Consider the following 57,671-nt stretch of genomic DNA (forward strand, 5'->3'; position numbering starts at 1 on the left):
TTCTTTTATCGAAAATTTTTAGCTCAGGCAGTAAGTTAAGAATTATATTTTGTATTGCCAGCTCTTTGTAGATACCCTTAATATATTCGTCAGCGGAAAAAGTCATAAATCATAAATCAGCTAAATAATTTAAGACAAAAGTTTTTCCTGAAGCATAACTACCAGTAATTCCTACACAAAGCATTCTAATAAATATTTTATTTTTCTATAATAAAAAGCCCATATTTATTAGCTAGCTCGATAGTTCTTTCTAGCTCAATAACGATCACTTTTTCTTTCTGTATGGCCACCCCTTTATAACCATAATTAGCTAAATTATTTATTGTATCTGGTCCTATTGTAGGTATATCAATTCTAGCATCTTGCCCTTTCTTCATAATTTTAACAAGTACTCCGCCTGTAGAATTTTTACGTAAATATGAACATCTTTTTATTAAATTATCTGTACCCTCTGCTGCTTCAATACCTATAATATATCCATTATCAATAATTACTGATTGTCCTACATCAAGTTGTCCTATACTATCTAATAGCTTCATACCTAGTTCGATATCTGTATTATCTATTTCTGATGGAATCATCATAGTTATAACATCCTTTTTTGCATTCAATATTTCATAACTAGAAACTACTTGAAATCCCTTCTCTTCTAAAAAATCTGTCACTATACTAAGAAGTTTATCATCTCCTAAAAACTTTTGTTTCAATATGCGAGCAAGTAACCTTGAACCCATTAAATCTACTTTAATTGCTTTAAAATTAGGGCGTTTTACACCACCAGCAAGAATTATATTTTTTACATCATACTTACGAAAATACTCAATTATTGGTCTAACCATACCGACTTTAAAAAATTGGTGAGTAAAATTCTTGTATAATGCAGTATCTGCTTCTCCTTCTAAAGCTGCGATATAACACTGTCCTCCTTGCTTAATGAAACTCTCAGCTAGTGAGATCGGCAATGAGCCATTTCCTGCTATAATTCCAAGTACACTAAAAGGATTAGAGAAACTAGAATGTAAAGCTAGAGGCAAACCTAACTCACGTACATTTTTTACAGTCAAGGGATTTGAAGAATGGGAGCGATAAACAGGGGATAAGAGAGTACAGCATGCTCTTTGTGCATGAGTACGCAAATACCACCAAATTTTGTGAATCCAATTCTTGAAATTAGAAGAGTATATTTGCAACATTCTAGCTATTTGTCTTATAGTGATCAATTTGTCTTGGCTGACAAAACACTCTGGTACTATCCTGTTTTATGAAAGTGATAATTTGTTCTACAATAGAATTGCCATTATATCGTTTTAAAACTTTCTCAATTCTATCAGTAAAAATACCTTCACCAATAAAAAGCTCATCTACAGCTTTTATAGTATCAAGTGTTTCTTGATTATCAAAGCCACGCCTTTTCATCCCAACTAAGTTTATACCTTCAAGAAATGCCCTTTCACTTGTGGCTAAACCAAATGGAATCAAATCTCTCACCACTGCAGACCCACCGCCTACCATTGCATGTTGTCCTATACGTACGAACTGCAGAACAGCAGCAAGCCCTCCTATAACAGCATAATCACCAACTGTAACGTGTCCACCTAGACTAGCATAATTTGCAAAAATTACATTATTTCCTACGATGCAATCATGTGCTATATGTACTCCAACCATAAATAAACCATTATTGCCTACAGAGGTAACCATACCACCACCTTTACTACCAGCTTGAATAGTTACATATTCTCTAATAGTATTATTACTACCTATGATAACCTCTGACTTTTCTCCCTCATACTTAATTATTTGAGGGGGCTGACCAATAGAAGCAAATGGATATATGACTGTATTAACGCCAATTCTTGTTTTTCCCTCTATAACTACGTGTGACTTTAGCTCTGTATTATCTGCTAAAACCACCTCTGATCCAATAGTACAAAAAGGACCTATTCTGACATTTTTACCAATTGAAGCCCTTGGATCTACTATGGCAGTGGCGTGTATAGCTGGTGATACCATCATTAATTCCTATTTTTAACCATTGCTGTAAATTTACTCTCTGCAACTATCTGATCATTAACTTTAGCATTACTTGAAAACTTCCAAACAGAGCTTCTATTTTGTTCTATTTTAGCATAAATATGTAATGTATCACCGGGTTCAACAATTTTACGGAATTTTGCTTCCTCAATAGACATAAAGAAAACTTCTTTATCTTTTGTTGAGTTTATTGATTTTGATACCAAAATAGCAGAAAGCTGTGCCATAGCCTCAACAATTAGAACACCAGGCATTATGGGTTCTGTAGGAAAATGACCAGTGAATTGTGGTTCATTAAAAGTAACATTTTTGATGCCAACAATTGATTCATTAATCTTAAATTCTAGCACTTTATCTATTAATAAAAATGGATAGCGATGAGGCAACAGTTCCATTATTTCTCTAATATTAATTTTCATCTATATTCCGTTTTTTACAAGTTGTTTTATAATTATTGATTGTCTATGCCAATCTCTAATCGGTACGGCAGGAAACCCACCAACTGTTACTCCTGATTCAACATCCTTTATAACACCGCCTTTTGCTGCTACTTGAACTTTATCACCTAGTACTATATGTCCGGATAGTCCAGACTGTCCTCCAAGAGCACAATATGCTCCTATTGTAGTGCTACCTGATATACCAACTTGGGCGACAATAATCGTCCCCCTTCCTATTATAGCATTATGTCCTATCTGCACTAAGTTATCTATTCTACATAAATCTCCTATCACCGTATCATTCATTGATCCTCTATCAATAGTAGTATTACTACCTATTTCAACATTATTACCTATTTTAACCATACCAGTGTGGAAAATTTTCTTATGAATCCCTTTATCTGTTGCAAAACCAAACCCATCTTGTCCAATCCTTGCTCCCGGTAATATTACCACATCATCACCTATTATACTGTAACTTATTGAAACATTTGAGTATATTAACGCTCTATTACCTATTACTACTCCATAATCTATAAAAGTTCCAGATTCTATAACACAATTATCACCTATTACAGCATGATCTTCAATAACAACATTATGTCCTATATAACAATTACTTCCTATAGTGGCAGAATCCGAAATATAGGCAGATGGCATAATTCTGTTAGGATAAGTTTTTGCTCTGCTATAAAACAAGTCCACCAATCTCGCATAAAAGAAATACGGATTTCTTACTTTTAATAACACTGTTCCATTGTCGGACTCTTGCGAAAAATTCTCTGGAACTATGCAGCATGAAGCTTTAGTGTTTTGGAATTGAGTAATATATTTGCTATTACTTAAAAAACTTATATCACCAACATCAGCCTCTTCTAACGACTTAACATCATGGATTAACAAGTCACTGGAGCATAATATCTCAGCATCTATTAACTTTATAATTTCTGATAATTTATAAGAGGTAGACTTCTTATAAAAACGTGGATTTATCATAGTTACTTATTTTTACAAAATGATAGGGGTATTATAAACGCCAGTTAGAAAATACTCAAGTTTTCTTATAATAATTTATATTACCGATATGGCATCTAAGGAGTTTTACATAAGAGTACTAACTCCTGCCACTGGTCTTCATCAATAATTTTAATTCCAAGTTCCTTAGCTTTCTTGAGCTTACTACCAGCATCGCTACCCGCCACTACTAAATTAGTAGCAGACGAAACGCTACTGGCTACTTTAGCCCCTAATTTCTCCGCTTGAGATTTGGCTTCAGCTCTTGAGAGAGTTAATAAAGAGCCAGTAAATACTACAATCTTACCAGTTAATACGGTTTCTGTTGTTTGTTGATTATAGTCTTGAATATTCAGAATTTTACTTAGTTGCTGAATAATTTGTAGATTTTCTTTAATATCAAAAAAATCGATAATATCTATCAGTATCTTATCTCCGATTCCTTCCAAATCATTTAACCTTTGGTAAATTAACTGATCACCTTTCAACAAAGATTCCATAGCTGCGATAAAATTATTATAATTCTGAAATTCTCGAGCAAGTAATTTGGCGGTTTGTTCACCAATATGCCTGATTCCTAGGGAATAAATGAATTTATTTAGGGGGACGGTTTTGGCTTTATCAATATTCGTAAACAAATTTTCTACAGATATTCGCCCCCATCCTACCATATTTTCGAGCTTGACTAAGTTTTTTTCGTTATTATTTTGTAAATAAAAAATATCCACAGGATTTTCTATTAAAGATTTTTCCAGCAAAAATTCTATTTGTTTTTTCCCCAAACCATCTATATCTAAAGCATTTTTAGATGTGAAATGACAAATTCGTTCATAATTCTGGGCAGGACAATTCAACCCATTGTCACAACGAATAATTATGGTTTCTTGATTATAATGTAACTGAGACCCACAAGATGGGCAAAGCACCGGCATATCGATTTTTGGTAATTCACTAGAACGCTTACTAAAATCTACAGCAGTAATTTGCGGTATGACGTCCCCTGCCCTCTGCAAAAATACATAATCGTTGATCCGTATATCTTTTCTGGTAATTTCCTGATAATTATGTAAGGTAGCTCGTGATACCCTAACTCCCCCAATAGAAAGCGGTTCTAACTCAGCGACCGGAGTTAATACACCCGTTCTACCTACTTGTAGAGTAATGTTAATTAGTTTAGTTTGACCAATTATTGCCGGGAATTTATGAGCAATAGCAAATCTTGGGCTTCTAGCAATAAAACCCATCCTTTGCTGCAAAGCAAAATCATTTAGCTTATAGACAATACCGTCAATTTCATAAGGTAATTCGTCTCTAGATGAATTCAAATATTCATAAAAAGATTTCAGATCATCTTCAGAATATGCTAATTTCCCTATATTATTAACGATAAACCCTAACTCTTTTAACTTATCTAATAAAGCGTCTTGATAATCAGCTATTTTGCTACTACTACTACTCCCCACAGCATAAACAAAATACCTTAGAAGTCTACTTGCTGTAACCTTTGAATCTAACTGCCTTAACGACCCAGCAGCCGCGTTACGCGGATTAGCAAATTTATCTTTTTGGGATAATTCTTGTGCTTGATTTAATAATAGGAAATCCTGTTTATTAATGTAAACCTCACCTCTTACTTCCAAAATTGCTGAAGCCAAATCTATAGAATGAGGGAAATTCTTGATGGTCTTGATATTTTCAGTTATATCTTCTCCAATAAAACCATCTCCTCTTGTTGCAGCTTTGGTGAGTACTCCATCCTCATAGGTAGCAGAAAAAGATAAACCATCTATTTTAGGTTCACAAAAAATAGGCGGAAAACTATCAAGTCGTAAAAAATTCTTTATTCTATTGATAAACTCTGACACATCTTCAGCATCAAAGGCATTACTAAGGGAAAACATTGGATTGATATGTTTTACTTTCAAAAATTTCTCTGCTGCAGAACTACCAATTTGTTTAGTAGGACTATTTGTCAGTACAAGATGGGGAAATTTTTTTTCAAGTTCAAGATTTAAACTAAATAATTGATCATACTCAGCATCGGAAATCAGAGGGGCATCTTCTTGGTGGTAGGCGTTATTATATTCTCTTATCTTATTTGCCAGTTGTTTTAGTAAATCTTTTGCCTCTAATTCAGAAAGCTGTTCAATATCAGTTGGAATATTTTGCATATATCAGTTATTAAAATTGATTTATATAAGTTTTATGGATTGTCTCATCGACCTACGGTCTTTCTCCACTAGTATCCTAGTTAAATCGGGGGATCAAATGAAGTCATTGTAAGGAACTACTTATATACTCACTTTACGCATAATCCCCATAACTGTTGAAAGTTAGTAAATACAGCTTCTTTATACGTCATTGCGAGAAGGTCGTAAGACCGACGAAGCAATCCAGTAACATCATTTATCTATAGATTGTTTCTTGGATTGCTTCGCTTACGCTCGCAATGACTTTGTGGTATAGGTATTTGCAAACTTTCAACAGTTGTGGCATAACCCCCATGACAATTTAAAAATTGCAGAAAAATACAAGACGCTATTAGCGAAACCACGTAGTGGTTGTGGCAATCCACATTCATTAGATTGCTTCGTCGCTACTAAAGTAGCTCCTAGCAATGACGCCGGACTGTTTTTCCTGTAACTTTTAAATGCCATGCGTAAGGTGAGTTATATAGTAGTGACGAAGCAATTGTAAGTTAAAAGTATGATATAATAGATATTGAAGTCAATGTAAATAATGATTTATATTGACTTATGCAGGAAGCTTAGAGCATTTCCTTATATAAATCTAAGGTTTTACTTAGCATTAAATCAAGGGAAAAATTATTTATTACTGCTTGTCTTGCTGCTTGTTGTATTTTCTTACCTTCATCGGTTTTAAGTATAGATAAGCAATGTTCAATTTTTTCTGCGAGATCGATTGGATCGTTTGGGTTGACATGAAATCCAGTATTTGTATCTGATATTGTTTCAATAGCTCCACCAATATTTGTAGCAATTACTAGCTTTTCCATTGATTGTCCTTCAGTTATAGTTCGACCAAACGCTTCTGGCTCAATCGAAGTAGATAACACTATATCTGAAATACCATAAAGACCGAGCATATCAACTTCGTTACCAAAGATTTGAACTTTACTTTGTAGTTTCAGTAAGTTTATAAGAGATTTCACTCGGTTTGTAAAATTTGGGTGCTTAGATAAATCTCCAACCATGAGACAGTAAAAATCTAGATGCTTTAATTTGCCAAGTGCTTCAACAAGGGTAAGATGCCCTTTCCAACTGGTAAGTCTTGATGGTAATAATATTATAGGAGGAGTGTTATTAGATAGGCCGTATTTTTTTCTATATTTTAGTAATTTTTCTTCTGTGACATTTTTGGGATCAAAATAGCGATAATCTACCCCTCGACGTATTACAGTAATTTGATCTTCTAGAATTTTATAATTAGATAATATATGTTGCTTTACAAAATTAGACACAGCTATGACCTTCTCCCCTTTGATCATTACACTATTATAAAAATGTTTGAACAAATTTGAGATGTTGTAAATACCATGGAATGTTGTTAGAAATTTGGTATTAGTAGCCTTTGCTGCCATATAGCAACTCCAAGCTGGAGCTCTCGATCTTGCATGTACTATATCTACGTCATATTCCTTAATTATTTCCGATAAAGTCCTTGCATTTTTCCATATTAAAAAAGGATTTTTAGTAGCACTATTCATAAAAATATGTGGTATATCTGCAGATACTAACTTTTCAACTAATGAACCACCAGAGGAGACTACAATAACATTATAATCAGCTTCTTTTAACATTTTAGCCACTTCAATTGTCCCTCGTTCTACTCCGCCAGATAATAAGGCTGGAACTACTTGCAAAACGGTTGGTTTATGGTATCGTTTGGGTGAATCTGATGAAATCATTAATTAACTAATTTAAATGAATAAAATATATAATACAGAAAATAAAAAATTTATCACTTATAATCATTATAAAAGTAATAAAAAAAGTATGCCCTCCGTAATGTTCTTACATGGCTTAATGTCACATATGAATGGTACAAAGGCTGTATTTCTTGAGAATTACTGTAAAAAACAAGAATATAATTTTATCACATTTGATAATTTTGGTCATGGAAAATCATCAGGTAATTTTCTAGATGAAACTATTGGCTCTTGGCTTATGGGAGTTGAGATGGTGTTAGATAAATCGCAGTTTTGCAAAGCCAATTCGCAGGAGCAGAAGAATATACAACCAACTATTGTAATAGGCTCCAGTATGGGTGCTTGGCTTGCCATTCTTGCTGCTATGAAATTTCCCAGTAAAATTTGTGGTGTTGTTGCTCTTGCTCCAGCAATAGATTTTACAGAAACTATTTGGAAAAATTTAACTGAAATTCAAAAAATACAGATGCAGCAACAAAAATGGCTTGAGGTTGGTGGGCGTAATTGTGACAATAAGTACCCAATAAGTTATCAATTAATACTTGAAGCTAAAAATCACTTGTTACTAAACTCAAATAGTATTAATCTTAAGCAACCTGTTCATTTAATTCATGGGATGCTAGATGTTGACGTGCCTTACAGCATTTCAAGTAAGCTGGTAGAGAAAATTACTAGTGATATAGTAGTGATGAAGTTAATAAAAGATGGACATCACAGCCTTACACGAGAATCAGATTTAGCTATAATTGCTAATTCTTTAGAAGAAATAATAAATTATTAGAGTTCATGAACAGACATACATTTACTAAAACAACTAAAGTTTCCGATTTTTTAGCAATCTCAGAAATAATAGGCAAACTAGAGCAAGATAGTTTAGTGCTTTTTGATGTGGATGACGTATTAATCATGGATCAAGATGAATATCGCTTAACTCATCCTTATAGATGTGAATGGCGTGCTGAAAGTAAAAATCGTTTTACCAGAGAAGAAAGACAACTTTTTTTTAGTATTATTTTAAAAAATCGTGCTATTCGCTTAGTGAATCCCTATATAAATGATATACTTAATAAATTATGGGAGAGACAAATTCCAACTGCTGCTCTGACTAAATTATATACAGGTCGGTTCGGTGTTATTGATGATTTTACTGATTGGCGTTTAAAAGAACTGAAAGGCATAAATATAGATTTTATGAAATCTACTCCCATAAAAGAGGAAATATTAATTGATGATTTACATATTGAAAATACTATGAAAGGTATACCAATGATGAAAGAAGGGGTGATTCTTACAGCAAACGTTGATAAAGGTGTAGTATTAGAGAAGATTTTACACAAGAAGAATTACTACCCTAAAACCATAATATTCGTTGATGATGTTTTAGAAAATATTGAGGCGGTGGAAAAAATATGTGCTAAATTACAGATTAATTTTTATGGGTTTGAATTTAACGGAGCTTCTTTAGTGCCAGAAGCAGAACTTGATAAGAAAAGTGAAAAAATTCGTTTTGAGATTTTGGAAAAAGAACATCGTTGGCTAACAGATTTAAAACTTTAATATTATTTTGAACATGTTGAATAAGCTAATTATTTTTTTTAGTATATGCATTATTTCTTGCTGTACTATCGCTGAAGAACAAGAGGGCATTCCGGTTAAAGCCAGTAAAGTACAAATGACTGATCTATATAATATTTTTAGCGTTGTCGGACAATGTAAAAATGATATGAGCCGGGATTATTATGCAAATATTTCTGGTACGGTTGATGTAGTATCTAATGCTCATGGGGGTAAGGTTCATAAAGGTGATGTTTTACTTATTATTGACCAAGATTTAGCTGCGTCAACTAAGTCACAAGCAGAAGTCTCTTTAAGAACGGCTATGACTGCTTATAGCCGTGATAAGGCATTATTTGCCAAGAAATATATTAGTAGTGATGTGCTAGAAAAATCAAATAGTGCTTTAGAAGCAGCTAAGCTTGCCTTTTCCAAAGCAATGAATAGTTACAACAATATGGTTATCGTAGCACCATTTGATGGAAATATTGGTATAATAAAACTAATAATAGGGGATAAGGTAGAACAAGGAAATTATCTTTTTAGCATTATTGCTCAAAATTCTACCACTAAAAGTATTCTAATGGAGTTACCTGAAGGGCTTTATAATCAGGTATCACGAACCACTAATTTAGTGGTAACCGATAATAATGGCGATAAGATTAATGGAAAAATTGCTGAAATATCACAATATGTTTCAGATAATGGTACTATAAGTGCTAAAGTGGTTGTTGATTCTAATAGTAATATTGTACATAGAAGCTATGTACATATAGACTTAATTATTAACAAACATAGAAATTTAGCAGTACCTAGTCAATCAGTTCAGAGTAATAGTAAAGGTGAATATTTTGTATATAAACTTAATGATAACAAAGTGCAACAACTTTATGTTAAGCTAGGTACTAGTCTAAATAGTCTAACAGAGATTATTTCAGATGGAATCAAAGAGGGGGATATGGTAATAGTGGAAGGAATTACTAAGATTAATGACGGTAGCATAGTAAAATTATTATAGCTAACCCGGTATCGTCATTGCGGCCGACGAAGTAATCCATTTTTAGCTGCTTTTATGGATTGCTTCGTCGACCTACGGTCTTCCTCGCAATGACAGTGGAGATGCATAAATGTCATTGCGAGACCCCACGTGAGTGGTCGTGGCAATCCACTTCTGATTACTTTCTAGATTGCTTCGTCGCTACTAAAGTAGCTCCTCGCAATGACATTTAGGAACTTATGTAGCTGTAGATTTAAAAAAAGGAGAAAATATGGAATATATATTATTAGTTTGTAGTATCGTGGCGATTCTTGTTATTATGCAGATGGTTAAGGTTGTACCACAACAGCAAGCATGGATTGTTGAAAAATTTGGAAAATTTGATAGGGTTTTGCAGCCTGGCTTGAATATTTTGATACCAGTGATTCAGAGAGTAGCCTATAAACACACTCTGAAGGAAGAAGCGATTGATGTGACTGCTCAAACAGCCATTTCCAATGATAATGTTACGTTATTAATAGATGGTGTTTTATATGTAAAAATTGTCGATCCAGTTGCCGCATCTTATGGGGTTAATAGTCCATATTATGCCATCACCCAGCTTGCGCAAACTACCATGCGTTCAGAAATAGGTAAGTTACCATTAGATAGAACTTTTGAAGAACGAGAAACCTTAAACATCGCTATTGTCTCTGCTATTAACCAAGCTGCAGTGAATTGGGGGATACAATGTATGCGTTATGAAATTAAAGATATTCAACCACCACAAACAATACTTAAAGCGATGGAATTACAAGTTGCAGCAGAACGTCAGAAACGAGCTCAAATTTTGGAGTCAGAAGGTAATAGACAAGCAAAAATAAACCATGCTGAGGGTGAAAAAGCTCAAGTTGTATTAAATTCTGAAGCTTCCTATATTGACCAAGTAAATAGGGCTAAGGGTGAGGCTGAAGCAATAGGATTAGTTGCTATGGCTACTGCTAAAAGTATTGAGCTTATAGCTGCCTCTATTCAAAAATCCGGAGGCAATGATGCAGTATCTTTAAAAATAGCTGAACAATATATATCTGCTTTTGGCGAGTTAGCCAAAGATAGTAATACAGTAATTCTACCGGCAAATCTTTCTGAACCAGGAAGTTTTATAACTCAAGCTCTAAGTATTTTTGATCAGCTGAAATCAGTGAGTGATAAAAAATTGCCTAAGGAATCATCTATGAAGAAAAAACTTAGTGCTGGTGAATAAGCTGGTATACTCTACTTAACATGTACAAATCTAATGATTCAAAATAAGTATATTGTTAGACTGGCATTCTTTGGGTTGTTTATAAATATCATTGTTAACATGATTTACTATCGTTACTTCATTATTGAAGAAATGATTTTAAAGCAGGTTGGAGAAGCAAATATTAAAATAGCTAATGTTTATACAAAAAATGTCTGGGATAAAAATGAAATTGCTGTAAATAAATTACATGAATTTGGTTATATAAATTTATTACAAGATGCAGATTTTATTAGGTTTGCAATTATTTCTGTTGATATTTTTGTTAATCTTAATGCCTATATTTCTTTATATGATCTACAAGGTAATAAAATTATAACTAGTTCTCCAATTCAAATAACAAGTCAGGTGAATTTTCCTGAAGATAGTCTGTATCAAAGAATTGTTAGCAAAATTGATAAATATTTTTTAAAAGAGCTAGTTGTAGAACAAGCCTTTAACAAAGCTTTTAAAGGAGTAACAACTCATGTATTAATCCCTAAAGCCATATTTCATATGTCGGGGAAGACAGAGAAAGCATCTTGTATAACAAGCTACATTCCAATAATAAACCGTGACCTATCTAACTACCCTGTCGATGGTGTATTGGAGATTAATACCAATATTACTAGTTTATGGTCAAGTATTATAGAGCTAGAAGAAACAGTATTACTAACCTTTTTTATCATCTTGCTAATATTCTTAATTATTGTAATGAGCAACACAAATTATGCCCAGAAAATTATAGACCAACAATTTGAGGCTAATAAAACATTAGAGGATGCAGTAATTAAGGTTAGAAATGAAAGTTCTGCTCATACTAAATTTTTTGCTAATGTTAGTCATGAGCTGCGTACCCCTCTAAATGCTATTATAGGTTTTTCAGAAATTATGATGTCTACACCTTATAACAAAGAACATGGTAATTATATAAAAGATATTAATAGTGCAGGTAAGCATTTACTCAATATAATAACCGATATATTAGACCTGTCAAAAGCATCTGCTGACAAGTTATTAGTTGATTTTATCGAGTTAGATCTAAATAAATTAATTACTTCTACTGTACGGATAATGAAGTCAAGAGCTGATCAGGCATCAGTGCAATTAATTGAAAAATTACCAAAAGAGCATATTGTTATAAAAGCAGATCCAAAAAGGCTTAAACAAGTATTTTTTAACCTTTTATCTAATTCTATAAAATTCACTAACGCATCAGGTACTATAACAATTTATGCTGAGAAAGATGAATCTAAAGGGCTAGTTTATGTACAAGTTATAGACACTGGTATAGGAATTGATGAAAGAGATATTCCAAAAGTACTCTCAACCTTTGGACAGATTGATAGTACCGTTGGCAGAAAATATCAAGGAACTGGCCTTGGTTTACCACTTACTAGGAAGTTGATTGAACTAATGAAAGGTAAATTTGATTTACAAAGTAAAATAGGCATAGGTACTACCGTAACATTAACTTTTTCTTCTAATTAGTAGTATAGCTAACCCGATTAGTATATTATTCTGTCTATTAGCGACGAAGCAATACATAAAAGTGACTAGAAATGGATTGCTACGACCACTACGTGGTTTCACAATCACGAAAGTTTACTATGACTGAATGCCAACCCGATTAGGTTTTACCGGATAATGTTTGTCATTTCCGCTAAGGCGGGAATCTAAAATATAACCCAAAAATCTTCCTACTTCCGCATTAGAGATTACTGTAATACTTAGTTTACAAGGATTACAGATTCTTAGGCACAACAATTTGTGGCTCTATCTAGCAAAAAAGGTCTACCAGTCAAAAAACAACTATCTGATATTATTCCTCGGATTAGCTGTAAAATAGCAATTCACCATGTTTTAATTGATATACTCTATGCATTTTATGTGCCATCTCATGATTATGAGTTACTATAATGATAGAGATGTTTTTTTGATTGACAGTTTTAAGCAATAAGTTAAAAACCTTATTAGCAGTGCTAGGATCTAAATTGCCAGTAGGTTCATCAGCTAAAATAATTTGAGGATTATTAATTAAGCTACGGGCAATAGCTACCCTTTGTTGTTCACCACCAGATAATTCACCCGGCATATTATGTATTTTATTAGCTAGCCCTAACTCTACTAACAACTCTTCGGCTTCCCTAAAAGCTGATTTATGATTATTACCAGCAATCAATTTTGGTATTGCTACATTCTCTAAGGCAGTAAAATCTTTGAGTAAATGATGCTGTTGATAGACAAAACCTATATTATGCAATCTTATTATATGAGTACAGTTTTGGGAATAGTTTGTAGAAGCTATCTGTATTTCCCCACTATCCGGCGTATCGAGTAGACCAGCTATATGCAGTAAAGTTGATTTACCACTACCAGAAGAACCTATTATGCCAACTAATTCTCCTTGCATTACAGTTAAATTCACATTACTTAATACTTCAACAATAGATTTTCCCTGCTGATATTTTTTAAAAATATTTTTTAACGTTAACGCGACCTTATTCATAACGAAGGGCATCCACAGGATTCAACTTAGCAGCTTTATATGCAGGATAAATTGTTGCACAAAAACATAGAGAGATAGAAATACTTGATACTAACATCACATCTTCCATCATTACCTTTGACGGTAGATTGTATAAAAAATAAATTGCTGCTTCAAAAATTTTAGTACCAGTTATTTTTTCCAGAATATTTCTAATAGACTGGATATTATAAGCAAAGATCGTACCCAATATTACACCTAAAATAGTGCCAAGTAAACCTATAAACATACCATTACAAAGAAAAATAAGCATAATCTGCCTAGTACTTGCACCAATAGTACGAAGCACTGCAATATCCGATGTTTTATCTTTAACCAACATAAACAAGCTAGAAACGATATTAAAGCCTGCTACCATAATAATTAGAGAAAGAATAGTAAACAGTGCTACCCCTTCAACAGCTAAAGCATTTAGAAACTGTAAATTTGATTTTTGCCAACTTATCACTCTTAATTTTGATCCTAAAAGATTTTGTATCTCCCAAGCAAAAATTTCTGCTTTATTCGGTTCTATTGTTGTTACTTTGATTAGATTAATAACTTCACCGAAAGACAGAAAATTTTGTGCAGCAATAAGTGGCATTAAAATAGTTGCTGAATCATAATCATACATACCACTAGTAAAAGTAGCTACAACCATGAATTCTTTAGATCTAGGCATACTGCCAAAGGCAGTAGAAATTGAACTGGAAGAAATTAATTTTATTTTCTCTCCTACTTGAATTCCTAGGTTACGAGCAAGTTCATTACCAATTGCCAACACATCTTTGCCAGAAAAATCGGCAAAATCTCCAGAATTAACATTTTGTAAAATCTGATTGTTATATTGGAGTTCAATTAAATCTATACCTTTAATCATAACTCCACTATCCATTCTTGTACCTAATGCCAGAGCTTGCCCTATAACACTTGGGGAAATATGTTTTATATAATTCTTGCTAAGTAGCTTTTCTTTAATTTCGTTATAATTTGAGATATAGCGTGATAGGGGGGTTATAGTAATGTCACCATTGAGACCAATAATGTTTTTGGTGAATTCATAATGAAAACCGTTCATAACGGACATAATCACTATCAATGCAGCGACCCCAATTGTTACACCCATTAAAGAAAAACCGGCAATAATAGAAACAAATCTCTCATTCTTTTTGGCTCTAAAATATCGAACTGCTACTTTTAGAATAAAATTATTTTTTATCATTATTATAATTCAGATTTATTAAAAATCTTATCTTCTTGCAACAACTTATAACAGAAAATCAATGCTATGACTATAGTGATGCACATAACAATTGCTAATGACGTAAAATTACCATGATAAAAATAACAAACCAATTGCAAACATAATGCTGTAATAATCAATCTTCCTGACACCAATATAGCAGTAATCCTGCCTTTAGCATTTGGCATACTATCTAGAGCAAGAGGCCATAAAATATTACAAGGGAATATCATACCAACTGCCACTAATTGTACTACTATCGTTATTATTAATGGATCATTAATTTTAAGTATAATCATAACTATAGCAACAATTATAAAAGCTACAAGTACTGAAATACTAAAGAAAAAACATTTTTTCTGCCCAAAATTCCTCAATAAATAACTATTGCTAAAACTGATAACTGAAAATATTGCAGCCAGAGTCCCTTGATATAGACCAAATTGTTGAATAGGTACTCCTATATCTTGCATATACAAGATAGGAGAAATACCAATAAACACCCAATAAGCTTGAACCATAAAAATCAGGGTTATTAGATAATAGATAGTTTTTTTAGATTTAAAGACTACGCTATATTCTCTTAAGGATATTTTTATATTATCATTGGCCTGCCCTTTGGGAATAAATAATATGCCGATTATCAAACACAAGAACCCCAATATTAACAGTATAGCAAAATTACCTTGCCAACTAAGCAAAAAATTTACATAACTTCCTATTACCGGTGCAAAAGCCATGGCTAAGGTAATAATACCATTTATAGTTCCAGCCATTTGTTGTTGTTTGACCGAATATGCATCAGCAAGTACCACATATGCAAGCACCGCTACACCAGATATACCAGCTCCCTGCAGGAATCTACCAAATAGCATCATGTAATAATCTATAGCAAACAGACAAAATATACTGCCAACAACAAATATTACAAGACCTATAAGAATAATTACCCTTCTACCAAACCTGTCTCCTAAATTTCCAACAATTAAAGCAGTGACACAATGGGCTATGAGGTTTATCCCTAACAGGAATTCAACCTTAAAAGTAGATAGATTAAAGGTATCTTGTAAATCTGGAAAACTAGGAACAAATAAATCTACCTCAGCTCCAGCCAGAATTTCCATAATTATAATGGCAATAAACAAATTCATAAAACCACATTTTAGGATTAGAAAATGAATATATATTATATATGAAACATGTCTAGAGTCTGTGAACAAAATTTTAATTTTCTATATTTTGATTCTTTTTAGCTGCAAATTATAAGATTTTTTTGAAATAGGAACAACTATTCCGGTAAGAATCTTATTTATTTAAATAAGTAAGATTACAGTGTTCCAATTATAGCATTATCATTTATATTACTAAATAACGCCAAAGTTTGTCAGTACCTTTGCTGATACCAATTCTATGGGTAGTAATAAATTTAGGAGTATTACCTACGTCAATAATACAAAAGGATTTATTACTAGTCATATCCTGACCATTTTGGGTTTTGTTAATTCCAAGGGTACGACATAACTTACCAGGTCCATCAAGTAAAACTTGAGAAGGTCTATATTGATAGATTCCTCTAATTAATACAGCAGCTGGAAATCCTGATTTTTCTGTTACTATATTTAAACAATAATACATACAGTAAATTAAATATACATAGGCATTACCAGCAGAACCATACATAATCTTTGTACGAGGTGTTATCCCCTTGGCTGCATGACAAGCAGGATCGTCTTCTCCAATATAAGCTTCTGTTTCAATAATTCGTGCTTCTATTATTACCAAAACACAGAACCTTTCCAAGTAGTTCTTGTGATACAACAAGCGTATTTCTTTCATAAAATATTTTTGGAAGTATTGTATACATCTTAGCCTATTGCAAAAAGAGAAGAAGAATCTAACCCATATCAACCATGCAAATTTCTGGGAACGATCCCAGTACATGACAAAAAGATTAAGAGAAGGAAAAAATTAGTAGATATGGCTAGTTTTATTTTTTTGCCGCTGCAACTTTTGGATTGCACGCCACCGCTTTGTGACTCCTTGCAATGACGTTTATGCATTTTTTCAAACAAACTTTTCTATCATTAGTTGTGACTTTTAAACTGCCCTGTTCTATTACCTTATCCCTTAGATATTGACTATATGCTTTCATTATTAAAATTATATTTTTCAATATCTCGTTTCTTTATAACTTATTATATGTACCTTGTCTATTTCTGCACAACTTTTTCAGGTTAGATATATAGACTCTTTTATTTCTCAACTAAGATTAGCACTACAGTTGTAGACTGAATAAATTATAGAAAATTTAAGGGTTTTCTTTACAATATGGTTTCTAGTTTTTGAAATCTACAACTGTAGTGTTAGGCAAATTAGAAAGATATTTTCCCTTCCAAAGCTCCTGGTAAATAATAGGATCAATGTTTCCACCTGACATAAGTACTAAGACTTGCTTAGGTTTTGATTGTTTCTTTAACCAATTGACTACCCCAACCATATTTAAAGCACATGATGGTTCACAGGCAATTCGTAGCAAATGAATCAACCAAGCAGTCCAATAATATATAGAATGTTCATCAGCAAGAAAGAAATCATCAAGTTTATTTAGATAATTAAATGTACGTGGTGAAACTGCTAAAGTACGTAAACCATCTGCTACAGTGTTTGGTGAATCAGCAAACCTATATATTGAACCTTGCTTAATCGATAAGAAAGCATCATTGGCATTAAGCGGCTCTGAACCTATCAGCAAGCTGGATGGAGATAGTAATTCTTTTGCTAAATATGCTCCTGAAAGCAATCCTCCGCCTCCACAAGAAGCAAAAATGGCATCTGGACTAAATCCTAGCTGCTGCAATGCTTCATAACACATCGTACCAGCTCCAGCTATACTCGAATCGCTATCGGAAGGATGCAAATAGTAGAAACCATTTTTTATGTCACCTTTTGCTTTATCTTCTGCCATTTGTCTAGTGTCAGTCAATATAACCTCTGCTCCATAATATTTTGCTGTTTGTTGTTTAATTGGAGAAGTATTTTCTGGTAAATAAATTCTAGCATTAAGGTTAAGAGTTTTTGCTACCCAAGCAAGACCAATTCCGTGATTGCCTGTACTATATGCAACAATTTTGTTTGGTAAACGCTCTTGTTCTTGCAACTCTAATAAATGGTTTAATACCCCTCTAACCTTGAATGCTCCGGTTTTTTGTAATGAGTCTACTTTAAAAAAAATTTTATGACCAAGCATTTCATTCAAAATTTCAGACTGAACTATTGGAGTCAAACAAAGATATTGTTTTACCCTATTACTTGCTATTGATATTATATTAGAAGATTGAAGCGATGAATGCATATATAGACTAAATGTAGCTTGAAATCATAGTGAGACGATATTATATAGCTACCATCGTCTTTAGTATATAAATTTCTCAAGGTTTTTAATATGACAAATAAAGAAAAATTACCTCTACTCGCATTAAAAGATATGGTGGTATTTCCCGGTATGGTTGCTCCTATATTTATCGGTAGATCAAATTCTCTAAAAGCTTTGTTTAATACTAAAATTATAGATAATAATAGATATATATTATTAGTATTACAAAAACAACAAAATCAAGACACTCCAGATATTCAAGATCTATATTCTACAGGAGTGATTGCTAAAGTTATACAAACAGTAAGATTACAGAATAATGCCAAAATTCTAGTTGAGGCAATCTATAAGGTAAATCTGCATAACATAACTAATAAAGAAATATTTGAAGCTGAATATAGTATACTGCATGATGAAGAGGTAATTGACGTAGAAGCTTTAAAAGTTTCCACATCAAATGTTATTGAGTTATTTACAAAATATACTAAGACTCATAAAAAAATTAATCCAGAAATAATAGAAACGATAGCTGGTGAAATAGCAAAAAATCCAATGGATTTTAGTTATGTCACTAATGTTTTAGCTTCTTATTTGATTGCCCCATTATCAATAAAACAAACTTTGTTAGAGGAAACAAAACCTCAATCACGAATTAAAACTATAATAGATACATTAACATCTGATATGGCTCAAATGGATGCAGAGCAAGCTTTGCAACTGCGAGTAAAAAAACAAATTGAAAAAACCCAGCGTGATTATTACTTGCATGAACAAATGAAAGCCATTCAAAAAGAACTGGAGCATGATAAATCTGATTTCTCTGATATAGAAAAAAAGATTAAAACCTTAAAACTTTCAAAAGAAGCAAAAGAAAAGGCAGAGGCAGAACTGAAAAAGCTAAAGCTTATGAATCAAATGTCAGGTGAATCATCAGTTGTCCGTAATTATCTTGACACATTATTAGCTATGCCATGGGGAAAATTTGATAATAGTAAAACTGATATAAATAAAACTAAAGAAATTTTGGATCGTGATCACTTTGGTCTTGAGAAAGTTAAAGAGCGTGTTATTGAATATTTAGCAGTGTTACAACGTTCTAAAAAAATTAAAGGACCTATACTATGTTTAATAGGTCCACCAGGAGTTGGAAAAACCTCATTGGTCAAATCCATTGCTGAAGCAATGGGTAGGAAATATACTAAATTTGCTCTTGGTGGTATTAGAGATGAATCAGAAATTAGAGGGCATAGGAAAACATATCTTGGTTCTATGCCAGGAAAAATCATAAATTTAATTAAAAAAGTTAAAACTAATAACCCAGTTATGTTATTAGATGAAATTGATAAAATGGGTTCTGATTTTCGAGGTGATCCAGCTTCTGCTTTGCTTGAAGTATTAGACCCTGAACAAAACAGTAATTTCGTTGATCATTATTTAGAAGTAGAATATGACTTATCAGAGGTAATGTTTATTGCAACCGCTAATTCTTATAATCTGCCTAGAGCTCTACTTGATCGTATGGAAATCATTAATATTTCTGGTTATGTTGAAGAAGAAAAATTACAAATTGCTAAAAACTATTTAATACCAAAGCAATTGGAAATGCATAAAATAAAGAAAAATGAGCTAACTATTGATGATGGAGCAATTTTAGAGTTAATCAGATATTATACTAAAGAATCAGGGGTAAGATCGCTTGAAAGAGAAATTGGCTCTGTTACAAGAAAAGTATTGCAAAGAATTTTGAGTAACAAGAAAATAAAAAGCATATCAATATCATCTACCAATCTTAAAGAATATTTAGGAGTTAAAAAATATGATTTTGGTTTAGCTGAAAAAGAAGACCAAATAGGTAGTACGACAGGGCTCGCTTATACAGAAGTTGGCGGAGAATTATTGACAATTGAAGCTTTATCATTTCCTGGCAAGGGAGATATTAAAACTACTGGCAAACTTGGAGATGTAATGAAAGAATCTGCTCAAGCAGCCTATAGTTGCTTTCGTTCTAGAGCCAATAGTTTCGGATTGCAATATGAAGATTATAAAGATATTGATATCCATTTGCATGTACCGGCTGGGGCAATTCCAAAAGATGGTCCATCTGCTGGATGTGCAATATTTACTACCATCGTTTCGCTTATGACCAAAATACCGGTAAACAGAACTGTGGCGATGACTGGAGAAATCACCCTAAGGGGTACAGTGTTACCAATTGGAGGGCTAAAAGAAAAATTATTAGCTGCTAGCCGAGGTGGTATACAAACGGTGATAATACCTAAAGATAACGTTAAGGACTTAGAAGATATTCCACCTAATATAAAGAAGAGCCTAGAAATTTTATCGGTATCAACTATAGATGAGGTGCTAAAATTGGCCTTGGTTAATAACTATAATGGTCCCCATATTTTGGACACAAAAAAAGAAGAAATGAGATAGAATTCTTTAGCAAAAAAGGAGAGCTAGAGATGAAAAAACAAGTAAGGCAATATAGTGTTGAGGAGAAATCAAAAATTGTCATAGAGACAATCAAGGGCGAGCTAACAATAGCCCAAATAACTAGTAAGTATGGCGTTCATGCAACACAGATAAGTAATTGGAAAAAACAGGGACTTGAATTATTAGTACAAGGCTTTAAGAGTAAAACACAGAGTGCTGATCCAAATCAGCAGGAGTTAATCAAGAATCTATATGAACAAATTGGACAGTTAAGTGTAGAGCGTGACTGGCTCAAAAAAAATCTGCATTGTTTGGACTTAAAGGTTAGGTGTAATATGATAGAGCCTAATCATAATAAGTTAACAATTATACAACAGTGTAAGTTGTTGGGTATTAGTAGGTCAAGCTATTACTATCAACCTACTGGTATTAGTGAACAAGAGCTTAAGATCATGGCAATAATTGATGAGACCTATACTATGCATCCATATTATGGTATGCGACGGATGGCTAAATATTTACAAGCCCAAGGTTTTTCGGTAGGTCGTAAAGCTGTTAGACGTTACTACCAAATAATGGGTCTTGAAGCTGTTTATCCTAAAATGAATTTGAGTAAAAGAAATCAGGCACATAAAATATATCCTTATTTACTAAAAGATTTAGAGGTAACATACTCAAATCAAGTATGGTGTTCAGATATCACTTACATAAGGTTGCAACAAGGATTTGTTTATTTGGTAGCCATTATGGATTGGCACAGTCGTTATATACTTAGCTGGCGGGTATCTATTAGTTTAGAAAGTACTTTTTGTGTAGAGGCTCTTGAGGAAGCTATAGAACAATATGGTATACCAAAGATTTTTAACACAGACCAAGGAGTGCAATTTACGTCTGAGCAATTTATCTGTATTTTAAAAAAATATAATATTCAAATAAGTATGGATGGCAAAGGTAGAGTTTTGGACAACGTGTTTATAGAGCGATTTTGGCGTTCGTTGAAACAGGAAAAAATTTATCGAATAATTTTAACAATTGTAAAGGAGGCAAAAGCAGCTATTAAGGAATATATCGATTTTTATAACCACGAAAGAATGCACCAAGCATTGGGGTATAGGACTCCTAGCTTGATGTACTATAAACAAAAAGTTGCATAATAGTGACAATAATAATTTTATGGGAATTATATCTCTAAATTGCTAAAATTTTCTCTAGACAAACGAGACCACCATATAAATTGACTCCTCGCATTGACAGTTAGAGATCAGTTTTTTTTCTTAAATTGGTACATTATATCGAATTACACTTTCACTACAAAATAAAAATTGTAGGGTATGCCTAATATTACAATGAAGTAAAAATAGGGAAATATCGACTATAAGCATAGAAATGAGGATTCTGGAAATTCTTCTTTTGATAAACTAATTCATTGCCATCTAGATCAACAATATTCCCACCATTAGCTTTTATTAGTGCATGACCTGCTGCAATATCCCATTCCATAGTTGTGCCAAATTTAGGATAAATATCGGCTTTTTCTTCTGCTATTAAACATAATTTAATTGAGCTTAGTACACTAACTACTTCGGTAATTAAATGTTTTTCTAAAAAATTCTTAGTATCTAAATTGGAGCAACGTGAGCTAACAACAGCATTATAGTGATTTCTAGGCAAGACATCAACACTTACTTCCACATTATTGTGTTCAACCCGCAAAATATTATTAGCATCTGTATAATGTAATTTTTGTATGGATGGTTGATATATAAAGCCAATAACAGGAATACCATTTTTTATCAATGCAATATTTACTGTATATGTATCCTCGCCTTTTACATAACTTTTTGTACCATCAATCGGATCAACCAACCAAAATTGTTCTTCATTTAAAGTAACTATATCTCTCTCTTCACAAATTACCGGAATATTAGGTGTTAACTCTTTTAAGCCATCATATATAAAATCACTAATTTCTTTATCAGCATTTGTTACGGGCGAATTATCCTCTTTATACGAAATTATTAGCCCTAAATCTCTTGTCATTAGAGCAATCCTTCCAGCTTCGGTAATTAAACTTCTTAAGGACTTAATTAAATGAACTATCATTTGTTATTTTCTATAAATTGCTTAGCATCATCATCTTCTAACCACTTTCCTGTTTTTAATAAAGTCTGTTGTTGCAACTTCACTATATTATCTTGTGGAATACCCTTTAATTCTGTAACAGCTAAATATTCTATGCCATAATAATCTAGGTCAACTGTTTTGAGAAAATTATCTATATTTTTTAATTCACTTCTTCTATTCTCAAAAATTATAATATTATCAGGTAAAATATTTGTGATACGCATAAACTCATATAGTGCCTGAGCTTTATTTAAAAAATCAGTAAATATTATGCCTTTATAAAAAATTGGTGACTTTTTATCAGTCTCATCAAATTTTAATACTTCTTTATTATTAACTTTATCAGTAAATTTAATACCGAGTCTACTTAGTTGTTTATACTGCCATTCCTCATAATTTTCAATCCTTCTACATGCTGGGTTAATTTTAGTAAAGCCAAAAACCAAAGCCCCAGAACTCTTTAGCTTATCAATAAATTTCGACCAATTAGCTTCTACTAACATAGCTTGTCTTTGCAGTATCAACTTAGCAATTATTTCATCTATATTGGAATGATACTTTTTCAAAACAGCAATCTCATCAACAAACCCTGCATAAGGATTAGCATAACGAAACATATTAGACTTAGGTGTAATTATTGTATCATCAATATTGATTAGCACTAAGCTATTTGCTCCAATTTTTTCAAATAAATTTTTTACCGTAACAGAGTCTATAGAGTAAGTGGGAATAATTATTGCATAACTTGTGTATGGTAATATAACAAGAATTAATAATAATTTTGACTTATGCAGGAAGTCTAATAATTTTAATAAAAAGTTATTTTTTATTGTCATACGGATTTATACTTTTTTGATTCTTAGCTTTAATTTTAGCATTGTTTCTTTTTGCTGCATTTATCTTATTAATCAACTCCTTAAATAATTTTACAAAATCATGAGAGCTGAATATTGATTCTTTTGTGTCAGATAATCGATAATTATAACCAATAAACATCACATCATTGTCATAATTTCTCAGTTGATTTTCCATTGCAGTCAACTCACTGGAATTTTCATCAACCATTATCAGAACTTTTGGCATAAATTTCACTTGTATTAAGAAATTTAATATTAACCTAAATGAAGGATTATTATTGCTACTCAATATACCTTGATAAAATGTCGGATAAGTATTATCAAAAGGCTCCATATTATTAAAAATAAGATAGTTATGTTGAGGGAAACTATTAGACAAATCAATATTAAATTTCTTCAAATAATCAGCCTTCCATATTTCTAGTTTCTTTATATTGTTAAAGTCACCAGTTAAACTATGGTCATTAACAATTACTGGACTGCCTTTATCCATTACATCTTTTATAAATTTAGGCAGATTGCTATCTAACAACTCGTTTTTATATTCTGTAAATAATATTGTATCAATATAGGCTTCTTTTGATGGTCTAATTAATTTAAATAATTCAGATAGCTTTGATAATTCATTTTTATTCAATTGGTCGATTGATGGAAAAAATGATTTGAATATAACTTTGTCTCTTCCCAAAACCAGTAGGATATCATTGGGGGAATAATTATTGCATAATTCTTCATATTCCTTATTTATTTGCTCCAAACTATCAGTATTGAAAATCTTGCCATGTGCTATTAAGGGCAATAGTAATAGTAGACTTGCTGCATAAGTCAATCTAGTTGGTGATTCTGTCGTCGAAACTCGCCTCCGCTCCTCACGTACGTCTGTGTACGCTGCGGTACTCGGCTTCGTTTCTCCTAAAAATCCCTCAACTATCTTTGATTTATGCAGCAAGTCTAGTATGTAAGCAATAGACTTCTTGAATAATTTTATATTCTTTAAAGCAGAGGCGTATAGCTTTAATGTATTTTCTTTAGTCATCATAGCCCTATAGTTTTGTGGTAGCTTCTCTTGGAAGTAGCATAGCATATTCATTTAGAGTCCTCTTGATGCTATTAAGTATGTTAAGTTCATTTTTTTTCCTAGCAAATACATAATATATTATTTTACTTATAGTGGTGCGTTTTTTAACTTGCATAACCAATTCCTGATGAACAATTGCTTGAATTGTAGTTAAATTACCATTCATTAAAAATTGTGATAAGAGCTGAAGCTGTTCAGCACTAAAAGTTGTTAGTAATATTCTAATGATTACTGTAATATAACCTGCAGGAGTTGTTATATTAGTCCTCCTGACATATTTTTTAAAATTTAAACTAAATGTTTTATTTAAATATTTATCACTAAAAATTTCTACAAAATTTATTTCACGTAATTGTTTTATTACTATTTCCCTTTCCTGTTCAATTATCCTCATTTTAGTTGAAGTAACATTGCTATTTACCTTATAGTCAGCTGAGATTTTATAGGCTATTACTTGTTGTATAAACTCTGCATAATGCATATCTTTTTTTAACAATGAGCTAATATTGCTAAATAGCAATTGATACCTAGTTTTTAAGGCATTTTTTGTAAAACTATCTAAAGAAATATATCGTTTAATAATTTTAGTTTCAAGTTTTGAAGAAAACTTAGATTCAATAGAAGAAATCATTAAAGAAATAGTATGACCACTTTGAATATTTTGAGTTAACCTTTTTCTAATATAAGCTAGTATATAATTAAGATTAGGATCTACGGTTATATTAAACATCCTGATAGCATTTATATGCTTTATAATATTAATTAAAACTTCATGCATAAAGCTATTTCGCTGGAGTAGAAATCTTTCTACTATAGCAAACTCTGTATTTTCTATCTGATGTATCATGATATTATAATTTTCAAATAATTCTAAAAGTTCATATCCTGAATTATTAAATTTATTGGAACTCTTCCTAAATCCTGATTCCTCATATATTCTTATCAAAATGTGGTTTATAATTTTAGATTTAACACATAAATCTTTTAGTCTATTATATAAGCAAATTAACTTAGCATTGGTTAATTCCATTAATACGTTGTGATCATTTATCAAAAAATTAGTAATTCTTTCAAAAATGTACTTATAATCTACTGAATTCTCTTCTTTCAATATCAATAATATATTAGCATGGAATAACAAGGGGATAGAGTCTTTCTTTATATCAACGGTAGAATCAATCTGCCATAATTCTTTAATAAGCAACAATTGATCTAAAAGTAGATTTTGTTGTTCTGTTGATAAATTATCTAAATTCACAATAATTGCAGTTGCCTGTAGATTATTGATAACATCTTGATTCTTAATATCTTCAGTTATGAGTAGGCAACAATGTTGTACAAAATTTTCCGCTAAATCCATTACTGTTTTTAGTGCTTGATTATCTTCTTCATGATATGAATTAGAAGAATTTTCTAAATAATCCAATAATTGCTTAAGAGAGGTAGCAAAATTTGCTATTTCTTCCATTTGATATTTTTGTTGCTTTAATAGCTCAATAGAAAGGACTCCGTGTTGTTCAAGAATAGAACTTAAGTTCTTTTGACTATTCGAACTAAGATAATCAAGCAAATCACTATTTTGTTGTAGAATTTTTATAATACTAAAAATACGCAAAGACCTTTTTAAATTATTAGGATATTTACAAGACACAATATATTCAGTGCTTAAAGAGACGAAACAGTCTTTTAATCTTTTTTCATACATAACTAATAACCTGTACTGTATCATTAAAATCTTTCATGAATAAATATAGCTAATCCGATTAACATATACTATCAATTCACATGACGATTTAAAAATCGTAGGGGAAATAGACTGGAATCCAAGGCGTCATTGTGATTGGTAATTTCTCTTCTTTTATTTTTAAAATCCAGATATTTTGACCGGAACAGAAATCATGATGCTGGTAGAATGTTGAATCCTAGACACTGTTAACAAACTGCACATATTTTGGTAGTTTCTTCCATTTTGTTACGTGGTGTGTAGCACCAATGTTTAGGCTTATATCATAATTTAAAGATATAAGTGTCTAGGAACACACAAAATTAGTAAGATGTATGTTCTTGGCTTAAATGTCATTGCGACGAAGCAATCCAAATCTTAATATCTTTTTGGATTGCTTTGTTGTAGCATTCCCATTATTTATCAAATCATTCGTAGGAATAACATAGTCAGACACTCCATTATTTACACCTTTTCTACCGATAAAAGAAACCGCTCTTGCATTAAAAGGGTTGGAGTAATTCAGGTTTATTTAATCAATTTGTTTTATTGACAAAATATCAAAATATGTTACCAGTAATTCTTTAATAAGTGATTGATAATATCTATAGTTAATTATCATGTTTGTGCCGAGTATCATAATAATCTATTGGCAAGAATTTAAAATATCTATTTTGCACTAAATATGCAAAATAATTATTTACTGTATTTTGTCAGAGCAATTAACTATTATTATTTATTTATTTTAAGTTATTTTTACCTTATTCTTTACTCACCCAAATAACAACCAATTTAAGAAGAAGTAGTGTACTCTATACTTTATTATTATAATTTAAATTATAACGGTCTTGAGGCAAAATTTGATAAAGTTATTAAATTCTTGCAGGAAGGCGATTTTAAATCAGCAGAAGTTAAAAAGCTAAAACCTACTGATTATTTCAGAGCTAGACTGGATATAACTAATAGAGTATTGTTTAAACCTATAAGGCATAATAATCAATATTACTTACTTATTTTAGAAATAATTCGAAATCATGATTATAGTAAATCGAGATTTTTAAAAGGGGGAGCAATAATTGAAGAAGATGTTGAATTTAAGTCACTAGAAGTAGCTGACCTTGAATTATTGAATGGTAGCCCTACAAACACCTCACCTGTTCGTTTGTTGAATAAGTTTATTATCTTTGATAAACAGCAAGAAGATATATTACATTGTAATCTACCGTTGCTTATTATTGGATCTGCTGGTAGCGGGAAAACCTCAGTAACTTTAGAAAAGCTTAAGGAGCTTGAAGGAAGAATTCTTTATATAAGTTTATCGAGCTATCTTGTTCACAATTCACAAAAATTATATTTTTCGTATAATTATAGTAATAGTAAACAGGATCTTGATTTTTTATCTTTTCGTGAGTTTTTGGAAACTATAGAAATTCCTGAAGGGCAACCAGTTAATGAAAATATATTTTTATCATGGTTTACCAAGCAAAAATTTTCTGGATCTATAGGAGATGGGCGTAAGCTATTTGAAGAATTTATAGGTGTAATAGCTGGTTCTTCTAATGATAGGGCTTATTTAACTAAAGAAGAATACCTAAATTTAGGAATAAAACAATCTATCTTTTCCCAAGAACAACGACATGATATTTATGATCTTTTCCAAAAATATACTAAATTCTTAGAGCAAGAAAACTATTATGATAGTAATATTATTGCTTATAACTATCTTAATTTAGTTGAAGCTACTTATGATGCAATTGTTGTCGATGAAGTGCAAGATTTTACTAATAGCCAATTATCTTTAATATTAAAAAGTTTAAAAGATAAGAGACAATTTTTGTTATGTGGGGATGCTAATCAAATAGTCCATCCCAATTTTTTCTCTTGGTCTAAGCTAAAATCTTTTTTTTATAGTGATACAGAGTTAAATGCCACTAGTATCACCAGAATTCTTGTAGCAAATTATCGTAATAGCTTAGAAGTTACTGAATTGGCTAACCGGGTGCTACGCTTTAAGAATTATCGTTTTGGCTCAATTGATAAAGAAAGCCATTATCTCATAGACAGTACTTCGGAAAAACATGGTAGTGTTAGTTGTTTAGAAGCCACGCCAAGCATTATCAAAGAGGTAAATACCCGAACATCTAGATCAACAAGTTATGCTATTTTAGTATTGTATGAACATTGCAAGCAGAAGGTCAGAAAAGTCTTTAATACACCTCTGATATTTACTATCCAAGAAGCAAAGGGTTTAGAATATGAAAATATAATTCTTTATGATTTTATATCTTCTGAACAAACTTATACTGTTATTAGTAAGGATATGGATCAATCATTCCTTGATACAGATTTTAGATATTCTCGGACAAAAGAAAAAACAGATAAATCCCTAGAAATATACAAGTTTTATATAAATTCTTTGTATGTTGCAATCACTCGGTCTATTTGCAATGTTTATATGATAGAATCTAATCCAACTCATAAATTATTGAGGTTGTTAGATATTAATCAAATTAAGGAAGTAACTATTGAAGCTAAAGAGTCTTCTAGAGAAGAGTGGCAAAAGGAAGCAAGTAAGTTAATAATACAAGGTAAAGAAGAGCAGGCTAAAGCCATTGAAGATAGTATATTGCAACACAAAGTAATTCCATGGGAAATTATTGATAATCAACAATTAGTGCAATTGCAGGATGCTGTATTAGTGCAAAAGACTGCTAATAAAAAGGATATAATTAAATTGCTAAATTATGCAATAATCTATTCTGATGCTATTATAATAAAAGGACTGCAAGGTATCGGAGTGAAGGCTGCCAATAATATTGCCAAATGTATTACTTTAATGCAGGATGAATATTTCATTGATTATATCTATAAAAATGCTAATGCTGTGTTACAAAAGGTTGATCAATTTGGTATTGATTATAGAAATGAGTTCAATTTTACCCCTTTAATGTGTGCTGCATATGTTGGTAAAAAGCTACATATAGAAACCCTAATTTCTTTAGGGGCGTCAGTAGATGCAACTGACAATAACCGTCGCAATGCCTTTATGATTGGTATATCTAAGGCATTATCTGACATAAAATATTGTACCGGACTATTCCCAGATATCTATGAATATTTGAAACCAGATGCACTTATAGTAAAAATAAATAATAAGCTAGTTAAGATTGAATCATATAAATCTGAATATTTTTTGCTTTATCTTTTGTTAACAAAAATAAGGAATATCACCCACGTCAAGGACGAGCATCATGTGGTATTTAGATCTGGCACTATTGGTGATATGTTGAAGAATATGCCAGAAAATATTGTACCTAAACAACGTAAAAGTGTTGAATATATAAGGAGTATACTCGCACGCAATGAGGTAAATAGTAAGTATCCTTATAATAAGCATCTATTTACTAGAATACAAATAGGAGTGTATACTCTTAATAAGGAATTACAGATAAAACTTAATGATAATTGGCAAATGTTATATTAGATACTAATGATTGAGTGTAGCAACAGGTTGAAATATAACCCAAGTGTGCAAGTTATTTAAACAAAAAAGAGGTCATTCCCGCGCAGGTGGGAATCTATTATTTCTTATGCCTGTAGGCACTTTGATGGAGCGACCAAATAAACTTGCACACTGGGTAATATAATTAACATGTATAACTACAACTTATGAATTTTTAACAAATACCCAATCTTTATTGGAAGATTCAGTTTCACTATATTGATAGTTTTGTTTAGAGAAGTGTTTTAATTTTTCAGGTAGGTCTATAAGATTTTCTGCAATAAAATTAAACATGCTGCCCCTAGCTTTTTTGGAGTTTATTGCTATTATTTGTAATTTATTATTTCTTTTTTCTTTAAAATATATATTAATTATTGGATATTTAAGATTATTTTGATTAATGACGCAGGAATATTCATTAGATGCTAGGTTGATTAGATATTTATTTTGGTGAGTTGATAATATTTGGTTTACATAATTGGTGATATCGTCTTGCCAGAAATTTGATAATTTTCCAAAATTTGGCAATTTTGTTGCCATTTCTAGTCGATAAGGTTTTATTTTATCTAAAACTCTTAGTGCGCCGTATAAACCTGATATAATTAAGGTGTGTCCTTGCAAGAAATCCCACTGCTTTTCAGTAAAGTTCTGCCTATCAATATTATGATACACATCCCCATCATAGGCAAATATTGCTTGTTTTTGAGGCTGGTTATCAAAATCCTTAAATCTATGATAATTAAGCTCAGCCAGTTTATCACTAACCCCCATTAGCTGCTTGATCTGATTTTGCGACAAACTTTTACATATTTGTAAAAGATATTGTGTTTTAGTAAGGAAATGGGGTTGCACCGATGGTACTCCAAATATTTCAGAAGTAAAATCTTGAGTTTTAGCTGGTGAGATTATACTAAGCATACTAATTCATTATTCTTCCATAGAATTTTTATTTATTCAATAACAATAAAGCAGATTCACAATCTGACTAGAAATTTTTACGAGTCTCCAGCAATTTTGTTGCAATAACTTGTTCCATACCTACATTTTGTTGAAGGATTGCCATAATAGCTAGCTATGTAACCACTTATTTTAAACTGCCTTAGAATAATTATTTATAAAATGGTATTGACATTGCTCTAAATAATCGGTATAAACTTCACACGGGGTAACAAAACCTGTAGCTGTTTGACAAGTTGATAAAACTGAAAACTAAATACACACTGCGATAATAAAAATTCTATAATCGCGAGTGGATACTGTATAAGTGGCAGAATTAGTTCTGTACACATCGTACAATCTCAAGTTTGAAAAAATTTAAAGTAAATAAAATAAGAGCATTTGGTGGATGCCTTGGCACTAGAAGGCGATGAAGGACGTAATACGCTGCGATAAGCTTCGGGGAGCTGCGAATAAGCTTTGATCCGAAGATTTCCGAATGGGGAAACCCACCTGCTTAGCAGGTATCGTATAGTGAATACATAGCTATGCGAAGCAAACCCAGCGAATTGAAATATCTTAGTAGCTGGAGGAAAGGACATCAACCGAGACTCCGTTAGTAGTGACGAGCGAACGCGGACCAGGCCAGTGGCTTCAGAGTAAAAACTAGAACAACATGGAAAGGTTGGCCATAGAGGGTGATAGCCCCTTATAGGTAAAAAGTTTTGAAGTCCTTGAGTAAGGCGGGACACGTGAAATCCTGTTTGAACATAGGGGGACCACCCTCTAAGCCTAAGTACTCTCTAGTGACCGATAGTGAACAAGTACCGTGAGGGAAAGGTGAAAAGAACCCCGACGAGGGGAGTGAAATAGACCTGAAACCGAATGCTTACAAGCAGTCGGAGCAGACATTGAGCTTTTAAGCTCGTTTATATGTTCTGTGACGGCGTACCTTTTGTATAATGGGTCAGCGACTTAGTTTATCTAGCAAGCTTAAGCCGTTAGGTGTAGGCGTAGCGAAAGCGAGTCTGAATAGGGCGACTTTAGTTAGATGAATTAGACCCGAAACCGAGTGATCTAGCCATGGCCAGGTTGAAGGTGGAGTAATATCCGCTGAAGGACCGAACCCACTACTGTTGAAAAAGTAGGGGATGAGCTGTGGCTAGGGGTGAAAGGCTAATCAAACTCGGATATAGCTGGTTCTCCGCGAAATCTATTTAGGTAGAGCGTTATGGCGATTACCGTCGAAGGTAGAGCACTGGATGAGCTAGGGGGTCCTACAGACTTACCAAACTCAACCAAACTCCGAATGTCGACGAGTACAGCATAGCAGACAGACTGTGGGTGCTAAGGTCCATAGTCGAGAGGGAAAAAGCCCAGACCGCCATCTAAGGTCCCTAAATCATGACTAAGTGTTAAAGGATGTGGGAAAACCAAAACAACTAGGATGTTGGCTTAGAAGCAGCCATCATTTAAAGAAAGCGTAATAGCTCACTAGTCTAAATAAGTTTTCCTGCGCCAACAATGTAACGGGGCTCAAGTCATGTACCGAAGATGCGGATTTGCACTTTAATAGTGCAGATGGTAGCGGAGCGTTCCGTAAGCCTGTGAAGGTGAACTGTGAAGTTTGCTGGAGGTATCGGAAGTGAGAATGCTGACATAAGTAGCGATAAAGAATGTGAGAAACATTCTCGCCGAAAGTCCAAGGGTTCCTGCGTAAAGTTAATCTGCGCAGGCTTAGTCGGCTCCTAAGGTGAGGCTGAAAGGCGTAATCGATGGGAATCAGGTTAATATTCCTGAACCTGAGGGATGTGACGGAGATAGTAAATTGTATACGCTTATTGGATTGCGTGTGCAGTGAGTATCTTCCAGGAAATAACACCCTCGTTAAAGACCGTACCCTAAACCGACACAGGTGGACAGGTAGAGTATACCTAGGCGCTTGAGAGAACGATGCTGAAGGAACTAGGCAAATTGCATCTGTAACTTCGGGAGAAGGATGACCTATATATGGGCAACCATTTATAGGTGACACAAGCCAGGGGGTAGCGACTGTTTATTAAAAACACAGGGCTCTGCAAAGTCAATAGACGAAGTATAGGGTCTGACGCCTGCCCAGTGCTGGAAAATTAAGAGGAGGGGTGCAAGCTCTGAATTGAAGTCCCAGTGAACGGCGGCCGTAACTATGACGGTCCTAAGGTAGCGAAATTCCTTGTCGGGTAAGTTCCGACCCGCACGAATGGCGTAACGATTTCCCCGCTGTCTCCAGTATCGACTCAGCGAAATTGAATTCTCCGTGAAGATGCGGAGTTCCCGCGGTTAGACGGAAAGACCCCGTGAACCTTTACTATAGCTTTGCACTGGTATTAGGAATTAGATGTGCAGGATAGGTGGGAGACTATGAAGCGGTGGCGCAAGCCACTGTGGAGTCATCCTTGAGATACCACCCTTTTGATTCTTGATATCTAACCGCGATCCTTGAATCAGGATCCGAGACAATGCATGGTGGGTAGTTTGACTGGGGCGGTCGCCTCCCAAAGAGTAACGGAGGCGCGCGATGGTTAGCTCAGGTTGGTCGGAAATCAACTGTTAGAGTGCAATGGCATAAGCTAGCCTGACTGCGAGTCTGACAAGACGAGCAGAGACGAAAGTCGGTTATAGTGATCCGGTGGTCCCGAGTGGAAGGGCCATCGCTCAACGAATAAAAGGTACTCCGGGGATAACAGGCTGATGATTTCCAAGCGTCCATAGCGACGAAATCGTTTGGCACCTCGATGTCGGCTCATCACATCCTGGGGCTGGAGAAGGTCCCAAGGGTTCGGCTGTTCGCCGATTAAAGTGGTACGTGAGCTGGGTTTAGAACGTCGTGAGACAGTTTGGTCCCTATCTGCCGTGGGTGTAGGAAGTTTGAGAGGATCTGCCTTTAGTACGAGAGGACCGAGGTGGACGTACCTCTGGTGGACCAGTTGTCGCGCCAGCGGCATAGCTGGGTAGCTAAGTACGGAAAGGATAACCGCTGAATGCATCTAAGCAGGAAACCTACCTCAAAACTAGACTTCCCTATCAGAGCCGTGGAAGACCACCACGTTGATAGGCCAGGTGTGGAAGCACGGTAACGTGTGTAGCTAACTGGTACTAATAGCTCGATTGATTTACTTTGCTGAGGTTGTACTTTGTGTACAGCATTAATTCTGTAATAGTCATACTAAGTTTTCGGTTTTATCAATCACGTAGTATGTCATCCTTGTGCAAGCAGGTATCTAGATTCCCGTCTACACAGGGATGATATAAAAAGAAAAAATTTCTATTGCTAGCTTGGTGGTTATAGCACAAGTGAAACACCCGATCCCATACCGAACTCGAACGTGAAACCTTGTAGCGCTAATGGTACTATGCCCTGAGGCATGGGAGAGTAAGTCACTGCCAAGCTTGCAATGCAAATTTTCTTATAAGACGGTCTAACCTAGTTTATTTGTTCTGTTTAAACGACAAAGATGTCGTCCTCGTGCAGGTATAGTAGCGTTTGGTTTAAGTTGGCGATGTCATCCTGAATTTATTTCAGGATCTAGAAAATCTAAACAGTTAGAATAGGTAAGATTTATAAATCAACGTTACGTCAAATTGAAGTTATTATATTCCGGATCAATTCTCGTGTCTTTGGCATCCATTTGCCCGGGATGACCTCACCTCTTTAACCAGAACTCATTAGACTTCTTACAGAATTCGCTTCTGTTGAGGAATTTGCAGGAGGAGTGGAGTGCAGAACAGTAGCGTACTCGAGAACGTATGTTAGGATTCGAGTACTATACCGACGCCCAAATTACCAACTCATCTTACACAGGACGTTTAAAAGCCATAGGGGAAACAGCCTGGTGTCATTGCGAGGAGCTACTTTAGTAGCGGACGAAGCAATTTAAAAAGTGATTAGAAATGGGTTGCCACGACCACTCTCGTGGTCTCGCTAATAGCGTCCTGTACTTTTCTGCAATTTTTAAATTACAGTGTGGATTATGCGTAAGGTGAGTTAGTTTTATTTTTACTACTGCAATTGTTGGATTGCTTCGTCGCTGCAAAGCAGCTTCTCGCAATGACTTGGTTATTTTTTCACGACTTTTAAATCGCCCTAGCACGTTGCCATTCAATTTCAATTCTTTAAATCACTCAACTATGTTATTATCTAAGATAGTAACATAAAATTAGACTAAAAAAAGAGGAGGAGCTTATGCACCATATTAACAATAAATTTTACATACCACTAGTGACATTGCTTTGTATATTTACTTATTTATTAAATTTCTTTAATAAAATATCTCAGTGTTCTTTAGTTTTTGTGTTTTTAGCTTTAACTATAAATATTATATCTGAGCTATATGGTAAGAAAAAAGCTATGATTGCTGTGCTGTTGAGTACAATAATAGGTTTTGGTTTGTTATGGAATTTAGATTATTATATCAATGGTCGTGTTATTAAGGGAGTTGTGTTTGCGTCTTTTGTATCTGTATTGCTGTCAACATATTGTAGTACCAGTGTATTTTTACAGCTTAAGCCAGCATATTCTTTTAATAGCAGGAATTTTATCAGTTTAATAGTGTGTGCCATTGTAGATGGCGTTGTAATGTTAGGATTTTTCATAAATATCTTTTCTACAAAGATAGTTTTGTCGATCTTTTATCAAGAAGTATTATTTAAATGTGCATATTCATTAACAGCTTATATATGTATATTTGCCGGATTATCTTTACTACACAAAGTGTATGATAACAAACATGTATTCAAATGATAAATAACCGAATTTGGGAAAAAACTACGGTAGTATTAGAAGTATTGAGAGAAGATAGTCAATTAATATTTTGTTATGCACTGGGAAATTAAAACTGACATTGATGTAACTTTTAAGGTTGATAAACCTTGTCCAGTTAGTATACTGAAAATATATACTAAAGCAAAGATTTTACTAAATTATAAGGGTAGTTGATGAAATGTAACCTTGATAGATAACAATTAAATTACCTGATAAAAGAATTTTATAAATCTATTGCAATTAGTAAAATAATATAGTATTTGTGCCTCGAGAGACTAGTTTTTTTAACAACAAAATATATTGAGTATATATATGGCAAAGTCAAAAGCAAGTTCTAAGTTGCTATCAAAAATATCTTCTACGCAAGCCGAAATAAAACCTAAGCTAGTAGAGTTGGCAAGTAAATATGATCAAGTATTAACAGACTTTGATTATGTTATAGGTAATTGGAAAGGTCAAGGTAGACTCCTAAGGTCTGATAATGAATATGTAGGAGCAGTAAAAAGAGCATTTAAAGCTATAAGCACAGGAACGGAATGTGAAGATGTAGAAGTACATGGACACGGAACTCATTTAGCCCATCTGCCTGATCCTTATAAAATGCTGCATACTACATTTTGTGGTAAACAAGGTAAACATTTTATGGATATGTTAGAATCATTACTGTGCTAATAATATAGGGTTAAAAAGTGCATTAACGACTTTTGTGAAAGATCTAAGCGAAGCATTACAGCCCTTTTGTATCAGAATTACATACGTGTAAAGTTTCTCATACGAGAGAGGGGTTAAATATGGAGTTTTCCTCTAATAGGGTAGCATATAATATGATTAAGTACTATAAAATAATGGCCGGAGAGAAAGATCCACTTAAGATTGTCTTTGATAGTGAAACTGACCCTCTAAAACAAAAAGGATCGAGTATTGTAATACGTCATAGTAAAGGGCAAGGTGATGTTGGTGTTTTTAAAGGTGGGGATAAGGAAATAGCAGTTTGTTTGCCGACTCAGCATGAAAGAGATGCTTTCCAGCATCTTTTTGATGGTAGTAGTGACATAGTACGTACGTATTCGAATCCAAAATCTTTGTATTTTAGTACCTCAAAGTCCTATCCTACTTTGCATTATGATCAATATTATAATGAGATTGTTAAGTTTATCGGTGACACAGAGGTTTGTGATGGTTTCGATTTCTTAACTCAGTAAACAGAGTAATATAAAAATCAGGCTGTAATCCTTACGTTATAGTAGTGACAGCCTAGCATGCTTTGTACTTTTAAGCGAAACCCCCCTACAACACTTGACTGTTCAGGGATTTTCAAGAGAATTGATTAGTTAATTCCTGACAAGGGTTTAAGCTTTGGAGTTTCGACGATGCAAAAAGGGATTTGATGCGTTCTAAAAACCTGTCTCCTCTTATTGACCGCGTAAAAAACGAATTCTTCCCTGTATAAATTATCCTGAATGGCTGGGGCGGATGGATTCGAACCACCGAATGGACGATACCAAAAACCGTTGCCTTACCACTTGGCTACGCCCCATCGCCTGTAGAACTTATATCAACAAACACTTCTTTAGTCAAATAATTTATACGATCCCTTTACCACGTGGTACAATTTATAATTACTTCGTTGCCACTTAAGTAACCATTAGCAATGACTTTTTTATCAATTCATCTATTAAAGTATCAAAACCACTATTACTGAGAATATTCATGAATTCCGACTGTTGAGAATTGAGCATACTAACACCTTCTGTAATAACATCTGAGACTTTAAAGCTAGTTTTATCGCTTGCATCCTTTTGACGTACCAAGTAATTCACTTTGACAGTTCCTATTAACATTTCTACCATAAATTCACCTTGATCAAGAGTACGTACTTGTTCAACTTTAGGCTGTTGACCATGATAATTTTTTACCAAATCAGCATAGACTTTACTGACATAATTGCTATAAACTTCTGTAAATTGTTTAATTTGTTCAGGGGTTAGAGTTCTTCTATAGACACCAAGGGTAAATTTAGCCATCCAATCCGAATCTAGATTAGCTAAAATTAGCTTTTTGCTTTTAGCAATTTTATCATCTTGTGCTAAATTTTGATCAGTAAATATCTCCAACCCATCTTTTATTAGTTGATTAACATAATTATCAACCCCCCCGCTATTATCGGCAACAGTTGCATGGGCTGATAAAGAAAGAAAATTTAAAATTAAGCAAACAATAAATTTTTTCATAATTCCTCATAATTTTGCATATAGCTAACCCAACTAACATTATACTCATTGTGAGAAGCTACTTTACTAGCGACGAAGCAATCCAGGAAAGTTATTAGAAATGGATTGCTTCGTAGGCTTGCAAGTCCTCGCAATGACGTTAGTTTGCAATCGGGATAGCCGTTTTTAGTTAGGTTTAGGGCATCTAAATTGCTTAGGATAGGCAATTACAGACTCACGATTTTGATGTGTAGCTGATCTTACAGCTATGTAAGGATCGACAGAACTACGTGTTATATAATCAGTAAATGGCAATAATCTTAATCTAGTATCCATAATTTGTACGCCAGTGACTGCCATTTCAAAATCCCTATGTACCACATACATTATAGGATTTAAATAACTATTTGTAAATACTGGATCTGTGAAATCTCTTACATTAGTACCACCAATAAATGGTAGGACTAAGTATGGTCCTGGACCAACTCCATAATGAGCTAAAGTACTACCCAAAGTTTGTTTGGTAACTTTTAAGCCAATTTTACTGGCTACGTCAAATAATCCACCTATGCCAAATGTGCTATTGATAAGAAATCTCCATAGACTTTTCATAGTTTGATCATAATTCATCTGTAAAGCATAATTGACAGTAGTCAAAGGCATATTAATGTTATCTAGAAAACTACTTACTCTAGCCTTGGTATAATCATTAGTAACTTGTTTATAGCCTATAGTAATAGGTCGTAAGAACAGATAGTCTAAAACGGAGTTAAAGACAAAAATTTTACGATTTAGTTTCTCATAAGGGTCATAGACTTGTATGCAACCATTTCTGTCATTATAAACATATTGGAAATCCTCACTATCTTGAGTACCCTTAGCATCTGCTATTGCAGTAAAGTTAAAAAAGTTAACTAGTATTAGTACTATAAATCTCTTCATTATTATTAACTTCTTTAATAGACTTACTTAAATAAGTCAAAGATAGTTGAGGAATTTTTAGGAGAAATGAAGCCGAATACCACAACGTACGTGAGGCACTAGGGCGAGTTTCGACGACAAAATTACCAACTAGATTGACTTATTTAGGAAGTCTAATGGTTTTTCTTACAAACCACCATATAGTATTTATCATTTTTTTCTATAACTAATTCCTTGCTACTTAATATAGTGAACTTAGTTTTACTTAAAGCCTCATTGATATCTATTATAGCAAAAACAAATTCTTTTCTTTTTAATGAAAGATTAGTAACGTTATTTATTGGCAAACAAAATGCAAAATACCCTAATGTATTGACTATTGAATAAATATTATTAAAATAATCTGATAGATCCTTAGTAAAAGAAAGAGAGTTAAAGCTCAATATTACATCATATTTATTAGCATTTTGTTTAATAAAATCTGGTATAGAAAGTTCTAGTACATGATCGTAGATGTTCATATTTAGGGCAACAATATTCATCATTTCTGAATTTTCAATACCGGTAAAAGTAAAACTATCAGGAAAACGCTTTTTAATTTCACCGCCCACTAAGCCTATATTACTACCCAGCTCTAAAATATGGTAATTATCAGGCAAATCTGTTATATCATTCATAACTCTGCTGACAAAACTGTAAGGCAAATCAACTTTATTCTTACCAAAAAATCGCTTAGTATAGTCTCCACCAACATCAAAATTTCTACATTGATACCAAATTGCCGATGGAATCTCTGATAAATTATTATAAGTTTGTAAGAAATTTCCTAACTTTACTTGATCAGCTTCAAAAGATTTTTTTAGATGATACAAAGCTTTCTCATAATTATTTTTCAAGAAATATGTCCAACCAAGCCAATAATTAGCTTGGTGATCTGAAGTAGAAAAAAACTTATCAACCAACTTAAACCTTAATATAGCGTCGTTTAAGTTATTGTTATATAAATGTACTAAACCAAGATTAAAATTAGTTTCTTTTAAGTGTGTTACCTTGTATTTTACATCGGTAAAATAATTGATGAATGTAAAGATTTTTCCCATATACCAAGATGGGAAATTTTTGCAAGAATGATAGCATGATTTTATCTTGTCTTTTATTGAACCGTAACCGTTACGAATAATTTTGCTGCCAAACATAAATTCTATGAAATTTGATTTTGTGAACTACCCACTACATAATAGCACATATATTAACTAGCACTAATGACTTTGTCTATAATTACATAAAATAAATTGTAATATAGCTGCCTGATTAGTATTTGTCATAGCAAATTGACGTCTATTAGACTAGGCATAAATCCCGAGTGAAGCAATCTTGTTTTTGTGTCATTCCCGCGAAAGTTTTGGCGTAATGTCAGTAGGATTAGCTACATAATTATAAATTGCTCGTTTGTTATGGAGTTCTTTACGCAATATTACATACTTTGAATATCGTTATAAATATTTTTGGTAAAATACACAAACTTTTCATGGTATTTTGTAGGGGTAAAATCAATTATTTCATAATCAGCAACATTATTAATATAAAAAGGGTCTTCTTTTATTATACTATCAACTTGCTTTTTTTCTTTAATATTCGCAAGAATAATACTTCCTGTTCTAGGGTTTTTACGACCCGATACAATAAAGCAACCTTTAGAGTAATAATCATCTAAAAATCTTATGTGACTTGCCATAAATTTTTCAACAACAGCAAGATTATATGATATTGTTAGTAGTAATCATAAAAACAAGTTGGAATAAAACAATATAATAATTTAACTCGTTCAAGAATTGTTTTTTGAAAAGAAAATAGTATACTCGATAAAAATTTATATAGGTTCTACCATGTCACTTATTGCTAAACGTTTAGATTTAATAAAACCATCCCCAACTTTAGCCTTAGTCAAAAAAACATTTGAACTACAAAAGCTAGGTAGAGATATAATATCTCTTGGGGCTGGTGAGCCTGACTTTGATACGCCAGATAACATCAAAGAGGCTGCCATTAAAGCGGTGCGAGATGGTTTTACAAAATATACTAATGTTGATGGTATGCCGGAACTTAAACAAGCGGTACAAAACAAATTCAAGTATGAGAATAATATAGATTATAATTTAGACGAAATAATCGTGTCCAGCGGTGGAAAGCAAGTAATCTATAATTTGTTTATGGCATCTCTTAACCCAGGTGATGAGGTGATTATTCCTAGTCCCTATTGGGTTTCATACCCAGATATGGTGGCATTAGCTGATGGTGTTCCGGTATTTGTCAATTGTAACATTGAGAATAATTTTAAACTTACTGTTAATGTTTTAGAACGAGTGATTAGCAAAAAAACTAAATGGTTGATTATTAATTCGCCTAGTAATCCAACAGGGGTTGCATATTCCTATCAAGAATTAGCTGATATTGCTGAATTGCTACGCAAATATCCCAACGTAAATATTATGTCTGATGACATTTATGAGCATATTATTTTTGATAATTTTAAATTTTATACTTTTGCCCAAGTTGCACCGGATTTAAAAGATCGAATATTTACGATGAATGGTGTATCAAAAGCTTATTCTATGACAGGATGGCGTATAGGATATGGAGCTGGTACTAAATCGTTAATTAAGGCAATGGCTATTATTCAGTCACAAAGCACTTCTAACCCTTGCTCTATAAGCCAAATGGCAGCCATTGAAGCTTTAACTGGTCCCCAGGATTTTATTAAGTCTAATGCAAAAAATTTCCAGGAAAAACGGGATCTAACCTTATCAATCCTAAATAGTATCAAAGGTATTAGTTGTTATAAGCCAACAGGAGCATTCTATTTATTTCCTAAATGTAATGAATTATTTGGTCTTAAAACCCCCTCTAATAAAATTATTAAAGATAGTAATGATTTTGGAGAATATTTGCTTGAAGAAGGTGGGGTGACAGTTGTCCCTGGTATTGCATTTGGCCTAGAAGATTATTTCAGAATTTCTTACGCAACTTCGATAGAAAATTTGGAGCAAGCATGTTTGCGTATAAAAAATGCTTGTAATCAATTAAAATGATCAAGAAACTTCTGAAAAAAAACAATTTTGTCCTTAGTGTCGTTACTAAATTACTGTATAATTATTTGAGAGTAGTGTATTTTACTTGTCGCTGGCAATTTGTTTTTCCCGATAATTACACTAAACAGCAATTTTTAGCAGAAAAAGGGGTGATTTTTGCCTTTTGGCATAACAGACTTGCTTTGGGTCCAGGAATATTTACCGGTCATAAAGACATTCATGCCCTTATTTCTACTCATTCTGATGGTAAAATAATTAGTAAGATTGTTCATAAATTTGGCTTTGGGGTAATAAATGGTTCTACTAATAGAAATTCTGTGACGGCTTTAAAAACGATTATCAAAAAATTACATAGCGGTAGTAATGTAGTGATTACCCCGGATGGTCCACGTGGACCTATTTATAAGATAAATAGTAATATTAACAAAATAGCTCAAAAATATAATATAAAATTAATACCGGTTTCTTGTCAGGCTTCTAGATATTTTTTACTTAAGAGTTGGGATAAGCTAATTATGCCGCTACCTTTTGGTAAAATAACAGCTTTTATAGGTTCACCACTAGTTTTTATAGGCAATGAAAATCAAGATGATATTAATTTGGCACAAGCATTAAACATCAGCGAAATAAACTTATGATTTATTTATATCATGTCTTAAGTTTTTTGTTCCTTCCACTGTATGTTCTCTTACTACTATGGAGAGTTATTGTTGGTAAAGAAGAGATAAAAAATATTGGTGAACGTTTTGCTATTGGGCATACACATACTAAACGAAACGAAACTTTAGTTTGGATACATGCCGCCAGTGTAGGAGAATCTATGATAGCTCTTACCTTAGTTGAAAATATCAATAATCTTTGGTTAAAAAGAACGATGCCAAAAACCACCTTAAAATTTTTGGTTACTTCAGGAACTAAATCTTCTGCAAAAATATTACAACAAAAGCTACCTATAAATGCCATTCATCAACTAATTCCTATAGACAATATTATTTTTGTTAAGAAGTTTCTTAGAAATTGGCAACCGAGTTTAGGAATCTTTATTGAATCAGAATTATGGCCATGCCTAATTAGCGAAGGGAAAAAACATTGTAAACTATTATTACTGAATGCCCGTATTTCTGATAAATCATTTGCATCATGGAAAAAAATCAGTACATTTTTTAGGTCAATTACCTGTAACTTTAGTAAAATTATTGTTCAAAGTAACACCGATTTTCAGAAATTTACGCAACTTGGTGAGACCAATATAGAAAATTTAGGCAACATCAAATTTGCCAACAAAAAATTGCCTGTAAATGAACAAGAATTAACAATTTTAGCACAACATATAAGTACTAAAAGAATCATCGTATTTGCCAGCACCCATCTGGAAGATGAAACAGTATTACTTAATGTTATAAAACCAATAAAACAACGATATCCAAATTGCTATTTTATTCTAATTCCACGCCATCCTGAACGTAAAAATGATATAGGAAAAGCGTGTACTCAATTAAATTTAACCTATAGTATTAAGTCTGAACAAAATATACCTATTTTAACTGATGATCTTTACATCGTTGATAAATTTGGAGAACTAGGGCTATTTTTTAGCGTAGCTTATATCTCATTTGTTGGCGGCTCATTTAAACAAGGTGGACATAACGCACTTGAACCAGCATATTTTGCCAATTATATTATATTTGGACCAGATATGAGCAATTCTGCTAATATTGCTAATGAAATGCTTGTTAATAAAGCTGCTATTCAAATTCAAAACGAAAAAGATTTGTTGAATAAAATGGAATATCTTCTATCTGAAGCTGCTATCGAGGAAGCTAAAATTTATCAGACTAATGCCCTAGAATTTGTTAATAAAAACCAACAAATTTTAGGTAATTATTTAGCTGTTATAGAAAAATATTTATTAGTGGAGTAACTAATTGATGTTATACTCAAATGATTTGAAGCGACAACATATGAATTCAACTCATGTTGTATTGGTTGACGAACAAGATAATACCCTTGGAATAGAGAATAAATTAAAGGCTCATAATTCTAATACACCATTGCATAGAGGGGTTTCTGTGTTTCTTTTTAATAGCCAAAAAGAAATTGTCATACAAAAAAGAAGCTTACTCAAAAAAACTTGGGGTGGATTTTGGTCAAATAGTTTTTGTGGACATCCACAAATTAACGAAACTTATGAACATGCTGTTTACAGGCATGCAGAATTTGAATTAGGCTTAGTAAATCTGCAGAAAGTATATTTTGTTGCTAATTATCGTTATAAATTTGCTATAAATAATATTGTGGAAAATGAAATATGCCCGATATATTTAGCTTTATCAGATGATATTATTAAAATAAATGAACAAGAAGTAGCCGAAGTAAAATTATTTAAATGGCAAGATTTTAAGTTATACACAGAACAATATTCAGTAAACTTTACTCCTTGGTGTAAAGAAGAACTCAAAATATTAGAAAATAACGAAATATTCAAAAAATTTATGGATTCATCTTTATAACTATAGTATAAAACTGAACTATGGCTAACCCGACTAATATTTAGCCAAATTCACAAACGTCATTGCGAGGAGCTACTTTAGTAGCGACGAAGCAATCCTTTTTGTGTCATCCCTGCGAAAGCAGGGATATAAATTCCCGCCTACGCGGGAATGACAATTTACAATGGTTTCGTCGGCTTATGTCTTCTTACAATGACACCAGTTTACTATGGCTAAATGCTAAGCGGGTTAGCTATAATGAGTATACTCACCGTGAAAGAATATGTAAGGTATTTAGGGGTCATAGCTCAGTTGGTAGAGCGTTTGAATGGCATTCAAAAGGTCGGGGGTTCAATTCCCCCTGGCTCCACCAAATACCTCCAAGCTTCTCATCATTTCCCATTCTTTCCGTAAATATCCTTATGCTGCTTATATGCTGCTAATTATTTTTAAAATAGCATTATAATTGTTCCAATATCCCTTCTAAACCTGATGTTTAAGTTGAGGTATTATGCACACTATATGCTGCTCTTTTTTTTCTGCCTGCTCTACTACTGGTAGTGATATTGATAATAATATTAATATTCAGTTGGAAGATTTTAAAAAAATCTTTCTAGACACTGTTAATAAAGCTTATTTGATTGATGAATTAATGGATTTTTTAGCAAAAATTAATAAGATTTTTGCCGGAATAGTATACCTATTTCAAAAAAATCTTATAATTTGCAGCAAAAAAGACTTTATTCACCAATTAAATAAGCTTTGTTAAAAGTGTCTAAACATGAAACTAATAATACCTAGTTGTGTACAAAGTGGCGTGGCGATCCAAATAAGCAGCTGGCTAGTTTTATTTTTACCGCTGCAACTTTTCGATTACCACGTCGCCTAAAGTAACTCCTCGCAATGGCAGTTAGAGAACAGCTTTTTCCTTAAAAAAGATTTGTTTGTTCTTGAAAAAATAAGCTATATACTCAAATGATTTGAAGAATTGGATTTGAAAATGAATGGTGAGCAAGCGGAGCGTACATATAGTATAGTTACGCATGCGAATCCATGATATTTTCAAAAAACAATTCTTCAAATCATTTGAGTATACCAACAAAAATAATGAAAATTGCTATTAGTGGAGAATAAAAATCTGCTATATTTATAGATATAACTGAATTTAGCATAACTTGTTATATTGAATTCAGGTTAGTTTAGTATAATGCGAGTAAAGGAGATATTATGAAATCACATAGTTTTACATCTGATGATGCTAAACAAAACCCGGACCAAGCCTTACAATATATAGCAGAATGCTTTGATCCTAAATATGACAAAGATTATAAAAATGAAACTGAAGTACAACGTAGATTTAACAAAGATATAAGACGTCAAGCAGTCTTTTATATTGAAACTCCAGATAAGGAGCTAGTAGACCTAGTAGCTCAGTGTAAGTTAGGTAAAGATGATGAGTATGATCCAACCTATGAGGATATGCATAAGATATTAACCAATGATTATAAATTATCAACACAACAAACAGAATATATTTTAGCCGCAAGTTATCAAGCTGGTATAGCTGGTGGTGTGGCTGGATTTGCTAAGCTGAAAGCAAAAATATACGATGATTGCTACTATAAGGATGGTACGAATGTTATAGAGAATGAGAGGATAAGAAATGCTGTTGTATCCAAGATCGTTATAGATAAAGACAATAATGTATCATATGTCAGTAATCAAAAACTCATGTTTGATTGTAGTATGCATGTTTTGCGTCCACATTCAGATATTAGAGAGATGGCTGGTACAAAATTTAACAGCCAAGATTTTGTGGCAATAAATTTTGCAGCTACGCTAGGAAAAGTAGGAGATACTGAACCAACACAGCCAGTATTAATTGATATAGCTGGTACTGGAAAGATAGCTAGTCTATTTATTGATGAGTTAAAAACAATCAAAACAAACTGTCCTACCAAAGACCCTGCATCAATTATTGCAAGTAATGCCACTTTATCGAAGGAATTACTAACTGATGCTCTTACTGACGAGCAATATAAAGCAGCTGTAACAGAAAAAATTTCAGCAGTTATATTTTCTGATGAAGACCAAACTCGAGCCATAACAACATTAAAAAAACTAGATGGTGTTCAAGAGATTTTAGCTGATTTATTAGTAACACGAATTGATCAAGCAATCGAAGCTAAAAAAGATAAACAAACAGATAAATTAAGTGCAGAGTCAATTCAGGATATTGCTAAAGAAACCGCTGCACAGTTAAGTAAGTTTATTGATCAGCCAAACAAATATGCGATAAGGAAATTTTCTGAAGATTTAGTAAAAGATCGAGCCACTTCATCGGATGTGGTAATTCCAAAGAAAAATTTTGTTGAGAGAATTTGTGATTTCTTAAAAGATAAATGGCATGGTTATTCTTACGACAAAAGCAAGCTATCAACACTTGAACAATTGCATGATAAAGCAAAAATTGTAGGACAGGAAGCAAAAGCACATATGTCATCTAAAATATCAATATCGCCACTGCCACATAATAAAAAAGAGGGAGCTAGAACAATTTAGGAGGATAATAAATTAGTTATACACCTTACATATGGCATTTAAACGTCATAGGAAAATACAGTCTGGTGTCTATTAACGAGGAAGCAGGAGGTCAACGAAGTAATCTATAAAACTTATAAAATGACATCTTGTACTTTTCAGCAATTTAAAAATTGCTATGGGTTATGCGTAAGGTAAGTTAATATTTTTCCTATGACTACTTGTAATCGGTAAAGCCCATGTATATAATTGCTATATTTTATATATAGCAATTATAATCGCTTTAAGCAGAGCCACAAAACCATAATAGAATTGCTGAGTATATGCCGTTTCCAAATATCAATCCTGTTATTTTCTCTATTGGACCATTTAGCGTTTATTGGTACTCCATGGCCTATGTTTTTGGTGTAATATTTGGGTGGTTTTATGCTTATAAAATTATAAAAAAATTCGAAATTGGCATTACCGCAGCAAATTTAGAAAACTTTGTTACTTGGGCTATTCTTGGTATCGTAATAGGTGGAAGATTTGGCTATGCGTTACTATATGATCCAATTAAATATTTTTCTGATCCTCTTAGCCTTCTTAAAATTTATGAAGGCGGTATGTCATTTCATGGCGGTATGATTGGCTTAATCATATCTAGTTATTTTTTCTGCCATAAGTACAAAATTAACTTATTATTACTATGTGATATATTAGCTACAGTTGGTTCTATAGGTGTATTTTTAGGCAGAATAACCAATTTTATTAATGGTGAATTATATGGCAGAGTAACTAAAATGCCTTGGGGAATGATTTTTCCAAATAGTGATCTACAAACAAGACATCCCAGTCAGATATATGAAGCATTATTTGAAGGAGTTATATTATTCTTAATTCTATCCTACACCACTTTTAAATACAAAACTATAAAGATACATGGTTTGAATTTAGCTATATCTTTAATATTCTATTCGGTATTTCGAATTATTATAGAAATGTTTCGTGAGCCAGATATCCACATAGGCTTTATTTTTAATAATTTAACTATGGGACAAATTTTATCATTACCGATGCTAATAGTAGGAATCTATTTAATAATACGAATTAAATGCCGATCGACTCCAAAATAAGAAAACTTATTGAGCAGAATGGTAGTATTAAGCTTGATGAAATGATGCTTCAAGTAACGTCTATATCCCCTTCTTCCTATTATCAAAAACAAAACAAATTAGGTTGTTTAGGAGATTTTACAACAGCTCCAGAAATTTCCCAGCTTTTTGGTGAAATGATAGCTTTATGGGCTATTGACCAATGGTATAAAATGGGTTGTCCTCAAAAAACTAATTTAGTTGAACTAGGCCCTGGGCAGGGAGTACTAATGCGGGATTTGCTCAATGTTGCTAAATTAGTTCCAGAGTTTTACCAATCTCTCTCAATAGAATTAATTGATATTAATCCCCATTTTATCAAGAAACAACAAACAAACCTAAAGTTGGTGGGTTTACCTATCAAACACCATACAGCAGTACAATATATCTCTGAAATACCTTCTATTATAATAGCTAACGAATTTTTTGATGCTATGCCAATTAAGCAATATGTTAAAGCCAAAGAACTTTGGTATGAATCAACACTTATTATTGACCCAGCTGATGGTAAAATTAAATTCGATAAAATAGAAGTTAGTAAGGAGTTGCAATGCTATTTGCTTCAAGAACACTCAAACGCCCATGATGGAGCAGTAATAGAAGAATCGCCTAAATCATTAGAAATCATAAAATTTATCAGCCAGCATATCGTGAAATTTGGCGGGGCAAGCTTAGTTATCGATTATGGTTATGATATAGACCCAATAAAAAGGACGCGTAACCAATATAATCCTACTTTACAAGCGATAAAAAATCATAAATATTACCCTTTGCTTGAAACTTTAGGAGAAGCAGATTTATCAGCTCATGTTGACTTTTATGCCTTAAAAACAGTATGCAGCAATATGGGAGTGAATGTACATGGATCAATAACTCAACGTGATTTTTTAATTAGTAATGGTATATTATTACGAAGTCAACTCTTACAAAGTAAATTACCTACTATAGAGGCAAATATCATAGCAGAACAAGTTGATAGATTAATTGCTCCCAATAAAATGGGACTATTGTTTAAAGTATTATACCTTGTAATGGGCAAGCTATAGCAAGTATACTACTATGATTTCAAGAATTGGGTAAGGACCCCCGAAGGTCAACTTCAAGAAGAGCTAGGAGTGTCAAAGTCGAGCCGCTAGGCGTACATTAGTACGTGAGCAGCACAGATCTTTGACAACAACGACGCCAATTCTTGAAGTTCACCTAGACACTTATATCTTTAAATTATGATATAAGTAATTGTAAGAGGGTACTTATTCTGTTTACGACTATTTCAGTCCAGTGTCTATCAAGTCACCCTCTTACAATTACTTATATCATAATTTAAAGATATAAGTGTCTAGTATATAGCTTACCCATGACCCTGGTTAGCGTAGCGTCTAGAAACCCTTATGCTTATCATATTTGAATCTAATTCAATATTGGTAGTATAGTCTGGTGTAAAATTACTCGCAAATTCACTTAAGGTTTGTTCGAGAATAAATTGACTGTGCTGCTGGACTATTAGCATAAAATCTGGTTCACCAATAATTTCTAGAAAGATTCTGTCGCTTATAGCAAAATTGGCATCTTTTCTTGCTTGTTGAATAAAGCGTACCAAATCTCTTGCTATACCTTCTTCGTATAATTCTTTTGTTATGTCTAAATCTAGCAATATTAGTCCATGATTATTGGCTAAAGATTTTGTACCTTTAGCATTTTTAGGTTGTAAAACTAAAGAAAACTCGTCTTTATTCAGTTGCTCTCCCGCTATTATTAGATGCTCAGAGGTAAGCTGCCATTGATGATTTTTAGAAGCTATTATGATATCTTTGACTTTATGAGGTAGACGCTTGCCTAAATTAGGAAAGTTAATCGATAATTTATGATCGGCATAATTTTCTACATCATCTCTATAAATTACCTTTTTAACATTAATTTCATCTTTAATTAACTCTTCAAATTTTATTAATAGTTCATTATTGTTACTAATGATTGTTAAACTACTCAATGGTTGTCGAGTCCGAATATTTTCACTACTTCTAGTGAATAAAGCATTACTACAAATATCTAATACTTGATCCATGATGCTGACTAAATCATAATCGACTTCTATCATATCAAGTTTAGGAAAATCTGCTAAATGAACACTGCCTACTTGCTTTTCTAGTCCTGTGAGTCCCAAATAAATTTCCTCAGAAATTAATGGAAGTAAACTGGATTGAGCGGAAGACATTACTTTAATACAGCTATATAAGGTATTATAAGCGTTTTTCTTATCTTGATCTTTTTCACTTTTCCAGAAACGATTCCTACTTCTTCTAATATACCAATTATTTAATACTTCAAAAAAATCGGCAATGCTACTATAAGCTATTTGGCTGTCAAAATTATCTAATCCATGCTGAATTTTTTGTACTGATATTTTTAGCTTTGATAAAATATAACGATCTAGCACATTTTGAGAATTAAACTCTAGCTCAGCTTTGATCTGATCAGCATTAGCATACATAGTAAAGAAGTGGTAGGCATTCCAAATAGGCTTGATAAATAAACGTAGGCTTTCAAAAACCATTTTTCCATCTTTATCGATCAATAATTCCTGACCTTTAACTACATTGGTAGAGAGCATGGTGACTCTTAAAGCGTCAGAACCATATTTATCAAATAATTCTAGTGGATCAGCATAATTATTAAGACGCTTTGATAATTTTTGTCCGGTGCTATCTAATATAACTCCATGACAAATACAATTTAAAAAAGGTGGTTGGTCAAATAATGCAGTTGACAATACCATCAGAGTATAGAACCAACCACGTGTTTGTGCTGAATATTCTACTATAAAGTCAGCAGGAAAATGTCCCTCAAACCACTCTTTATTTTCAAATGGATAATGTGCTTGTCCATAAGGCATGGAGCCGCTTTCAAACCAACAATCAAAGACATCTTCTATTCGACGCATCATTGATTTGCCTGTTGGATCATCAGGATTTTTTCTAGTTAGCTGGTCGATAAAAGGCCTATGTAAATCAACGATTGTCACTCCAAAATCTTTCTCTAGCTCCTCTATTGACCCATATACATCAATTCGCGGATAAGCCGGATCATCCGATTTCCACACTGGTAGAGGTGTTCCCCAAAATCTATTACGACTAATTGACCAATCTCTAGCATTTTCTAACCATTTGCCAAATAGATTATCTCTGATATGCAAGGGTATCCAGTTAATCTGTTGGTTTAATTCAACCATTCTGTCTTTAAATTCGGTAACTTTCACATACCAAGAAGGGACTGCTTTGTATATAAGAGGGGTATCAGTACGCCAGCAATGCGGATAATTATGGATATATTGCTCGGTTTTAAGCCAATAGCCCTGATTTTTTAGCTTAATAATAATTTGATCATTAGCATCAAATACTTGTAAACCAACAAAATCATAAATTTCTTTGGTGTATTTTCCAGCATTATCTACAGGACAAACGAGTTCTATTCCTTGAGATTGACAAAGAATCTGATCTTCTTCACCAAAGCCGGGAGCCATATGGACGATACCGGTGCCATCTCCTTCAACTACAAAATCTCCGGAAAGAACTTTGAAACTACCAGGATGGTTGGAAAAATAATCGAATAATGGTCGGTAAGTAAGATTCAGGTTTAATAGGCACTTACCTTCAATTATATCATAATTTGTGTCAGCACTAAGCCCTAATTCTTTGGAATATTTTTCCAAAGCAAATTTAGCCAAAATATAACAAACCTGCCCATTTGGCACTAAAGCATATTCAATATTTTCTCCAATGGCTAATGCTAAATTAGCCGGCAAAGTCCATGGCGTCGTAGTCCATGCCAGCATTCTATATTCATTATATGGCACAGTACTTGGCAATTTCTCATTAAGTACAAAACTTACCGTAACCGCCTTATCAGTTCTTTCTCTATATGAATTATCTAGCCTAGTTTCAAAATTGGATAAAGGCGTCTCGCATGCCCAAGAATAAGGCATTACTCTCATTGATTCATAGAGAAGGCCTTTTTTGTACAATTCTTTAAAAGCCCACAAAACAGATTCCATAAAGGCTTTATCCATGGTTTTATAGGAATTATTGAAATCTACCCATCTTGCTTGCCTGTTAACATATTCCTGCCACTGATCAGCATATTTCATCACCGATGATTGACAATGTTCGTTAAATTTATCAATACCAAAATTGATGATTGAAGTTCTACCAGAAATACCTAACTCTTTCTCTGCTTGCATCTCGGCAGGCAATCCATGACAATCCCAACCGAAGCGTCGCTCAACTCTCTTGCCTTTACTGGTTTGATAACGTGCATACACATCTTTGACAAAGCCAGTTAGCAAATGTCCATAATGTGGCAATCCATTAGCAAAGGGTGGGCCATCATAAAAGATGAATTCGTTATTTTGTCCATTTTTTACTGATGGTCTAGCATCTATGGTTTTTTGGAAAATATTATGCTTCTGCCAATAAGCTAGAATCTTTTTTTCAATTGTTGGAAAATCAACATTAGATTGAATATCTGGGTAGCATTTTTTAGTCATGTTTATAATATTGATTATTATGAAAATAGTCGAATAATTGGTATGTCGACAGGATTGGGTAGCTTTAACATATTCTTACATTTAGAGGTCATAGTTATAATATTGGATAAGGACTTAGTAATATATTGATCAGTATTTACATTATTTTCTGACTCATCTTGAATGTAATAAAGTATTGAAGTTATATAAACACTGAGTAACAGACCTCTCTTAGTATAATAATTGTAATCTATAGACTTATCACCTGCATAACGCCAAATTAAGTCACAAGTACGAAAAGCTATTTTTGTTGCAAATATACTGTTTGATGGTGTGGTAAAATAACTGCGATTTCTTAAATGCACAAGCTTTGAGTATAAATTGTCGTCATTGCGAGGAGACGTAAGCCTACGAGGCAATCCATTTATAGTCATTTCTTTGGTTTGCTTCGTCGCTACTAAAGTAGCTTCTCGCAATGACGTTTGTGAATTTGGTGTAATGTTAGTAGGGTCAGATATACAATCTTTTATTCTAATTCTTAAAGCTAAATCAATTTTAGCTCTTATTTTAATTGGAGTTTCTTGTTGAGATAGTAAATCAAGCATGTTCTGGTCTTGCCAATTTTCAAAAAAATCAACTATTTCCCTTATGCCACCCGGAAAGATTATATGACAATATCCTTTAACAAAACCACATTCTGCTTCGGCATCTGCTAATAATTTATTATTCCATTGATTAAAAGCTAGCAATTTGGGTAAAGTCTGTACAAATTGTACTTTTAAACTATGATATTTCTCTTCAATAGTCATAATATTTATTTAAAAACAAAATTTTACTATCATCCTGAACTTGTTTCAGGATATACATTATACACAATTAATATCCTGAAACAAGTTCAGGATGACTCCTAGGCTATAGATTTAGGATGACTCTTAAGCTGCAATTAGAGCAATATCATCATTTATATTTTGAATTGATAATTGCTGATATAGCTTGACATATATATTTAGTATATAGATAATGCTCACATCATTCAACAGTCTAATTTGTGTTAAAAGGGGGTAATTAAAAGTGATACTAGTAAATGTTCATGCTGGGAATGGGGAGCAAGCAATTAAAAATTTAAAAAGAAAAATGCAAAGAGAGCTTGTTTTTCGTTCAATGAAAATGTCTCGTTTCTATGAACCTCCTTCAGTAAAACGTGTCCGTAAGGATCAAGAAACAGAAAGAAGGAAAAGAAAAGTTGCTCGTAAACAATTGATAGAAGGTTAATTGTGTGTATAATACACCGTCATTGCGAGGAGCTACTTTAGTAGCGACGAAGCAATCCAATGAATATGGATTGCCACGACCACTATGCGTGGCCTCGCAATGACGTATATGTATACTACTCGTAAATGAAGAAGGAAATGTCATTGCGAGAAGGCGTAAGGCCGACGAAGCGATCCAAAACATTAGCTTGCCTATGCCTAATCTAGTGGATTGCTTCGTCACCGCTAAAGTGGTTTCTCGCAATAACGCTAATTCTGCTAACTCATCGACGGCTATGGGGATGGTACAATTCTAAATTTGAGGCATTATGATTATTAGAACATATTTTTGGTATATTCTCTTTACAATTTTAATAATATTATCTTGTGCCATGCATACCTACGCAACTGAGACAAAAAGCACTAACTTGTACATCATAAGTGATAAAGCTTTTGTTGGAGATCGTAGTCAATTGTTAGGAGTAGCAAGAGAAAGTGAAAAATACTTCAAAGGTAAATCTGTTAAGCTAAATGTTGAAGAATATGATAAATCTCAATTGGAAACCATTAAAAATCAAATTAGCAATAACAAAAATCCTACCATTATAGTTTCAGTTGGTTATTACGGTATAGAATCAATAAGCAACTTAAAATCAGATCCAGAGCTAGCAAAAAAGATTATAGCGGTGCATCTTTCTCACCAATTATTAGATAATGGGACTTTATCACATCAGCAACTTATTCAAGAAAAACACAATAACTTTTCCGGTGCCGATATGATAGTTTTACCTAGTCATGCATTAGACAAGCAATCTACACAACTTACTGGTGCAAATACTATATTGCTTACTACTAATGGGGTGGCACATAATATGCAAATTTCGGATATTGAGTCAGAATATAATACGTATAAATCAGTATTTTCTTCGTCCGATAAATATTTAGCAGTGATTCTAGCAGGGGATGTGCCAGAAAATGGTACATATCACTGCTATTCAAATAAGGAAGCAGAGAAACTAGCCAATTATGTTAGTGATCTTGCACTAAAAAATAATTATTTTGTTTTACTCTCCAATGGGCCTCGTACAGGGAAATATGATTGTCAAAACAAAAAAGAACTTAGTGTACATGAAAAAGATAGTATAATTGACGCGGTGACCTCAAGTTTCCAAAAGGTTTTACAAGAAAATAAAGTACCTTTCAAACTATTCGACTTTAAGAAAGGACAACCCAGCATGTATAGAGCTATTTTAGGGGCTGTTTTATATAACAAGCATAGTTTAATTATAGTACCAGGCAAATCCACTTCCATGGTCTCGGAAACCGTAGACATGTTGCCTGCTAAGAGTGTCACGGTATATTATAATTCAACAATGAATGAAACCCATAAAAGACATATAAAAAATGAGTTTGATAAAGGAAGGGTGTCAGTTATTGATGAGAATATGCATCTTCATTTGCCTAATAATACACGGGCTAAATATCTTTCTGCTAGTGAAAATATAGCTAAGAGCATATACAGCTTATGGCATAAAATATAAAAATCCTTTGTGCATCAAATTATTGTGACATAATTTAACCTCAGTTCGACATAAGCAAGAGATTAAGATTGTTTAATTTTTTAAAAGGTATAGAAATTTTATTAGGTTTAAAAACATACATCAGCAGACCAGCTAATAAATTAGTTTGAAAATTCATCACGGCTCTATGTCTTGTATGGTTTATATGAAAAAGGTTTTTCAATTGATCATTAATGGTTTCGATAATGCCTCTGTTATTTAGTCTCTCCGTCAAAAAGGTTATAAATATAAGAGGTAATACATGTCTAGGGTCAAAAATCATACCATAATCCATAAGATTTTTACCTTATTTTGCCAAAAACCTTATGGGTTTTCAGAACTTTATAGTTTAACCAAAGAACAATGTGTCATCCCTGCGAACGCAGGGATATAAAACAACACCTAAAAAAACCCTAGACATTGTTAACAAAGCTTATTTAGTTGGTGAATAAAGTTTTTTTTGCTGCAAATTATAAGATTTTTTTGAAATAGGTACACTATTCCAGCAAAAATCTTATTAATTTTCGCTAAAAAATCCATTAATTCATCAATTAAATAAGCTTTGTTAACAGCAATTATCTTTTATCTAAATTTTCAAAAAAATAAAAATATTTATCTAAATAACAAAACAACGTTTTTGTTGAATAAGTTTATGGCATACTTCAAGTAGTTTACGTATGCATGCAACTATAGCAACCTTTTTAGGTTTAAAATTGTTAACAAGCCTATCATATAAAGCTTTCAAATTTAGCTACGCATTTACCAATACCAGGCACACTCTCTAATATTTTTACCTTCTCTTTCAACTCTTCTGACTCATCTATTACTTCACTTAATTTTTTATCAAGCTCAGCTATTTCATTCTGTAAAAATTTAATGAGCTTTTCTATACTCTTTTTATCAATACCATCAATACTATGATGTAGCCTCTTCTTTTCATTGCTAAGCATTAATACTAAATCTTCTCGCCTTTGCTGATATCTCTTCAAAGTATCGGATTCAACTTGATATAAATAATTAGCTGAAAGCTGCATCTTATCGCCATAATATGCCAATTTAAATGCGTCCTTCTTATCAGTTTTACACAAATTCACCGATTTACTAAATGAATTAAAGCTATATGTATTGACTTTATGTACCTGTTGTTTATTATTATACAATTTTTGGCAAATATCCGCTTCATAACCTCCAGTAGGTTCACATACTATTAGCTTAATTTCTTGTTCTTTTGTTAATTTTATCAGTTCTTCATGCCCTAACTTATCGTTGGAAAAACGATTATATATCGGTTTATTGTTAGACTCATATAAACATATATCTAACCATTTTTTACTTACATCTAGACCTATTATTTTACTCATGATATAATCTCCTTCATCTTATTGTGCAAGGCTGCTGTTTCCAGCACCTTCTGCAATTTGTTCAAAGCAAACTTTGTAAGAGGGTACTTATTCTGTTTACGACTATTTCAGTCCAGTGTCTATCAAGTCACCCTCTTACAATTACTTATATCATAATTTAAAGATATAAGTGTCTACAACGGCAAGTAACGAAACAAGCGTACTGTCTGACGCAGATTATTTTTGTTTCGGTGTTTTAACAGTAGCATCTTTTATTAACATTTCCTTTCATCCTTATTCACACCACGATATTTACTATTTTCGAGGGTATTATGATAATTTTCTTAGGCTCATTACCGCTTAAATGCTTTTGTATCTCGGGTAATTGCATTACCACATTCTGAATCTCAATATCACTCGTTACATTAGTAAATTCGTGCGTAGCCCTTAGTTTACCATTAATTTGGATAGCCATGATATAAGATTTTAGCTCCAACAATGATTCATCGAAAGAAGGCCAGGAAGTTTGATATAATCTTTCCTTATTGCCTAATTTTTGCCAAATTTCCTCTGTAATATGTGGAATGAATGGGTTAAGTAACTTGATCAATATATTAAACCCCTCTTTAACACTATCAATATTGGCTTCCTTGCCCTTAGATATTTCATCTGATAAAGCATTAAATAGTTCCCGCATCCTTGCTATAGCTTTATTTAGCTTAAAATCCTTTAGTTCTTCGGTAACGTGTTTGATAGTGTAATGGGTAATCC

Annotated in this window: 48 protein-coding genes, 2 tRNA genes, 2 rRNA genes and 1 pseudogene (2 of these 53 running past the window's edge); 25 read left to right on the forward strand and 28 right to left on the reverse strand. The window is 32.9% G+C overall.

Annotated elements, in window-relative coordinates; genetic code table 11:
* The 7 genes and pseudogenes from coaE to AAGD39_RS04705 all read right to left on the reverse strand — a co-directional run.
* Positions 1-184: pseudogene (gene coaE, locus AAGD39_RS04675) on the reverse strand (dephospho-CoA kinase); it reaches 353 nt to the left of the window's first position.
* 13 nt (positions 185-197) lie between these two features.
* Entirely contained in the window at positions 198-1,193 is a 996-nt protein-coding gene (locus AAGD39_RS04680; RefSeq protein ID WP_341756241.1) for an LpxI family protein, read from the reverse strand.
* Position 1,194: 1 nt separating this feature from the next.
* Complete coding sequence (gene lpxA / locus AAGD39_RS04685; protein WP_341757236.1) at positions 1,195-2,013, reverse strand: acyl-ACP--UDP-N-acetylglucosamine O-acyltransferase; 819 nt, start codon at positions 2,011-2,013, stop codon at positions 1,195-1,197.
* A gap of 2 nt (positions 2,014-2,015) precedes the next feature.
* On the reverse strand, positions 2,016-2,453 hold the full coding sequence (gene fabZ / locus AAGD39_RS04690; RefSeq protein ID WP_341756242.1) for a 3-hydroxyacyl-ACP dehydratase FabZ: 438 nt from the start codon (positions 2,451-2,453) through the stop codon (positions 2,016-2,018).
* The gene (lpxD, locus tag AAGD39_RS04695) at positions 2,454-3,470 is read right to left on the reverse strand and encodes a UDP-3-O-(3-hydroxymyristoyl)glucosamine N-acyltransferase (RefSeq protein ID WP_341756243.1); all 1,017 of its coding nucleotides are present in this window, start codon (positions 3,468-3,470) and stop codon (positions 2,454-2,456) included.
* Between the two features lie 95 nt (positions 3,471-3,565).
* Positions 3,566-5,659 (reverse strand): NAD-dependent DNA ligase LigA, encoded by a 2,094-nt coding sequence (gene ligA / locus AAGD39_RS04700; RefSeq protein WP_341756244.1) that lies wholly within the window; start codon positions 5,657-5,659, stop codon positions 3,566-3,568.
* 596 nt (positions 5,660-6,255) lie between these two features.
* On the reverse strand, positions 6,256-7,416 hold the full coding sequence (locus AAGD39_RS04705) for a glycosyltransferase family 4 protein (protein WP_341756245.1): 1,161 nt from the start codon (positions 7,414-7,416) through the stop codon (positions 6,256-6,258).
* 16 nt (positions 7,417-7,432) lie between these two features.
* Between AAGD39_RS04705 and AAGD39_RS04710 the strand changes: the two genes are divergently transcribed.
* The 5 genes from AAGD39_RS04710 (at position 7,433) to AAGD39_RS04730 (ending at position 12,740) form a co-directional block, all read left to right on the forward strand.
* Positions 7,433-8,218 (forward strand): alpha/beta hydrolase, encoded by a 786-nt coding sequence (locus tag AAGD39_RS04710; RefSeq protein ID WP_341756246.1) that lies wholly within the window; start codon positions 7,433-7,435, stop codon positions 8,216-8,218.
* 5 nt (positions 8,219-8,223) lie between these two features.
* Entirely contained in the window at positions 8,224-8,994 is a 771-nt protein-coding gene (locus tag AAGD39_RS04715) for a DUF2608 domain-containing protein (RefSeq protein WP_341756247.1), read from the forward strand.
* A 13-nt stretch (positions 8,995-9,007) separates the two neighbouring features.
* Positions 9,008-10,009: an efflux RND transporter periplasmic adaptor subunit gene (locus tag AAGD39_RS04720; protein WP_341756248.1), complete on the forward strand. Its 1,002-nt coding sequence runs from the start codon at positions 9,008-9,010 to the stop codon at positions 10,007-10,009.
* Between the two features lie 250 nt (positions 10,010-10,259).
* Positions 10,260-11,231: an SPFH domain-containing protein gene (locus AAGD39_RS04725; RefSeq protein ID WP_341756249.1), complete on the forward strand. Its 972-nt coding sequence runs from the start codon at positions 10,260-10,262 to the stop codon at positions 11,229-11,231.
* A 33-nt stretch (positions 11,232-11,264) separates the two neighbouring features.
* Positions 11,265-12,740, forward strand: coding sequence for a sensor histidine kinase (locus tag AAGD39_RS04730; RefSeq protein WP_341756250.1), 1,476 nt, complete (start codon positions 11,265-11,267; stop codon positions 12,738-12,740).
* A gap of 343 nt (positions 12,741-13,083) precedes the next feature.
* Here AAGD39_RS04730 and AAGD39_RS04735 read toward each other — a convergent pair whose 3' ends face one another.
* The 5 genes from AAGD39_RS04735 to AAGD39_RS04755 form a co-directional block, all read right to left on the reverse strand.
* Entirely contained in the window at positions 13,084-13,758 is a 675-nt protein-coding gene (locus AAGD39_RS04735) for an ABC transporter ATP-binding protein (protein WP_341756251.1), read from the reverse strand.
* On the reverse strand, positions 13,751-14,998 hold the full coding sequence (locus AAGD39_RS04740) for a lipoprotein-releasing ABC transporter permease subunit (protein ID WP_341756252.1): 1,248 nt from the start codon (positions 14,996-14,998) through the stop codon (positions 13,751-13,753). The genes AAGD39_RS04735 and AAGD39_RS04740 overlap by 8 nt, the downstream gene beginning before the upstream one ends.
* Positions 14,999-15,000: 2 nt before the next feature.
* On the reverse strand, positions 15,001-16,170 hold the full coding sequence (locus AAGD39_RS04745; RefSeq protein ID WP_341756253.1) for an MFS transporter: 1,170 nt from the start codon (positions 16,168-16,170) through the stop codon (positions 15,001-15,003).
* Between the two features lie 205 nt (positions 16,171-16,375).
* A complete protein-coding gene (locus AAGD39_RS04750) occupies positions 16,376-16,855 on the reverse strand; it encodes a DNA-3-methyladenine glycosylase (RefSeq protein WP_341756254.1) in 480 nt (159 codons plus the stop codon).
* 499 nt (positions 16,856-17,354) lie between these two features.
* Positions 17,355-18,371, reverse strand: a complete 1,017-nt coding sequence (locus AAGD39_RS04755) for a serine/threonine dehydratase (protein WP_341756255.1) — start codon at positions 18,369-18,371, stop codon at positions 17,355-17,357.
* A 90-nt stretch (positions 18,372-18,461) separates the two neighbouring features.
* On the opposite strand from AAGD39_RS04755, the gene lon reads away from it, so the two are divergent.
* Both lon and AAGD39_RS04765 read left to right on the forward strand, forming a co-directional pair.
* A complete protein-coding gene (lon, locus tag AAGD39_RS04760) occupies positions 18,462-20,828 on the forward strand; it encodes an endopeptidase La (protein WP_341756256.1) in 2,367 nt (788 codons plus the stop codon).
* Between the two features lie 29 nt (positions 20,829-20,857).
* Positions 20,858-21,982 (forward strand): IS3 family transposase, encoded by a 1,125-nt coding sequence (locus tag AAGD39_RS04765; protein WP_341756042.1) that lies wholly within the window; start codon positions 20,858-20,860, stop codon positions 21,980-21,982.
* A gap of 187 nt (positions 21,983-22,169) precedes the next feature.
* Here AAGD39_RS04765 and AAGD39_RS04770 read toward each other — a convergent pair whose 3' ends face one another.
* Genes AAGD39_RS04770 through AAGD39_RS04785 form a run of 4 tightly spaced genes read right to left on the reverse strand, consistent with a single transcriptional unit; the run spans position 22,170 to position 26,616 of the window.
* Positions 22,170-22,931, reverse strand: coding sequence for a 3'(2'),5'-bisphosphate nucleotidase CysQ (locus AAGD39_RS04770; protein WP_341756257.1), 762 nt, complete (start codon positions 22,929-22,931; stop codon positions 22,170-22,172).
* Complete coding sequence (locus tag AAGD39_RS04775; RefSeq protein WP_341756258.1) at positions 22,928-23,788, reverse strand: DUF2608 domain-containing protein; 861 nt, start codon at positions 23,786-23,788, stop codon at positions 22,928-22,930. The genes AAGD39_RS04770 and AAGD39_RS04775 overlap by 4 nt, the downstream gene beginning before the upstream one ends.
* Entirely contained in the window at positions 23,772-24,899 is a 1,128-nt protein-coding gene (locus AAGD39_RS04780) for a DUF2608 domain-containing protein (RefSeq protein WP_341756259.1), read from the reverse strand. Before AAGD39_RS04780 ends, AAGD39_RS04775 begins: the two co-directional genes overlap by 17 nt.
* Positions 24,853-26,616 (reverse strand): hypothetical protein, encoded by a 1,764-nt coding sequence (locus AAGD39_RS04785; RefSeq protein ID WP_341756260.1) that lies wholly within the window; start codon positions 26,614-26,616, stop codon positions 24,853-24,855. Before AAGD39_RS04785 ends, AAGD39_RS04780 begins: the two co-directional genes overlap by 47 nt.
* 799 nt (positions 26,617-27,415) lie before the next feature.
* On the opposite strand from AAGD39_RS04785, the gene AAGD39_RS04790 reads away from it, so the two are divergent.
* Positions 27,416-30,094, forward strand: coding sequence for a UvrD-helicase domain-containing protein (locus AAGD39_RS04790; protein ID WP_341756261.1), 2,679 nt, complete (start codon positions 27,416-27,418; stop codon positions 30,092-30,094).
* 183 nt (positions 30,095-30,277) lie between these two features.
* Here the strand turns inward: AAGD39_RS04790 and AAGD39_RS04795 are convergent, their stop codons facing one another.
* Positions 30,278-31,030 (reverse strand): YaaA family protein, encoded by a 753-nt coding sequence (locus tag AAGD39_RS04795; RefSeq protein ID WP_341756262.1) that lies wholly within the window; start codon positions 31,028-31,030, stop codon positions 30,278-30,280.
* Positions 31,031-31,429: 399 nt separating this feature from the next.
* Here AAGD39_RS04795 and AAGD39_RS04800 point away from each other — a divergent pair.
* From AAGD39_RS04800 to AAGD39_RS04820, 5 genes are all read left to right on the forward strand, one after another.
* A 23S ribosomal RNA gene (locus tag AAGD39_RS04800) occupies positions 31,430-34,208 on the forward strand.
* Positions 34,209-34,362: 154 nt separating this feature from the next.
* A 5S ribosomal RNA gene (gene rrf / locus AAGD39_RS04805) occupies positions 34,363-34,477 on the forward strand.
* 793 nt (positions 34,478-35,270) lie between these two features.
* Complete coding sequence (locus tag AAGD39_RS04810) at positions 35,271-35,828, forward strand: VUT family protein (RefSeq protein ID WP_341756263.1); 558 nt, start codon at positions 35,271-35,273, stop codon at positions 35,826-35,828.
* Between the two features lie 333 nt (positions 35,829-36,161).
* The gene (locus tag AAGD39_RS04815) at positions 36,162-36,521 is read left to right on the forward strand and encodes a hypothetical protein (RefSeq protein ID WP_341756264.1); all 360 of its coding nucleotides are present in this window, start codon (positions 36,162-36,164) and stop codon (positions 36,519-36,521) included.
* A gap of 119 nt (positions 36,522-36,640) precedes the next feature.
* Complete coding sequence (locus tag AAGD39_RS04820; RefSeq protein ID WP_341756265.1) at positions 36,641-37,051, forward strand: hypothetical protein; 411 nt, start codon at positions 36,641-36,643, stop codon at positions 37,049-37,051.
* Positions 37,052-37,310: 259 nt separating this feature from the next.
* Here AAGD39_RS04820 and AAGD39_RS04825 read toward each other — a convergent pair.
* The 5 genes from AAGD39_RS04825 to AAGD39_RS04845 all read right to left on the reverse strand — a co-directional run bounded on the left by AAGD39_RS04825 (position 37,311) and on the right by AAGD39_RS04845 (position 40,715).
* Positions 37,311-37,386: transfer RNA gene (locus AAGD39_RS04825), tRNA-Gln, on the reverse strand.
* Positions 37,387-37,483: 97 nt separating this feature from the next.
* Complete coding sequence (locus tag AAGD39_RS04830; RefSeq protein ID WP_341756266.1) at positions 37,484-38,080, reverse strand: phospholipid-binding protein MlaC; 597 nt, start codon at positions 38,078-38,080, stop codon at positions 37,484-37,486.
* A gap of 165 nt (positions 38,081-38,245) precedes the next feature.
* A complete protein-coding gene (locus AAGD39_RS04835) occupies positions 38,246-39,001 on the reverse strand; it encodes a VacJ family lipoprotein (RefSeq protein ID WP_341756267.1) in 756 nt (251 codons plus the stop codon).
* Between the two features lie 152 nt (positions 39,002-39,153).
* On the reverse strand, positions 39,154-40,176 hold the full coding sequence (locus tag AAGD39_RS04840) for a methyltransferase domain-containing protein (RefSeq protein WP_341756268.1): 1,023 nt from the start codon (positions 40,174-40,176) through the stop codon (positions 39,154-39,156).
* Positions 40,177-40,454: 278 nt separating this feature from the next.
* Complete coding sequence (locus AAGD39_RS04845) at positions 40,455-40,715, reverse strand: YciI family protein (RefSeq protein WP_341756269.1); 261 nt, start codon at positions 40,713-40,715, stop codon at positions 40,455-40,457.
* A gap of 151 nt (positions 40,716-40,866) precedes the next feature.
* Between AAGD39_RS04845 and AAGD39_RS04850 the strand changes: the two genes are divergently transcribed.
* From AAGD39_RS04850 to AAGD39_RS04890, 9 genes are all read left to right on the forward strand, one after another.
* Positions 40,867-42,069 carry a pyridoxal phosphate-dependent aminotransferase gene (locus tag AAGD39_RS04850; RefSeq protein WP_341756270.1) on the forward strand — a complete coding sequence of 401 codons (1,203 nt, stop codon included), beginning with the start codon at positions 40,867-40,869 and terminating at the stop codon, positions 42,067-42,069.
* Entirely contained in the window at positions 42,066-42,707 is a 642-nt protein-coding gene (locus AAGD39_RS04855; protein WP_341756271.1) for a lysophospholipid acyltransferase family protein, read from the forward strand. The genes AAGD39_RS04850 and AAGD39_RS04855 overlap by 4 nt, the downstream gene beginning before the upstream one ends.
* On the forward strand, positions 42,704-43,990 hold the full coding sequence (gene waaA, locus AAGD39_RS04860) for a lipid IV(A) 3-deoxy-D-manno-octulosonic acid transferase (RefSeq protein WP_341756272.1): 1,287 nt from the start codon (positions 42,704-42,706) through the stop codon (positions 43,988-43,990). Before AAGD39_RS04855 ends, waaA begins: the two co-directional genes overlap by 4 nt.
* A gap of 40 nt (positions 43,991-44,030) precedes the next feature.
* A complete protein-coding gene (gene idi / locus AAGD39_RS04865; protein ID WP_341756273.1) occupies positions 44,031-44,579 on the forward strand; it encodes an isopentenyl-diphosphate Delta-isomerase in 549 nt (182 codons plus the stop codon).
* A gap of 276 nt (positions 44,580-44,855) precedes the next feature.
* Positions 44,856-44,931, forward strand: a tRNA-Ala gene (locus AAGD39_RS04870).
* Positions 44,932-45,069: 138 nt separating this feature from the next.
* Positions 45,070-45,327 carry a hypothetical protein gene (locus AAGD39_RS04875; protein WP_341756274.1) on the forward strand — a complete coding sequence of 86 codons (258 nt, stop codon included), beginning with the start codon at positions 45,070-45,072 and terminating at the stop codon, positions 45,325-45,327.
* 458 nt (positions 45,328-45,785) lie between these two features.
* Positions 45,786-47,120 (forward strand): hypothetical protein, encoded by a 1,335-nt coding sequence (locus AAGD39_RS04880; protein WP_341756275.1) that lies wholly within the window; start codon positions 45,786-45,788, stop codon positions 47,118-47,120.
* 302 nt (positions 47,121-47,422) lie between these two features.
* Positions 47,423-48,214 (forward strand): prolipoprotein diacylglyceryl transferase, encoded by a 792-nt coding sequence (lgt, locus tag AAGD39_RS04885; RefSeq protein ID WP_341756276.1) that lies wholly within the window; start codon positions 47,423-47,425, stop codon positions 48,212-48,214.
* Positions 48,193-49,278 carry a class I SAM-dependent methyltransferase gene (locus tag AAGD39_RS04890; protein ID WP_341756277.1) on the forward strand — a complete coding sequence of 362 codons (1,086 nt, stop codon included), beginning with the start codon at positions 48,193-48,195 and terminating at the stop codon, positions 49,276-49,278. The genes lgt and AAGD39_RS04890 overlap by 22 nt, the downstream gene beginning before the upstream one ends.
* A gap of 302 nt (positions 49,279-49,580) precedes the next feature.
* On the opposite strand, the gene ileS is transcribed toward AAGD39_RS04890, so the two are convergent.
* Positions 49,581-52,772, reverse strand: coding sequence for an isoleucine--tRNA ligase (gene ileS, locus AAGD39_RS04895; RefSeq protein WP_341756278.1), 3,192 nt, complete (start codon positions 52,770-52,772; stop codon positions 49,581-49,583).
* Positions 52,773-52,789: 17 nt separating this feature from the next.
* Positions 52,790-53,560, reverse strand: coding sequence for a COQ9 family protein (locus AAGD39_RS04900; RefSeq protein ID WP_341756279.1), 771 nt, complete (start codon positions 53,558-53,560; stop codon positions 52,790-52,792).
* A 262-nt stretch (positions 53,561-53,822) separates the two neighbouring features.
* Here AAGD39_RS04900 and rpsU point away from each other — a divergent pair, with 262 nt between their 5' ends.
* Positions 53,823-54,023, forward strand: a complete 201-nt coding sequence (gene rpsU / locus AAGD39_RS04905) for a 30S ribosomal protein S21 (protein ID WP_341756280.1) — start codon at positions 53,823-53,825, stop codon at positions 54,021-54,023.
* Between the two features lie 307 nt (positions 54,024-54,330).
* Positions 54,331-55,542: a hypothetical protein gene (locus AAGD39_RS04910; RefSeq protein ID WP_341756281.1), complete on the forward strand. Its 1,212-nt coding sequence runs from the start codon at positions 54,331-54,333 to the stop codon at positions 55,540-55,542.
* 40 nt (positions 55,543-55,582) lie between these two features.
* On the opposite strand, the gene AAGD39_RS07050 is transcribed toward AAGD39_RS04910, so the two are convergent.
* Positions 55,583-55,855 (reverse strand): transposase, encoded by a 273-nt coding sequence (locus AAGD39_RS07050; protein WP_375359763.1) that lies wholly within the window; start codon positions 55,853-55,855, stop codon positions 55,583-55,585.
* Between AAGD39_RS07050 and AAGD39_RS04920 the strand changes: the two genes are divergently transcribed.
* Entirely contained in the window at positions 55,823-55,954 is a 132-nt protein-coding gene (locus AAGD39_RS04920) for a hypothetical protein (protein ID WP_341757274.1), read from the forward strand. The genes AAGD39_RS07050 and AAGD39_RS04920 overlap by 33 nt on opposite strands.
* A gap of 222 nt (positions 55,955-56,176) precedes the next feature.
* Here the strand turns inward: AAGD39_RS04920 and AAGD39_RS04925 are convergent, their stop codons facing one another.
* The 3 genes from AAGD39_RS04925 to leuS form a co-directional block, all read right to left on the reverse strand.
* The gene (locus tag AAGD39_RS04925) at positions 56,177-56,305 is read right to left on the reverse strand and encodes a hypothetical protein (RefSeq protein ID WP_341756282.1); all 129 of its coding nucleotides are present in this window, start codon (positions 56,303-56,305) and stop codon (positions 56,177-56,179) included.
* Positions 56,289-56,921, reverse strand: coding sequence for an IS110 family transposase (locus tag AAGD39_RS04930; RefSeq protein WP_341756283.1), 633 nt, complete (start codon positions 56,919-56,921; stop codon positions 56,289-56,291). Before AAGD39_RS04930 ends, AAGD39_RS04925 begins: the two co-directional genes overlap by 17 nt.
* Positions 56,922-57,198: 277 nt before the next feature.
* A protein-coding gene (leuS, locus tag AAGD39_RS04935) for a leucine--tRNA ligase (protein ID WP_341756284.1) crosses the window boundary here: on the reverse strand, positions 57,199-57,671 show its 3' end. 2,038 nt of this gene lie beyond the right edge of the window; 473 of the gene's 2,511 nt are visible here — the last part of the coding sequence; its start codon lies beyond the right edge, outside the window; the stop codon is at positions 57,199-57,201.

The organism is Candidatus Tisiphia endosymbiont of Nemotelus nigrinus (assembly GCF_964026475.1).
In the GTDB taxonomy this organism is placed as follows: Bacteria; Pseudomonadota; Alphaproteobacteria; order Rickettsiales; family Rickettsiaceae; genus Tisiphia.

Bases quoted from the DNA above. Each gene is read 5' to 3' on its own strand.
- AAGD39_RS04720 (WP_341756248.1), top strand. From the start codon at position 9,008: ATGTTGAATAAGCTAATTATTTTTTTTAGTATATGCATTATTTCTTGC.
- AAGD39_RS04920 (WP_341757274.1), top strand. From the start codon at position 55,823: ATGTCTAGGGTCAAAAATCATACCATAATCCATAAGATTTTTACCTTA.
- lgt (WP_341756276.1), top strand. From the start codon at position 47,423: ATGCCGTTTCCAAATATCAATCCTGTTATTTTCTCTATTGGACCATTT.
- AAGD39_RS04680 (WP_341756241.1), bottom strand. From the start codon at position 1,193: ATGTTGCAAATATACTCTTCTAATTTCAAGAATTGGATTCACAAAATT.
- AAGD39_RS04785 (WP_341756260.1), bottom strand. From the start codon at position 26,616: ATGATACAGTACAGGTTATTAGTTATGTATGAAAAAAGATTAAAAGAC.
- AAGD39_RS04770 (WP_341756257.1), bottom strand. From the start codon at position 22,931: ATGATAGTTCATTTAATTAAGTCCTTAAGAAGTTTAATTACCGAAGCT.
- AAGD39_RS04840 (WP_341756268.1), bottom strand. From the start codon at position 40,176: ATGTTTGGCAGCAAAATTATTCGTAACGGTTACGGTTCAATAAAAGAC.
- AAGD39_RS04795 (WP_341756262.1), bottom strand. From the start codon at position 31,030: ATGCTTAGTATAATCTCACCAGCTAAAACTCAAGATTTTACTTCTGAA.
- AAGD39_RS04810 (WP_341756263.1), top strand. From the start codon at position 35,271: ATGCACCATATTAACAATAAATTTTACATACCACTAGTGACATTGCTT.
- AAGD39_RS04715 (WP_341756247.1), top strand. From the start codon at position 8,224: ATGAACAGACATACATTTACTAAAACAACTAAAGTTTCCGATTTTTTA.
- AAGD39_RS04910 (WP_341756281.1), top strand. From the start codon at position 54,331: ATGATTATTAGAACATATTTTTGGTATATTCTCTTTACAATTTTAATA.
- AAGD39_RS04775 (WP_341756258.1), bottom strand. From the start codon at position 23,788: ATGACAATAAAAAATAACTTTTTATTAAAATTATTAGACTTCCTGCAT.
- AAGD39_RS07050 (WP_375359763.1), bottom strand. From the start codon at position 55,855: ATGGATTATGGTATGATTTTTGACCCTAGACATGTATTACCTCTTATA.
- AAGD39_RS04930 (WP_341756283.1), bottom strand. From the start codon at position 56,921: ATGAGTAAAATAATAGGTCTAGATGTAAGTAAAAAATGGTTAGATATA.
- AAGD39_RS04900 (WP_341756279.1), bottom strand. From the start codon at position 53,560: ATGACTATTGAAGAGAAATATCATAGTTTAAAAGTACAATTTGTACAG.
- lon (WP_341756256.1), top strand. From the start codon at position 18,462: ATGACAAATAAAGAAAAATTACCTCTACTCGCATTAAAAGATATGGTG.
- AAGD39_RS04750 (WP_341756254.1), bottom strand. From the start codon at position 16,855: ATGAAAGAAATACGCTTGTTGTATCACAAGAACTACTTGGAAAGGTTC.
- AAGD39_RS04735 (WP_341756251.1), bottom strand. From the start codon at position 13,758: ATGAATAAGGTCGCGTTAACGTTAAAAAATATTTTTAAAAAATATCAG.
- AAGD39_RS04740 (WP_341756252.1), bottom strand. From the start codon at position 14,998: ATGATAAAAAATAATTTTATTCTAAAAGTAGCAGTTCGATATTTTAGA.
- ileS (WP_341756278.1), bottom strand. From the start codon at position 52,772: ATGACTAAAAAATGCTACCCAGATATTCAATCTAATGTTGATTTTCCA.
- AAGD39_RS04710 (WP_341756246.1), top strand. From the start codon at position 7,433: ATGAATAAAATATATAATACAGAAAATAAAAAATTTATCACTTATAAT.
- AAGD39_RS04780 (WP_341756259.1), bottom strand. From the start codon at position 24,899: ATGAATATGCTATGCTACTTCCAAGAGAAGCTACCACAAAACTATAGG.
- AAGD39_RS04830 (WP_341756266.1), bottom strand. From the start codon at position 38,080: ATGAAAAAATTTATTGTTTGCTTAATTTTAAATTTTCTTTCTTTATCA.
- AAGD39_RS04880 (WP_341756275.1), top strand. From the start codon at position 45,786: ATGAAATCACATAGTTTTACATCTGATGATGCTAAACAAAACCCGGAC.
- AAGD39_RS04875 (WP_341756274.1), top strand. From the start codon at position 45,070: ATGCACACTATATGCTGCTCTTTTTTTTCTGCCTGCTCTACTACTGGT.
- AAGD39_RS04815 (WP_341756264.1), top strand. From the start codon at position 36,162: ATGGCAAAGTCAAAAGCAAGTTCTAAGTTGCTATCAAAAATATCTTCT.
- AAGD39_RS04835 (WP_341756267.1), bottom strand. From the start codon at position 39,001: ATGAAGAGATTTATAGTACTAATACTAGTTAACTTTTTTAACTTTACT.
- AAGD39_RS04745 (WP_341756253.1), bottom strand. From the start codon at position 16,170: ATGAATTTGTTTATTGCCATTATAATTATGGAAATTCTGGCTGGAGCT.
- AAGD39_RS04730 (WP_341756250.1), top strand. From the start codon at position 11,265: ATGATTCAAAATAAGTATATTGTTAGACTGGCATTCTTTGGGTTGTTT.
- ligA (WP_341756244.1), bottom strand. From the start codon at position 5,659: ATGCAAAATATTCCAACTGATATTGAACAGCTTTCTGAATTAGAGGCA.
- AAGD39_RS04820 (WP_341756265.1), top strand. From the start codon at position 36,641: ATGGAGTTTTCCTCTAATAGGGTAGCATATAATATGATTAAGTACTAT.
- AAGD39_RS04755 (WP_341756255.1), bottom strand. From the start codon at position 18,371: ATGCATTCATCGCTTCAATCTTCTAATATAATATCAATAGCAAGTAAT.
- AAGD39_RS04845 (WP_341756269.1), bottom strand. From the start codon at position 40,715: ATGGCAAGTCACATAAGATTTTTAGATGATTATTACTCTAAAGGTTGC.
- AAGD39_RS04725 (WP_341756249.1), top strand. From the start codon at position 10,260: ATGGAATATATATTATTAGTTTGTAGTATCGTGGCGATTCTTGTTATT.
- lpxA (WP_341757236.1), bottom strand. From the start codon at position 2,013: ATGGTATCACCAGCTATACACGCCACTGCCATAGTAGATCCAAGGGCT.
- waaA (WP_341756272.1), top strand. From the start codon at position 42,704: ATGATTTATTTATATCATGTCTTAAGTTTTTTGTTCCTTCCACTGTAT.
- idi (WP_341756273.1), top strand. From the start codon at position 44,031: ATGAATTCAACTCATGTTGTATTGGTTGACGAACAAGATAATACCCTT.
- AAGD39_RS04705 (WP_341756245.1), bottom strand. From the start codon at position 7,416: ATGATTTCATCAGATTCACCCAAACGATACCATAAACCAACCGTTTTG.
- AAGD39_RS04850 (WP_341756270.1), top strand. From the start codon at position 40,867: ATGTCACTTATTGCTAAACGTTTAGATTTAATAAAACCATCCCCAACT.
- AAGD39_RS04890 (WP_341756277.1), top strand. From the start codon at position 48,193: ATGCCGATCGACTCCAAAATAAGAAAACTTATTGAGCAGAATGGTAGT.
- AAGD39_RS04855 (WP_341756271.1), top strand. From the start codon at position 42,066: ATGATCAAGAAACTTCTGAAAAAAAACAATTTTGTCCTTAGTGTCGTT.
- lpxD (WP_341756243.1), bottom strand. From the start codon at position 3,470: ATGATAAATCCACGTTTTTATAAGAAGTCTACCTCTTATAAATTATCA.
- AAGD39_RS04765 (WP_341756042.1), top strand. From the start codon at position 20,858: ATGAAAAAACAAGTAAGGCAATATAGTGTTGAGGAGAAATCAAAAATT.
- fabZ (WP_341756242.1), bottom strand. From the start codon at position 2,453: ATGAAAATTAATATTAGAGAAATAATGGAACTGTTGCCTCATCGCTAT.